At 72.0% G+C, this 55,542-nt stretch carries 57 protein-coding genes (2 of these 57 only partly in view); 30 read left to right on the top strand and 27 right to left on the bottom strand.

Going from position 1 to position 55,542, the window contains the following annotated elements; genetic code table 11:
• The 3 genes from AB0M95_RS12220 to AB0M95_RS12210 all read right to left on the bottom strand — a co-directional run.
• Positions 1-627, bottom strand: partial view of a xanthine dehydrogenase family protein subunit M gene (locus AB0M95_RS12220; RefSeq protein ID WP_363762556.1) — the 5' portion only. It extends 372 nt beyond the left edge of the window; only the first 627 of its 999 coding nucleotides appear in the window; the start codon lies at positions 625-627; its stop codon lies beyond the left edge, outside the window.
• Entirely contained in the window at positions 624-1,166 is a 543-nt protein-coding gene (locus AB0M95_RS12215; RefSeq protein WP_363762553.1) for a 2Fe-2S iron-sulfur cluster-binding protein, read from the bottom strand. Before AB0M95_RS12215 ends, AB0M95_RS12220 begins: the two co-directional genes overlap by 4 nt.
• A gap of 280 nt (positions 1,167-1,446) precedes the next feature.
• Positions 1,447-2,364: a helix-turn-helix transcriptional regulator gene (locus AB0M95_RS12210; protein WP_363762550.1), complete on the bottom strand. Its 918-nt coding sequence runs from the start codon at positions 2,362-2,364 to the stop codon at positions 1,447-1,449.
• A 223-nt stretch (positions 2,365-2,587) separates the two neighbouring features.
• On the opposite strand from AB0M95_RS12210, the gene AB0M95_RS12205 reads away from it, so the two are divergent.
• Positions 2,588-3,313, top strand: coding sequence for an alpha/beta fold hydrolase (locus tag AB0M95_RS12205; protein WP_363762547.1), 726 nt, complete (start codon positions 2,588-2,590; stop codon positions 3,311-3,313).
• Positions 3,314-3,484: 171 nt separating this feature from the next.
• On the opposite strand, the gene AB0M95_RS12200 is transcribed toward AB0M95_RS12205, so the two are convergent.
• Positions 3,485-4,015 carry a hypothetical protein gene (locus tag AB0M95_RS12200; RefSeq protein WP_363762544.1) on the bottom strand — a complete coding sequence of 177 codons (531 nt, stop codon included), beginning with the start codon at positions 4,013-4,015 and terminating at the stop codon, positions 3,485-3,487.
• Between the two features lie 449 nt (positions 4,016-4,464).
• On the opposite strand from AB0M95_RS12200, the gene AB0M95_RS12195 reads away from it, so the two are divergent.
• Positions 4,465-5,529, top strand: coding sequence for a hypothetical protein (locus AB0M95_RS12195; RefSeq protein WP_363762541.1), 1,065 nt, complete (start codon positions 4,465-4,467; stop codon positions 5,527-5,529).
• Positions 5,530-5,577: 48 nt separating this feature from the next.
• Here AB0M95_RS12195 and AB0M95_RS12190 read toward each other — a convergent pair whose 3' ends face one another.
• Positions 5,578-8,007 (bottom strand): transglycosylase domain-containing protein, encoded by a 2,430-nt coding sequence (locus AB0M95_RS12190; protein ID WP_363762538.1) that lies wholly within the window; start codon positions 8,005-8,007, stop codon positions 5,578-5,580.
• 52 nt (positions 8,008-8,059) lie between these two features.
• Positions 8,060-9,364, bottom strand: a complete 1,305-nt coding sequence (gene murA / locus AB0M95_RS12185; RefSeq protein ID WP_358513783.1) for a UDP-N-acetylglucosamine 1-carboxyvinyltransferase — start codon at positions 9,362-9,364, stop codon at positions 8,060-8,062.
• A 126-nt stretch (positions 9,365-9,490) separates the two neighbouring features.
• On the opposite strand from murA, the gene AB0M95_RS12180 reads away from it, so the two are divergent.
• The gene (locus tag AB0M95_RS12180) at positions 9,491-10,018 is read left to right on the top strand and encodes a hypothetical protein (RefSeq protein WP_363762535.1); all 528 of its coding nucleotides are present in this window, start codon (positions 9,491-9,493) and stop codon (positions 10,016-10,018) included.
• Here AB0M95_RS12180 and AB0M95_RS12175 read toward each other — a convergent pair.
• The 6 genes from AB0M95_RS12175 to AB0M95_RS12150 all read right to left on the bottom strand — a co-directional run bounded on the left by AB0M95_RS12175 (position 10,015) and on the right by AB0M95_RS12150 (position 15,968).
• Entirely contained in the window at positions 10,015-10,719 is a 705-nt protein-coding gene (locus AB0M95_RS12175) for a response regulator transcription factor (protein WP_363762532.1), read from the bottom strand. The two genes, AB0M95_RS12180 and AB0M95_RS12175, sit on opposite strands and share 4 nt — an antisense overlap.
• Positions 10,716-12,401 (bottom strand): histidine kinase, encoded by a 1,686-nt coding sequence (locus AB0M95_RS12170; protein WP_363762529.1) that lies wholly within the window; start codon positions 12,399-12,401, stop codon positions 10,716-10,718. The genes AB0M95_RS12175 and AB0M95_RS12170 overlap by 4 nt, the downstream gene beginning before the upstream one ends.
• 257 nt (positions 12,402-12,658) lie before the next feature.
• Positions 12,659-13,249: a methyltransferase domain-containing protein gene (locus tag AB0M95_RS12165; RefSeq protein WP_363762526.1), complete on the bottom strand. Its 591-nt coding sequence runs from the start codon at positions 13,247-13,249 to the stop codon at positions 12,659-12,661.
• A 76-nt stretch (positions 13,250-13,325) separates the two neighbouring features.
• A complete protein-coding gene (locus AB0M95_RS12160) occupies positions 13,326-14,180 on the bottom strand; it encodes a DUF1684 domain-containing protein (RefSeq protein ID WP_363762523.1) in 855 nt (284 codons plus the stop codon).
• Positions 14,181-14,383: 203 nt separating this feature from the next.
• A complete protein-coding gene (locus AB0M95_RS12155) occupies positions 14,384-15,253 on the bottom strand; it encodes a class I SAM-dependent methyltransferase (RefSeq protein ID WP_363762519.1) in 870 nt (289 codons plus the stop codon).
• Positions 15,254-15,371: 118 nt separating this feature from the next.
• Positions 15,372-15,968, bottom strand: coding sequence for an XRE family transcriptional regulator (locus AB0M95_RS12150; protein WP_363762516.1), 597 nt, complete (start codon positions 15,966-15,968; stop codon positions 15,372-15,374).
• Positions 15,969-16,062: 94 nt separating this feature from the next.
• Between AB0M95_RS12150 and AB0M95_RS12145 the strand changes: the two genes are divergently transcribed.
• The 3 genes from AB0M95_RS12145 (at position 16,063) to trxA (ending at position 19,328) form a co-directional block, all read left to right on the top strand.
• Positions 16,063-17,073 carry an NAD(P)/FAD-dependent oxidoreductase gene (locus AB0M95_RS12145; RefSeq protein WP_363762513.1) on the top strand — a complete coding sequence of 337 codons (1,011 nt, stop codon included), beginning with the start codon at positions 16,063-16,065 and terminating at the stop codon, positions 17,071-17,073.
• Positions 17,074-17,311: 238 nt separating this feature from the next.
• Entirely contained in the window at positions 17,312-18,802 is a 1,491-nt protein-coding gene (locus AB0M95_RS12140; protein WP_363762509.1) for an MFS transporter, read from the top strand.
• Between the two features lie 160 nt (positions 18,803-18,962).
• Positions 18,963-19,328, top strand: a complete 366-nt coding sequence (gene trxA / locus AB0M95_RS12135; protein WP_358513803.1) for a thioredoxin — start codon at positions 18,963-18,965, stop codon at positions 19,326-19,328.
• Positions 19,329-19,494: 166 nt separating this feature from the next.
• On the opposite strand, the gene AB0M95_RS12130 is transcribed toward trxA, so the two are convergent.
• The 3 genes from AB0M95_RS12130 to AB0M95_RS12120 form a co-directional block, all read right to left on the bottom strand.
• Positions 19,495-20,586 (bottom strand): pyridoxal-phosphate dependent enzyme, encoded by a 1,092-nt coding sequence (locus tag AB0M95_RS12130; RefSeq protein WP_363762505.1) that lies wholly within the window; start codon positions 20,584-20,586, stop codon positions 19,495-19,497.
• 80 nt (positions 20,587-20,666) lie between these two features.
• Complete coding sequence (locus AB0M95_RS12125) at positions 20,667-20,876, bottom strand: hypothetical protein (protein WP_363762503.1); 210 nt, start codon at positions 20,874-20,876, stop codon at positions 20,667-20,669.
• A complete protein-coding gene (locus AB0M95_RS12120) occupies positions 20,873-21,670 on the bottom strand; it encodes a hypothetical protein (protein ID WP_363762500.1) in 798 nt (265 codons plus the stop codon). Before AB0M95_RS12120 ends, AB0M95_RS12125 begins: the two co-directional genes overlap by 4 nt.
• An 89-nt stretch (positions 21,671-21,759) precedes the next feature.
• Between AB0M95_RS12120 and AB0M95_RS12115 the strand changes: the two genes are divergently transcribed.
• Positions 21,760-22,320: a Chromate resistance protein ChrB gene (locus AB0M95_RS12115; RefSeq protein ID WP_358513811.1), complete on the top strand. Its 561-nt coding sequence runs from the start codon at positions 21,760-21,762 to the stop codon at positions 22,318-22,320.
• A 50-nt stretch (positions 22,321-22,370) separates the two neighbouring features.
• Here AB0M95_RS12115 and AB0M95_RS12110 read toward each other — a convergent pair whose 3' ends face one another.
• A complete protein-coding gene (locus AB0M95_RS12110) occupies positions 22,371-23,777 on the bottom strand; it encodes an amidase (protein WP_363762496.1) in 1,407 nt (468 codons plus the stop codon).
• A 105-nt stretch (positions 23,778-23,882) separates the two neighbouring features.
• Positions 23,883-24,383, bottom strand: coding sequence for a Cys-tRNA(Pro) deacylase (gene ybaK / locus AB0M95_RS12105; protein WP_363762493.1), 501 nt, complete (start codon positions 24,381-24,383; stop codon positions 23,883-23,885).
• A gap of 101 nt (positions 24,384-24,484) precedes the next feature.
• Here ybaK and hisD point away from each other — a divergent pair, with 101 nt between their 5' ends.
• From hisD to hisF, 8 genes are all read left to right on the top strand, one after another.
• Positions 24,485-25,789 (top strand): histidinol dehydrogenase, encoded by a 1,305-nt coding sequence (gene hisD / locus AB0M95_RS12100; protein WP_358513817.1) that lies wholly within the window; start codon positions 24,485-24,487, stop codon positions 25,787-25,789.
• Positions 25,786-26,973: a histidinol-phosphate transaminase gene (locus AB0M95_RS12095; protein ID WP_363762490.1), complete on the top strand. Its 1,188-nt coding sequence runs from the start codon at positions 25,786-25,788 to the stop codon at positions 26,971-26,973. Before hisD ends, AB0M95_RS12095 begins: the two co-directional genes overlap by 4 nt.
• Positions 26,970-27,590, top strand: a complete 621-nt coding sequence (hisB, locus tag AB0M95_RS12090) for an imidazoleglycerol-phosphate dehydratase HisB (RefSeq protein WP_358513821.1) — start codon at positions 26,970-26,972, stop codon at positions 27,588-27,590. The genes AB0M95_RS12095 and hisB overlap by 4 nt, the downstream gene beginning before the upstream one ends.
• On the top strand, positions 27,587-27,742 hold the full coding sequence (locus AB0M95_RS12085) for a hypothetical protein (protein WP_358513823.1): 156 nt from the start codon (positions 27,587-27,589) through the stop codon (positions 27,740-27,742). Before hisB ends, AB0M95_RS12085 begins: the two co-directional genes overlap by 4 nt.
• Positions 27,733-28,365 carry an imidazole glycerol phosphate synthase subunit HisH gene (hisH, locus tag AB0M95_RS12080; protein ID WP_363762486.1) on the top strand — a complete coding sequence of 211 codons (633 nt, stop codon included), beginning with the start codon at positions 27,733-27,735 and terminating at the stop codon, positions 28,363-28,365. The genes AB0M95_RS12085 and hisH overlap by 10 nt, the downstream gene beginning before the upstream one ends.
• A 73-nt stretch (positions 28,366-28,438) precedes the next feature.
• Positions 28,439-28,792, top strand: a complete 354-nt coding sequence (locus AB0M95_RS12075; RefSeq protein ID WP_358513827.1) for a hypothetical protein — start codon at positions 28,439-28,441, stop codon at positions 28,790-28,792.
• Between the two features lie 3 nt (positions 28,793-28,795).
• Positions 28,796-29,518 carry a bifunctional 1-(5-phosphoribosyl)-5-((5-phosphoribosylamino)methylideneamino)imidazole-4-carboxamide isomerase/phosphoribosylanthranilate isomerase PriA gene (gene priA, locus AB0M95_RS12070; protein WP_363762482.1) on the top strand — a complete coding sequence of 241 codons (723 nt, stop codon included), beginning with the start codon at positions 28,796-28,798 and terminating at the stop codon, positions 29,516-29,518.
• 46 nt (positions 29,519-29,564) lie between these two features.
• A complete protein-coding gene (hisF, locus tag AB0M95_RS12065; RefSeq protein WP_363762479.1) occupies positions 29,565-30,335 on the top strand; it encodes an imidazole glycerol phosphate synthase subunit HisF in 771 nt (256 codons plus the stop codon).
• Positions 30,336-30,617: 282 nt separating this feature from the next.
• On the opposite strand, the gene AB0M95_RS12060 is transcribed toward hisF, so the two are convergent.
• Positions 30,618-30,779, bottom strand: a complete 162-nt coding sequence (locus tag AB0M95_RS12060; RefSeq protein WP_363762477.1) for a hypothetical protein — start codon at positions 30,777-30,779, stop codon at positions 30,618-30,620.
• A 181-nt stretch (positions 30,780-30,960) separates the two neighbouring features.
• Positions 30,961-31,596 carry a TIGR03085 family metal-binding protein gene (locus AB0M95_RS12055; RefSeq protein ID WP_358513835.1) on the bottom strand — a complete coding sequence of 212 codons (636 nt, stop codon included), beginning with the start codon at positions 31,594-31,596 and terminating at the stop codon, positions 30,961-30,963.
• 206 nt (positions 31,597-31,802) lie between these two features.
• Here AB0M95_RS12055 and AB0M95_RS12050 point away from each other — a divergent pair, with 206 nt between their 5' ends.
• Positions 31,803-33,593 carry an ABC transporter ATP-binding protein gene (locus tag AB0M95_RS12050; protein ID WP_363762576.1) on the top strand — a complete coding sequence of 597 codons (1,791 nt, stop codon included), beginning with the start codon at positions 31,803-31,805 and terminating at the stop codon, positions 33,591-33,593.
• A complete protein-coding gene (locus AB0M95_RS12045; RefSeq protein WP_363762473.1) occupies positions 33,590-35,362 on the top strand; it encodes an ABC transporter ATP-binding protein in 1,773 nt (590 codons plus the stop codon). The genes AB0M95_RS12050 and AB0M95_RS12045 overlap by 4 nt, the downstream gene beginning before the upstream one ends.
• Here the strand turns inward: AB0M95_RS12045 and AB0M95_RS12040 are convergent.
• The 8 genes from AB0M95_RS12040 to AB0M95_RS12005 all read right to left on the bottom strand — a co-directional run bounded on the left by AB0M95_RS12040 (position 35,326) and on the right by AB0M95_RS12005 (position 41,881).
• On the bottom strand, positions 35,326-35,880 hold the full coding sequence (locus AB0M95_RS12040; protein ID WP_363762471.1) for a GNAT family N-acetyltransferase: 555 nt from the start codon (positions 35,878-35,880) through the stop codon (positions 35,326-35,328). The genes AB0M95_RS12045 and AB0M95_RS12040 overlap by 37 nt on opposite strands.
• 10 nt (positions 35,881-35,890) lie before the next feature.
• Positions 35,891-36,910 (bottom strand): ABC transporter substrate-binding protein, encoded by a 1,020-nt coding sequence (locus AB0M95_RS12035; RefSeq protein WP_363762468.1) that lies wholly within the window; start codon positions 36,908-36,910, stop codon positions 35,891-35,893.
• 35 nt (positions 36,911-36,945) lie between these two features.
• Positions 36,946-37,698 carry an amino acid ABC transporter ATP-binding protein gene (locus tag AB0M95_RS12030; RefSeq protein ID WP_358514234.1) on the bottom strand — a complete coding sequence of 251 codons (753 nt, stop codon included), beginning with the start codon at positions 37,696-37,698 and terminating at the stop codon, positions 36,946-36,948.
• Positions 37,699-37,706: 8 nt separating this feature from the next.
• Positions 37,707-38,885 (bottom strand): ABC transporter permease subunit, encoded by a 1,179-nt coding sequence (locus AB0M95_RS12025; RefSeq protein ID WP_363762465.1) that lies wholly within the window; start codon positions 38,883-38,885, stop codon positions 37,707-37,709.
• Positions 38,886-38,903: 18 nt separating this feature from the next.
• Positions 38,904-40,058 (bottom strand): LLM class flavin-dependent oxidoreductase, encoded by a 1,155-nt coding sequence (locus AB0M95_RS12020; protein WP_363762462.1) that lies wholly within the window; start codon positions 40,056-40,058, stop codon positions 38,904-38,906.
• 148 nt (positions 40,059-40,206) lie between these two features.
• Complete coding sequence (locus AB0M95_RS12015) at positions 40,207-40,512, bottom strand: hypothetical protein (protein ID WP_363762460.1); 306 nt, start codon at positions 40,510-40,512, stop codon at positions 40,207-40,209.
• Between the two features lie 16 nt (positions 40,513-40,528).
• Positions 40,529-40,870 (bottom strand): hypothetical protein, encoded by a 342-nt coding sequence (locus tag AB0M95_RS12010; RefSeq protein ID WP_358513848.1) that lies wholly within the window; start codon positions 40,868-40,870, stop codon positions 40,529-40,531.
• 162 nt (positions 40,871-41,032) lie between these two features.
• Positions 41,033-41,881 carry a helix-turn-helix transcriptional regulator gene (locus AB0M95_RS12005; RefSeq protein WP_358513850.1) on the bottom strand — a complete coding sequence of 283 codons (849 nt, stop codon included), beginning with the start codon at positions 41,879-41,881 and terminating at the stop codon, positions 41,033-41,035.
• Between the two features lie 324 nt (positions 41,882-42,205).
• Here AB0M95_RS12005 and hisI point away from each other — a divergent pair, with 324 nt between their 5' ends.
• The 13 genes from hisI to gltB form a co-directional block, all read left to right on the top strand.
• Positions 42,206-42,550, top strand: coding sequence for a phosphoribosyl-AMP cyclohydrolase (gene hisI, locus AB0M95_RS12000; RefSeq protein ID WP_358513864.1), 345 nt, complete (start codon positions 42,206-42,208; stop codon positions 42,548-42,550).
• A gap of 34 nt (positions 42,551-42,584) precedes the next feature.
• Entirely contained in the window at positions 42,585-43,256 is a 672-nt protein-coding gene (locus tag AB0M95_RS11995) for a TIGR02234 family membrane protein (protein ID WP_363762455.1), read from the top strand.
• Between the two features lie 327 nt (positions 43,257-43,583).
• Complete coding sequence (locus tag AB0M95_RS11990) at positions 43,584-44,000, top strand: CD225/dispanin family protein (protein WP_358513868.1); 417 nt, start codon at positions 43,584-43,586, stop codon at positions 43,998-44,000.
• A complete protein-coding gene (locus AB0M95_RS11985; protein WP_363762452.1) occupies positions 43,997-44,434 on the top strand; it encodes a DUF2752 domain-containing protein in 438 nt (145 codons plus the stop codon). Before AB0M95_RS11990 ends, AB0M95_RS11985 begins: the two co-directional genes overlap by 4 nt.
• Before the next feature lie 219 nt (positions 44,435-44,653).
• Positions 44,654-45,478 carry an indole-3-glycerol phosphate synthase TrpC gene (trpC, locus tag AB0M95_RS11980; RefSeq protein ID WP_358513872.1) on the top strand — a complete coding sequence of 275 codons (825 nt, stop codon included), beginning with the start codon at positions 44,654-44,656 and terminating at the stop codon, positions 45,476-45,478.
• A gap of 17 nt (positions 45,479-45,495) precedes the next feature.
• Positions 45,496-46,716: a tryptophan synthase subunit beta gene (gene trpB / locus AB0M95_RS11975; RefSeq protein ID WP_363762573.1), complete on the top strand. Its 1,221-nt coding sequence runs from the start codon at positions 45,496-45,498 to the stop codon at positions 46,714-46,716.
• Between the two features lie 33 nt (positions 46,717-46,749).
• Positions 46,750-47,544, top strand: a complete 795-nt coding sequence (gene trpA, locus AB0M95_RS11970; protein ID WP_363762449.1) for a tryptophan synthase subunit alpha — start codon at positions 46,750-46,752, stop codon at positions 47,542-47,544.
• 234 nt (positions 47,545-47,778) lie between these two features.
• The gene (locus AB0M95_RS11965; protein WP_363762446.1) at positions 47,779-48,312 is read left to right on the top strand and encodes a MauE/DoxX family redox-associated membrane protein; all 534 of its coding nucleotides are present in this window, start codon (positions 47,779-47,781) and stop codon (positions 48,310-48,312) included.
• A gap of 28 nt (positions 48,313-48,340) precedes the next feature.
• Entirely contained in the window at positions 48,341-49,093 is a 753-nt protein-coding gene (locus AB0M95_RS11960) for a thioredoxin domain-containing protein (protein WP_363762443.1), read from the top strand.
• Positions 49,094-49,119: 26 nt separating this feature from the next.
• Positions 49,120-50,214 (top strand): prolipoprotein diacylglyceryl transferase, encoded by a 1,095-nt coding sequence (gene lgt, locus AB0M95_RS11955; protein ID WP_363762440.1) that lies wholly within the window; start codon positions 49,120-49,122, stop codon positions 50,212-50,214.
• Positions 50,215-50,248: 34 nt separating this feature from the next.
• A complete protein-coding gene (locus AB0M95_RS11950) occupies positions 50,249-51,055 on the top strand; it encodes a hypothetical protein (protein WP_363762437.1) in 807 nt (268 codons plus the stop codon).
• An 11-nt stretch (positions 51,056-51,066) separates the two neighbouring features.
• On the top strand, positions 51,067-51,711 hold the full coding sequence (locus AB0M95_RS11945) for a hypothetical protein (RefSeq protein WP_363762434.1): 645 nt from the start codon (positions 51,067-51,069) through the stop codon (positions 51,709-51,711).
• A gap of 297 nt (positions 51,712-52,008) precedes the next feature.
• Positions 52,009-55,542 carry the 5' portion of a glutamate synthase large subunit gene (gltB, locus tag AB0M95_RS11940; protein WP_363762431.1) on the top strand. The gene runs 981 nt beyond the window's last position, so 3,534 of the gene's 4,515 nt are visible here — the first part of the coding sequence; it begins with the start codon at positions 52,009-52,011; its stop codon lies beyond the right edge, outside the window.

Below are 55,542 nucleotides of genomic sequence, written 5' to 3'. Positions count from 1 at the left end.
GTGCGGCGGCAGCGCCGTCTCCCGCTGCGGCGTGGCGCCGACCGGCAGATAGAACTCCGGCAGCGGGATCTCACCGGCCCCGTCGAGCGTCTCATAGTGCATGACCGCGTCGAACGCGGCCAGCGCCACCGCCATGTCCGAGGGATTGGTGGCCACGCAGTGATCAGACCAGCCCAAAATGGCGTGGTTGTGGTGCTCACCGGCGATCGCCGGACATCCGCTGCCGGGCGCCCGCTTGTTACACGGCTCGGAGGGGTCGGCGAAGTACGCGCATCGGGTCCGCTGCAGCAGGTTGCCGCCCACCGTGGCCATGTTCCGCAACTGGCCCGACGCGCCGGCCAGCAGTGCCTGGCTCAGCGCCGGATACCGGCGCCGCACCTCGGGATGGGCCGCGACATCGCTGTTGGTCGTCGTCGCGCCGATGACCAGCCCGCCGTCCGCCGCCTCGGCGACACCGTCGAGCCGGAGGAACCTCACGTCGACCAGCCGTGTGGGCGCTTCGACCCCGTCCTTCATCAGGTCGACGAGGTTCGTGCCGCCGCCCAGATACCGGGCGCCGTCGTTCCCGGCGACCAGCGTGAGCGCGTCACGGACCCGCGTCGCCCGCTGATAGGCGAACTCCTTCACCGCCCCACATCCTCACGCGCGGCCGTTTCGAGCACCGCGCGCACGATCGACGGATAGGCGCCACAACGGCACAGGTTGCCGCTCATCCGCTCGCGCACCTCCGCCGCGTCCAACTCCGGTGCCGGGCGGTCAGGGGAGACATCGGCGGTGACGGCGCTGGGCCAGCCCGCCGCGTGTTCGGTCAGCATCCCGGCGGCCGAGCAGATCTGCCCCGGAGTGCAGAACCCGCACTGGAAACCGTCGAGCCGTACGAACGCCTTCTGCAGGGGCGACAGCTCACCGTGACCGGCCAGACCTTCGATGGTGGTGATCTCGGCGCCCTCGGCGGCGACCGCCAGCATCAGGCAGGACACCACACGCCGGCCGTCGGCCAGCACCGTACAGGCGCCACATTGCCCGTGGTCGCAGCCCTTCTTCGGCCCCGTGTGGCCGATCCCCTCCCGCAAGGCGTCGAGCAGCGTCCTGCGGTGGTCGACGTCCAACCGGTACGTCACCTCGTTGACGCGGAGCGAGATCTCGCCGCGGGTGTCGCCGGACATCCATTCTCCTCTCACCGCACAGCGGACCCACGCGGCGCCATCAGAGGCGAGCGGCTCAACAGCGGTTCCGCGGCGGATGGGGACGGCCAAGGTCACGACCATGAAATCAGCGTCACGCGGTGAAACGCTCATCCAAAGCTCGCGATCTCTTGCCCAATCCTGCCGGCGACCGTCCGTCAGGGCCATCTCGCGCAGCGCGCGTCAATGATCAGGCCAGAGAGGCAGGCAGGATTCGTTGGAAGATCTCCTGGCGCCGGGCGGCCGCGCCGGGGCGATGTGGCTACCGGTCGTCGTCGGACGTCCGGCGGCGGGCGGGCTCGCCGTGATCGGTGGACGCCTGGGCCTGTTCGCTGGCGGGTGTGCCTTGGGGCGCGGCGGGGGGCTGGGTGACGGAGGCGAGTAGGGCGAGTTTGTCGGCGTTGTCGGTGCCGGGGTCCGGGTGGTAGACGACGAGCATCTGGCCTGCCGTGCCGCCGATGCCCAGCCTCTCCCGGTTCAGTCGTAGGCCCCCGACCTGGGGGTGGTCGATGTGCTTGGGCGCGCCTTCGCACGCCTCTACGTCGTGGCGGGCCCAGAGCCGGCTGAAACGGGGGCTGGCGAGGGAGAGCTCGCCGACGAGCTCGATGAATCGGAGGTCGTCGGTGTCGGTGCCGACGGACTCACGAAAACCGGCGACCATGCCCGCGGCGGCGTTCTCCCAGTCCGGGTAGAGGGCCTGCTCGGCGGGGTCGAGGAACACGTCCCGCAGGCGGTTGGCCCCCGCCACGAGGCGCGGTGACAGAGCGGTCGCCAAGGCGTTGGCGGCGAGAACGTCGAAGTAGCGGCCCTCGACGTACGCGGGCAGCGGGAGCATGGCGACGAGCTTGGCGACGCCCGGAGGGACGGTCTCCTTCCGAGGCCGGCGCCGGTGCCGTCGCGGTTTGCCGGCGCCAAGGCGTAGCAGGTACGCCGTCGCGTCGTCGTCGAGCAGCAGCACCCGGGCGAGGGACTCGAGGACCTGCACGGAGGGGTTGCGGTCGCGGCCCTGTTCCAGGCGCAGGTAGTAGTCGGCGCTGATGCCGGCGAGCATCGCGACCTCTTCCCGGCGCAGGCCCGGCACGCGCCGTACCCCAGAAACCGGGATACCGGCCTGTTCAGGAGTGACGAGCTCACGGCGGGCGCGCACGTAATCGCCCAGCAGGTTCGATTCGTCGCGCATCTCTCCACCGTAGTTCGCGCGACCGCGTGCGTGCCTGGTCCTGTCACCCCCAGGATCGCAGGGGCCCTGGCTCCGTCGGAGCATGGACGGCAGCCTGGTCGGTGGCCCACCGGGCCATCGCCGGCACGGACGGCCCCACCGGTACCTGCCAGGAGGACGCCGGCGAACTCGCCAGGTCCTTCCGCGTCCCCGGGCGCGGACAAGCACAGCAAGGAGCGAAACCATGTCGACATATCTGCTGGTACACGGTGCCTGGCATAGTGGACGGTGCTGGGAGCGGGTGGTCCCGTTGCTGGCGTCGGCCGGACATCGGGTGGTCGCGCCGTCGCTGACCGGCTACGGCGACAAGGCGCATCTGCTCGGCCCCGAGGTCGGGCTTGACACGCACGTCGACGACATCGTCGGGCTGATCACCGAGGCAGACCTCGCCGAGGTGGTACTCGTGGGACACAGCTACGCCGGGCTGGTCATCTCGTCCGCCGCCAACGAGGTCCCGGATCGGATCGCGCATCTGGTCTACCTCGACGCGATGGTCCCGGAGGACGGCGAGAGCGCGGCCGATGTCCAACCCATGACGCAGGCCCTGATCGACCGCGCCGTGAAGTCCGACAGCGGCTGGCGGGTTCCGCCGCTGCCCGAGATGCCGCCGCCCTCGGGTCTGTTCGGGGTCACCGACCCGGCGGACGTCGCCTGGCTGCGCACGATGCTGTCGGACCAGCCGGTGCGCTGCCTCCAGCAGCCGGTCCGGCTGGACAACCCGGCCGTGAACACGATCCCGCGGACGCACATCCACTGCACTGTCGGCGTGCCGGAAGGCATTGCCCGTCGGCCCATCCCCGCGATGCAGCCCAACGGCACCCCGGCACAGGTGTGGGAACTGGCCACCGGCCACGACTGCATGATCACCATGCCGGCCGAACTCGCCGAACTCCTGCTCAAGCTCGGCTGACGCTCACTCGGCGCCGGCACTCGTCACGGCGGCACGGGGGCTCTCGGCAGGCCTCCAGCTTTGGATGGCCGGCCACCGGCCGGGTGCCGGTCCCGTCGCTCCGGCGCCACCGGCGAGAGAGGCTCGCCGGTGGCGCGGTGCTACGAGGGTGCGGCGGGAATCAGCGGGCTGTCAGAGCTTGCGGATGGCGATGGCGTTGTCGCCGAGGCCGCCGGAGCGCGGGTAGACGCACTGGTACGCCTGGACGACGGCGGTCGTGGTCCATCCCGGCGGGGACGACTGGAGGCCGCAGATGATCGCGGTGGATCCGGACGGGCGGCCGTTGAGGTTGGTCAGCGTGTGCTGGTCGTTGAAGATGCGGTTGGGCGTCTTCGTCATCTCGCAGGAGAACGAGTAGGAGAAGGCCGTGGCGTAGAAGCCGGCCGGGGGCGGGGTGATGCAGGCGGTCACGGTGCCGCCCGAGGGCGTGTCGGTGACGTCCTGGATGGTCTTGGCGTTGTGGTAGACGGAACCTGGCGTACCGCAGGTGTACCAGTCGAAGTACGCGGTCTGCACCCAGCCGGTGGGCGTCGTGGCGTTCTGGCAGACGGTCTGGCTCACGCCTAGCAGACGCGCCGGAGACGCCTGGGCGGCGGTCGCCGCCGTCGCCGAGACGGCCAGGAAGGCGGCCATCCCGAGGGCGAATGCGGTCGGCAGTCTCATGTGCCACTCCTCGTGGAATCGGGCAGCAGAGAGATCAGGTTTCCGGGCCTGGGAACCTGACTGATCGCGATCGCCTGAATGATGGCAGCGCGCGCGGCACGCGAGAACGGCCGTACCGGACCCAACGCGCATTCCTCTGGGGCCATGCGACGCCCGCACGTAGGGGTTGCGTTTTCTGGTTATGGCGGGAGCAGTCTTGCGTTATACGTATAAATCAACATATCCGTCCAGATGGCATGATTTCCGGCCGTGCTGAATCGTCGGCCGGGATGGTAGGTTGAATTCGGCCGCTTCTCGGGGATTTTCGCTGAACAGTCGTCCAGGCGGTTCACGGCTACGGCCGGACGGAACGCGGGCGCGCGAAATCCCGCGTGCCTTCCCGCGGCGTCTCCGTGACCGGCCTGGCGCGTACCGAGATCGGAGTTCTCGTGCCCGCTGGAAGAATCTTCATGACCCCCACCGTGGTCCGCGACCTGGTGACCGAGCAGACCTACAGCATCCCGCCGGTCCAGGCCGTGCACGCGGTGGGCACCCTGGTCGACTACACCCTCAACGGCCTGGCGGTCGGCAGGATCCGGAAGACGCTGCGCGGAACCGTCGACGGCGACAGCGCCATCCCCCAGGGCGCCGCCGTGAGGATCCCGCTGCGGAGCGACCTGCGCGGGGTCTACCCCGACAACACCCAGGTCGCGTTCTCCGGCACCATCGAACGGGTCTCGTCCCTTGACGCCCTGACGTGGAACCTCGGGACCATGGCCCGCCGGGTGGACGTGACCGACGTCGCCGGTACCGTTCCTCAGCCTCCGAACGGGCTCGGCGTCTCCATCGAGCAGGACGCGCAGGACAAGAGCGATTTCCCCAAGAACCAGGCCTACTATTACCTGAAAGGCGGCACAGCCTGGACGACACGGGTGCAGACCTGCGCCGCGCTCGCGATGTGGAGCAGGACCGCCCGCATCTCCTACCTGTCGCACGCGGACGCCGGCACCAGCCCGGTGACCGTCTCGGAGCACGTCGCCGAGTACCTGGCACAGGCCGTGAAGGGCGGCGCCGACCTGAGCGTCGCCGGCGAGCTCACCGTCGTCATCCTGCTCGCCCACGCCACTCTCGGCGAGGACAACGGCTCCCTTCAGGTCCTGTCGCTGTCCCTGAACCACCTGCCCACCGCGCAGGCCGCGATCGTCTACCGCAACGCCCGGTGCCACATCATCGGCCCGAGGGACTACGTGGCGGTCCAGGCCGACGGCCCGCCCCGGGTGCTGCTCCTCCCGGACGTCCGCGCCGGGTACCTGCTGACGCGGTACACCGCGACCCCGACCCCCGCGCTGCGCGACCTCCTCGTCCAGGCCGTCCCGACTCCCGCGCCCGGCACGTGGCTGGTGGACAGGAACGCGGTCTTCGAGGCCGCCCAGGCCGCCAAGGCCCAGGACCACGAGACGCTGCTGCCGATCTTCGCGCGGCTCCTGGGCTACGAGGACGCCGCCGAGGCACGGCGGAAGCTCTGGTCGCTCTGACCGGAGCGCCGCCGGCGAGGGCGGCGCGGCGGCCTCCGAGCCCGCCGGTCAGTGGTGGCGGGGCTCTTCGTCCAGGTAGTTCTGGTACCACGGGCGGCGGCGCGGAGCGTGGTCGTAGTACGGCTCGCGTCCGTAGCCGGGGTGGTACGGGGCGCCGTCGTCGTACGGGTCCCAGCGGTACCAGCGGGGGGTGTCGTGGGTGCGGTGCCAGCGGGGGCGGGGGCCGCGGCCGCGGCGGCCTTCGCCGTCCTCGGGGTACGGGGCGCCGTCGTCGAAGAACTCGCCGCGGCCGTCTTCGCGGCGTTTGCGCGGGTCGGCGGCGGCCATGTCCTCGGGTTTCAGGCCGGGGGTGGTACCGCCGCCGAAGCGGCTGGTGTTCGGCGGCGTGAACGAGGTGGCGGGGACGTCGCGCAGGGCCTCGTCCATGGACCGCACCCAGATCGGGCCGGGGAGCGTCGCCCCCTGGATGCCGCCGTAGGAGCGGCCGCCGATCTCCACGCCGGTCAGCGGATGCTTGTAGGCGCCGCGGATGTCGCCGAGGCTGACGGCGGCGGCGAGGTCGGGGGTGTACCCGGCGAACCAGGCCGAGGTGTACCCGTTGTTCGTCCCCGTCTTGCCCGCCGCCGGCCGGCCGATGCTCTGGCCCTTCATCGTGCCTCGGGTGAAGACGCCGGACAGGATGTGGTTGACCGCGTCGGCGACCTCCTCCTCGAGGGCGGGCGAGCAGCTCGGCGCGACGGACGTACGCCGGCCGCGCCGCTCGGTGATCTCCAGGATCGCCATGGGCCGGCAGTAACGTCCGCGCGCGCCGAAGGTGGCGAACGCGTTCGCGACCGTCACCGGGTCCATCTCGTTCACCCCGAGGGTGAAGGTGGGCACCTCCTTGAGCGGCTTGCCGTCCGCGCGGACGATGCCGAGCGACCGCGCGGTGCGCACCACGTCACAGAGGCCGACCTCGCGTTCCAGCATCATGTAGAAGATGTTGACGGACTGCCAGGTGCCGGTGGCGAGGCTGTGCGGGCCGCCGCGGCCCTCGCCGCCGGCGTTGTGGATGACGGTCTCCGGCGCGTTCACCCGCTTGCCCGAGCAGTCCCGGTACCCCGAGGACGGGACGAAGCTGCCGGGCGTGTCGAAACCCTGGTCGAACCGCCAGCCCTTGGCCAGCGCGGTGGCCAGCGTGAACACCTTGAACGTCGACCCGGCCTGGAATCCCTGGCCGCCACCGTGCGCGGTGTCGGCGGGCAGGTTGAAGGTCGTCTTGGGGCCGTCGCCGCGGTCGCCGGGGTTGACGCCGTACTTCTTGCTCGCGGCCAGCGCGCGGATCCGGCCGGTCCCGGGCTCCACCATGGCCTCGGCGGCGACCTCGTGGTCCTTGGGGTACACGTGGGCGGCGATGGCGCGTTCGGCGGCCCGCTGCGCGGTGCGGTCCAGCGTCGTCTTGATGACCAGCCCGTCGCGGTACAGCCGCCGCTCGCGCTCGGCGCGGGTCTGGCCGAAGGCCGGGTTGGCGATGACGTCCCGCTGCACGTACAGGCAGAAGTACGGGTAGTCGCTCTCGGAGCACCCGCCGGGCTCGGGCCGCATGTTGAGCGCGAGGGCCTCCGCCTTGGCGGCCTCGGCCTGGGCGCGCGGCACCATCCCGAGCTGGGTCATCCGGTCCAGGACGAGCCCGCGCCGCTCCAGCAGCGCCTCCTGGTGCTCGGGCCCGAGCGTGGGGTCGGTGCGGTACGGTGTGCGCACGGCCCCCGCCAGGGTCGCGGCCTGCGCGAGCGTCAGCGCCGACGCCGAGGTGCCGAAGAACCGCTGCGCCGCGGCCTCCACGCCGAACGCGCCGCCGCCGAAATAGGCGATGTTGAGGTAGCGCAGCAGGATCTGGTCCTTGGTGTACTTGCGCTCCAGCCCCATGGCGTACCGCAGCTCCTGGAGCTTCCTGCGGATGCTCGGCGCGCGGGCGAGGTCGCGCTCGCCCTCCGAGCGGGCGTTCTGCAGCAGGATGTTCTTGACGAGCTGCTGGGTCAGCGACGACCCGCCCTGGCGGATGCTGCCCGCGCGGGCGTTGGCGATCAGCGCGCGGATCGTGCCCTTCATGTCCAGGCCGGCGTGCTCGTAGAACCGCGCGTCCTCGATGGCGATGATCGCCTTGAGCATCATCGGCGCGATCCTGCCGAGGTCCACCGACTGCCGGTTCTGCACGTAGAACTGGGCGAACTGCTTGCCGTCCTTGTCCAGCAGGCGGGTGCGCTCGGGCAGCGGGATCTCGCGCAGTATCGCCGGGACCTCGAAGAAGTCGTGCGCGGCGTCCCGCGTGAGGATGCCCGCACCGCCGACGGCGGGGAGCGCGATCGCGGCGACGAGCAGCCCGCCGACCACGCCCGCGAGGCCCAGCGTGGCGACGGCGACGGGCACCGCCGACTCGCGCCGGCGGTGCCGTACGGGCTCGCCGTCAGGTGCGCGGCTGCCGTCGGATCCCGAGCTCACGGGATAGAAGTACGACCGAGGGAACGCCCGTAAACGCCCTCCGCGGAAAGCTTTACGCTTCCCGGTTGATCTTCAGTCCAAGTGAGGTGAACTGGTCGAAAACGCGATGATAACCGCGCTCGATGTGGTTGACACCGCGCAGCGTCGAGGTCCCCTCGGCCACCGCGGCGGCGAGCACCGCCGAGAACCCGGCCCGGATGTCGGGCAGGGTGACGTCGGCGCCGCGCAGCTTGGACACGCCCCGCACCACCGCCGAGTGCTTGGCGTTGGTGTCGTGGTAGCGGCACGCGGGCCCGCCCAGGCACACGTCGAACGTCTCGATCTCGCAGCCCATCTTCTGCAGCGCCGGCACGTACACCAGCCGGTTCTCGAAGACGGTCTCGTGCAGCACCGACATGCCCTCTGCCTGCGTGAACAGCACCATCAGCGGGGTCTGCCAGTCGGTCATGAACCCGGGGTGGGTGTCGGTCTGGACGGCGGCGGCGCGCAGGCCGTTCGGGGCCGAGGCGGTCAGCCACTCGTCGGTGATGTCGAACTGCGCGCCCATGCGGGCCAGGGTGGTGATGGCGGTCACCAGCCGGTCCTGCGGGCAGCCGTGCACGCGCACCTCGCCGCCGGTGATGAGACCGGCCACCAGGTACGAGAACGCCTCGATGCGGTCGCCCGCCAGCCAGGTCGAGGCGCCGCGCAGCCGCTCGACGCCCTCGATGACGATGCGCCGGTCCGGGCTGAGCTCGATGCGCGCGCCCATGCGCTGCAGGAACAGCGCCAGTTCGACGACCTCGGGCTCGGTCGCGGCCCCCTTGATCACGGTCTTGCCCTCGGCGAGCACCGCCGACAGCAGGATCGTCTCGGTCGCGCCCACACTGGGGTAGGGCAGTTCGATGCGGGTGCCGCGCAGCCGGGTGGCCTTGGCGAAGATGCCCGTGTCGCGTACGTCGACCTCCGCGCCGAGCGCGCGCAGCGCCTCGACGTGGAAGTTCACCGGACGCCGCCCGATGGGGTCGCCGCCGACCAGCGGGACGTACGCCTCGCCCGCGAGGTGCAGCAGCGGGCCGAGCATCAGGATCGGGATGCGGTTCAGCCCCGTGAAGGCCTCGGGCACCCGGGGGCGGATCTCGGGGCCGCGCTCCAGGGTGATCTCACGCTGGGTGATGTCGACCTCGATGCCGAGGGCCGACAGCATCGCGGCCGTGATGCCGACCTCGCCCACCTCGGGGGCGTTGTGCAGGGTGCTCGGGCCGCTGCCCAGCATGGCCGCGACCATGTGCTTGGACACCGCGTTCTTCGAGCCCCGTACTTCGACGTCCCCCCGCAGAGGTCCGCTCGGTTCGATCAGCCATACCTCTTCGCTCACGGGGGACAGCCTAACCATGCGGGCCCGCGTGGCCGAAGGTGCGGGGGCGGCCCGCGTGGGTAACATATGCGGATCCGCACGGTGGAGCGGGGGCGCGTGACAGGACGAGGTGATCGGGTGCGGCAAGTGCGCGATTTGCGCGATTTCGGGCTGACCGTCGTCGTCCTCGCCCTGATGGGCATCGCCGCCGGGTTCGCCTGGTCGGGCCTGTCGCCGCGCACGCCGTACGTGATCACCAAGACGGGGCCGGTGCTCACCGACCCGACCACCCAGTCGCTGATCGCCGCCGACGGCTGGTTCGCCGTCGTCACGGCGTCGGCCGGGCTGGCCTGCGGCGTCGTCGCCTACCTGGTGTCGCGCGAGGGGCGCCCGGTGGCCCTGCTCGCGGGGCTGGCGGCTGGCGGCCTGCTCGCCGGGTTCCTCACGCTCAGCGTCGGCATGTCGCTCGGCGGCCCGACGATCCGCGCGGCGTCGGCGGGCGCGGCGGCCGTCGGCTCGACCGTGGACGTCCTCACCGTCACCGCCTCCGGCGTGCTGCTGAGCTGGCCCCTGGTGGCCGTCGCCGTCTTCGGCATCATGGAGTCCGTGGACGGCTACCGCGACTCGCCCCTCCGCAAGCCCTACGCCGGCGAGCAGCACGACGCGGGGACCTAGCGGTCCGGGGCGTCGGTCCCACTTGACCGGGCCCGCTTGACCGGGCGGAACGAGGAGTCGACGAGGCCGATCCTGTGGGCGACCACCGCGGCCTGCACGCGGTTGCGCACGCCGAGCTTGTCCATGGCCGTGGAGACGTGGGTCTTCACCGTGGTCACGCCCACGTGCAGGCGGTCGGCGATCTCGGCGTTCGACAGTCCCGTGCCCACCAGGGCGAGCACCTCCCGCTCCCGCTCGGTGAGCGCCGCCTCGACGGGCGAGACGACCGGCTTGGCGGCCTCGGCGGCGAGGGCGCGCTCGACGACGCGCCGCAGTACGGACGGCGTCAGCAGCGGCTCGCCCGCGGAGGCCTTGCGCACGGCGTCCACCATGCGCTCGGGGTCGTCGTCCTTGACCAGGAAGCCGAGCGCCCCGGCGCGCAGCGCGGCGTAGACGTTCTCGTCCTCGGCGAAGGTGGTCAGCACGACGATCCGCGCGGAGGGCCAGGCCGCGAGGATCCTGCGGATCGCCTCCAGCCCGTCGACCTTGGGCATGCGCAGGTCCATGAGCAGCACGTCAGGGCGGTGCCGCTCGGCGAGTTCCACGGCCTGGGCGCCGTCGCAGGCCTCGGCGCAGACCTCCATGTCGCCCGCGGCCTGCAGGAGCATCCGGACCCCGGCCCTGACCAACGCCTGGTCGTCGGCGACGACGACTCTGATCATGCTTCCCCCTCGTGGTGCGGGGCGAGGCGCCCCCCTTCCCGCGGTTCCTCGCGGGAGCGGCCCGCGGGCAGCGGCAGGGTGGCCGCCAGCCGCCAGCCGCCCGAATCGTCCGGTCCCGAGAACAGGTCGCCGCCCAGCGCCTGGGCCCGTTCCCGCATGCCCGCCACACCCCTCCCCGACGAGGGCAGCGCGGTCAGGGCGTCGTCCGCGTGGCCGCCCGGGCCGGGCGCGCTGAGCACCTCCACCCGCAGCGCGCCGCCGGACACCGACAGGCCGACGCTGGCCGAGGCGCCGGGCCCGGCGTGCTTGAGGACATTGGTGAGGCCCTCCTGGACGATACGGGCGGCCGAGGCGCGGGCCACCAGCGGTGTGCGCTCGACGCCGGAGTCCATCCGCAGCTCCACCGACAGGCCCGCGGCGTTCATCCGCTCCACCGCGTCCATCACGACGTCGGCCACGACGTCACCGGGGTCGGCGACCGGCAGGTGGCCGAGCGTCCCGGGGTCGCGCAGCACGTCGAGCAGGCCGCGCAGGTCCTGCAGAGCCTGGTGCCCGGTGGCGCGGATGTCGGAGAGCGCCTCGCCGACCGGGCCGGACGCCTCGGCGTACCGGGCGGCGCTCGCCCGCAGCACCATCGCGCCGACGTGGTGGGCGACGATGTCGTGCACGTCCCGGGCGATGCGCTCGCGCTCGGCGAGCCGGTCGGCGCGCAGCCGCGCCTCGGACAGCCGCCGCGCCTCCTCGGCCATGGCCGCGCGCATCTGGGCCGCCGACCGGCGCGCGGCTGCGTAGCGGCCGATCGCGATCGGCGCGGCCACCATCACCAGCAGCGCCGCCACGCGAGAGACCGTGACCTCGGGCCAGCTCCGGTTGACGACGTTGAGCGCCGTGACGCCCGTGGTGAGCGCGTACGCCGCGGCCGTCCAGGGCCAGGACGCGCCCATCGCGAACACCCCGAGCGTCACCAGCGGCATGACCTGCATGGAGTCGGCCGCCGGGGGCGTCAGCACGTCCATCAGCACCAGCAGCGCCGCCTGGAGCGCCAGCGCCGGCCCGGGCAGGCGGCGCACCAGGCCCGCGGTGGCGCCGCCCGCGACCACCAGCCACCCCGCCGCCCCCGTCCCCGGTTCCTGGAGCCAGGACGAGGCGTCGAACAGCATGAACGTCACGCCGCAGCCGGCGAGCAGCAGGTCGAGCAGGATCCTTCTCGCGGCGCCGTCCCTGGGCAGGTCAGGGCGCAGAGCGAGCCCGGCCAGCATCGGGAAACCCGTGAGCAGGACCGGGACGATCGGCCACACGCCGCGCGCCGTGCCGGCCTGCTCGGCCAGGTTGACCGCCGTCGCCGCCAGGCCGGCGGCGCCGACGGGGACCCACAGCCGCCACGGCCCCCGGTGGGCCAGCACCGCGAGCGTGATCAGCAGCAGCACCTGGGGGGAGTTCGCCGGGTAGGGCACGAGGTAGGCGGTGACCGCCAGCAGGACGCTGAGCACGACGCCGACCAGGGCGATCACCGCCGCGCCCCCGCGCCTGATCATCCCGATGGACGCGCCCGCGACGACGGCCATCGCGAGTACCGCGGCGTAGGAGGCGCCGTCCGTCGACATCCTGGCCGAGGAGACCGCCACCGCGACCACGCACCCCGCCAGGGCGATGGCGAGGTCCGCCGCCGTGTCCTTGTGCACGGGACAACGATAGGGAAGTCCGGGCCCTGCCACTCACCAGGTCACAGGGCGATCCATTCGGACGAGGCGGTGACGTGGGAGTGCAGGACGTCCCCGGCCGGGGCCGTCGGGAACCCGATCGACGCGCCCACCAGCCGCCGCCCAAGATGAGCGGCGGGTTCGGCCGTCCGGCCGAACGGCGGAGGCGGGCGGGTGCCGGCTGCGCGGGGGAGTGGGACGCGGTCCGCGACAGGGAGGGGACGCGGGCCGCGCGTCGGTCAGGGCCGTGGGCGGCGGGCCGTGTAGACGAGGGCGGGCGGCAGGTTCGGCCAGATGGTGCGGCTCGCCACGACCTCCTCGAACTCCGACTCCAGCAGCCGCCGGAAGCGGCGGGCGGGCGGCATCCACAGCGCGTGAACGTAGGCGAACGTGGTGAAGGCGCCGCCGGGGGCGAGCGCGGCGGACACGGCACGGATGATGGAGCGCTGAAGCGCGTCGGGGAACACCGCCCACGGCAGCCCGCTGACGACGACGTCGGCACGGTCGATGCCGCGCTCGGAGAGGAACTTCGGCAGGTCGGCCGCATCGCCGCGTACCAGGTCCAGCTCGGGGAACGCGCCGGCGAGCACCCCGGCCAGCGCCGGGTTCACCTCGACGGCGATCTGCGCGCCGCGGCCCGCGAGCCGCCTGGCGATCTCCCGCGTGAACGATCCCGTGCCCGGGCCCAGCTCGACGACCACGGGGTCGCCGCGCTCGGGCACGGGCGCGCACACCACCTGCGCCAGCCTGCACGAGCTGGGCGCGACGGCTCCCGTCTTGGCGGGCGAACGGAGGAATTCACGCAGGAAAACGGACTTGTGAGCGGGCATGCCACGACGCTATGGACGCCACGGGCGGGCGCGGCTCCTCCGAACGGCCGCGGATCCGGCCACCTGGAGGAGCGGCTCACCCGCCGTACGGCGGCGCCGATTTCCGGTGGAGCAGGGCGCGTTCGCCTGCCTCGACGCGGATGGGCAGGTGGTTGCCGGGAGGCGAGAGGGGGCAGCCGAAGATGGCCGGGTTCAGGTGGTGGTGGGAGAGCGTCGCCTGGTTGAAGTCGACCGGCACGGTGCTGCCGGGCTCCAGCAGGGGCAGCATGAGCCAGCGGCCGATCTCGGGCGTCTCGTTGCCGTTGGTCTCGTCCGTGAACACCACCAGGCGCTGGCCGGGCATGGTCTGGATGACGGCCAGCACGTATTCGGTGCCGTCGATCGTCACGACCAGGTCGACAGGGGCCAGGATGGCCTCGGTGCTGCGCGGGGTGGTCAGCCGCCCCACCTCGATGCGGCGGCCCTCGGGAGCCGCCCGGTAGGTGCCTTCGAACACCCACGAGGGGTCGTAGGGGAAGGTTTCGATCCCGCTGAGGCCGGAGCGTTCGACGGCATGGCGGTCCATGACCACCACGCCGTAGGAGCCGTCGGCGCTACCGGCGAAGCCGAAGCGGTCGTTGGGAAATCCCAGAGCGCTGTCCGAGGGCACTTCGGCCGTTCCGTCGACCGTTGTTCCGTTGATGGTCAAGCCGTCCTCGGCCGCGGCCGTCACGGTCAGGGCGCCGACTTCGTTGAGGCTCCACTCACCGGGCACGCCAGGGAGTGTGTGCGTGTCGCGGTCGCTGATCCTGCGAACGGCGACGACCTTGGCCTTGCCGTTCGCTCCGGTGAGTTCTTCCCACCGGCCCTCGCGCCACGCCTCGTACTCGGCGGGCACCGAGTCATGGCCTGCCGTGGCCTGCAGGCCGAAGGGGGGCAGACATGCGGTCATCAGAGTGCTCCTTTTCTCTCCGCCGCGAACGCCCCCAGTTGGAGGGCCCAGTTGGAGGGTCCGCGGCGGTGTCTGCGCGGAAGGGGCCGCGCGGGATCACTACTTAACCTACAAGACATGTCTGAAATACAGGAAAAGGTTGCGTAGAAGGCAAGACACTGGGCGTCGGCGTTGCCCGGCGGGCAATCGGCGTGAGTTGAGGGTCAGATGCGGCGTGCGGCCCAGACGGTGCGTTCGGTGCGTACCCGGAGGTCGTCGCGGCGCAGGATGCTGTGGGGGCTGTCCGTGTCGAGCAGCCGGTCGAGCGCGGCGAGGTCTTCGGCCGAGAGCGCTTCGGCGGCGACGCCGCGGATGCGCCGAAAGGCGCCCAGGGCGTACTGGCCGATGGTTTCGCTGTGGGAACCGTCGATGTTCACGGTGATGGTGCGCTCGCCGTCGAGGGTGAACCCGGCGGCGGTGAGCATCGGTCCCCAGTCGGCGCCGCGGTGGGGCACGTGTTCGGCGTGGAAGTGGGCGGTCGCGGCGTGGCAGCGGTCTTCCAGGCCGGGCCGGTCTTCGGGGGCGTCTTCTGGCAGGAAGCGGGGGAACCCGGCCAGCTCGACGACGGCGAACAGGCCGCCGGACCGGAGCATGTCGTGGACGTTGCGCAGGGCGTGGTGGGGGTCGGCCATGTGGTGCATCGAGGCCGAGGCCCAGACCAGGTCCGGCGTGCCGAGGTCGGGCCAGTCGGCGGCGTCGAGGTCGGCCTGCACGGTACGCACACGGTCGTCCACACCCTGGGCGCACGACTTCTCCCGCAGGCGCTGAAGGTGTCCGGGCGAGGCGTCGACGGCGATGACGTGAGCCTCGGGGAAACGGTTCAGGAGGGCGAAGGTGCCCGCTCCCGTGCCGCAGCCCAGGTCGACGATCTGGCGCGGGCCGGTTTTCAGGGGCAGCCATGCGGTGATGGCGGCGATGTGCTCGGCGAGGACTTCCGCGTCCAGGTCGAGGATTTCCGCCTGGCCGGCGTCGTCCTGCTGGTGGTGGCCGTGCTGCGCGCCGTGGTGGGGGGTGTGCGGATGTGAGTGGGTCATGCCGTCACCGTAGGGCGGGTTTGCCGAACGGCGCGACGGCTCCCGGGATGCGCAAGATGTCGGCGCGTGGCGGTGCCCGACGCGCAACGCGCACCCGTACCGGGGGTGCGCGTTGCCGTCATTCGCAGATGCGAGGGGTATCGCAGTCGCCGGCGTTGTCGCGCTGGTGTCCGCGGCGGGCATCGCGGTCGAAGATGCCCAGGATTTCACACGGCCCGCCTTCGGCGCCGATGGCGTGCGGCATCATGGTGGGGAACTCGGCGGCCTGGTTGGTCTCGAGACGGAAGCGCCGGTGGCCCAGCATGAGCATCGCGGTGCCGGAGAGCACGACCAGCCATTCCCTGCCGGGGTGGGCGCGCATGCGGGAGGGGTTGTCGGGCGGTGGCTCGGTCATGCGCTGGCGTACGACGCTCATGCCGGGGTCGCCCTTCACGGGCCAGCGCATCAGGCTGTGGGCGCCGTCGATCATCGGGCTGGTGACGACGTCGTCGGCGGCGGTCTCGACGAGCTGGTCGAGGGTGGTGTCCAGGGCACGGGCGAGGGTGACGAGCTGGTCCAGGGCGAGGCGGCGCTGACCGTTCTCGATGCGGCTCAGTGAGGACTGGCTGAGGTTGGCGCGGGTGGCCAGTTCTTCCAGGGACCAGCCCTGCGCGACCCGCAGGGCGCGGATGCGTTTGCGTACGAGGCTGTCCAGCTCTCCACTTTCTTGCGTCATGCGCACCATCGTATGCCCTTCTCGCAATGCGGGTTTAACGTCGTGTGCAGAAGGCCCGACGCGGCTGGGGCCACGCACGAGAAAAGGGCACGACATGTCTGTGCAGACTTCCCGCTACGCGAGCGACGCACTGCCTGGCGAGACCGTGGACGTTGTGGTGATCGGCGCCGGCCCCGCGGGCTTGAACGGTGCGCTGATGCTGGCCCGCTCCCGCCGCGCGGTGGTCGTGATCGACAGCGGCACCCCGCGTAACGCGCCCGCCGAGGCCATGCACGGCTTCATCGTGCTGGACGGCACGCCGCCCGCCGAGCTGCTCAGGCGGGGCCGGGAGCAGGTGCGCCGGTACGGCGGCCGGATCGTATTCGGAGAGGTGACCTCTGCCGAACCGGCCGCCCCGGCCGCCGACGGTGATCTGCGTTTCATGGTCACCCTGGCCGACGGCGGCACGGTGACGGCGCGCCGCGTGCTGGTGGCCACCGGCCTGCGGGACGTGCTGCCGGACGTGCCCGGCCTCGCCCGGCACTGGGGGCACGGTGTGGTGCACTGCCCGTACTGCCACGGCTGGGAGGTGCGCGACGAACCGATCGGCATCCTCGCCGCCGGCCCCGCCACGATCCACCACGCGCTCCTGTACCGCCAGCTGACCGACGACCTCGTCTACTTCACCCACGGCACCGATCTCGACGAGAACACCCGCGCGCGCTTCGCCGCCCGCGACATCCGCATCATCGACACCCCGGTGCGGGAGGTCATGACGAGCGAGGACGGCGGCATCGCGGGCGTGCGCCTGACCGATGGCACGGTCGTGGCCCGCCGCGTCCTCGCGGTCGCCACGCGGATGCAGGCCCGCACCGAGGGCCTGAGCGGCCTGAAGCTGCCGATGGAGGACCTGCCCGACAACATGGGCCGCCGCTTCGCCTCCGGCATGGCCGGCACCACCGAGGTGCCGGGCGTGTGGGTCGCCGGCAACGCCACCGACCTGACCGCCCAGGTGGGCGCCTCCGCCGCGGCGGGCGCTCTGGCGGGCTCCCACATCAACGCCCTCCTGGCCACCGCCGACACCGACGCGGCCCTCGCCGCGGCCCGGATCGGCACCACCGTCTGACGTCAGGGCTCGTACCAGCCCGCACCCCCCGCGTTCAGCCGCGCGTGGTGGCCGGACCCCTACTCCATCCACTTCGGCGACCGGACCTGCTCCGGCGCCTGACTCTGCATGCCCATTTTGAGAGGGATCTATGAGTACGAGCCAGCAACCACAGGTGGCGGCCGCTGACGGAAGCGGCGGAGGCGCACCGGATGCGCGTCAGCTGCGAGCCATTCTGATTGCCGCCTGCATCGCGCTGATGGCCGTCATCGCGTCGGTGTCCGGGCTGAACGTCGCCCAGACGCACATGGCCGTCGAGTTCGGCGCCTCACAGAACATCATTTTGTGGATCATCAACATCTACACCCTGACCCTGGCCGCGCTGCTGCTGCCGCTCGGCGCGATCGGTGACCGCCTGGGCCGCAAGCCCATGCTGATCGCCGGGCTGGGCGTCTTCGGCGTCGCCGGCGTCGCGGCGGGCCTGGCTCCGACGGCCGAGGTGATGCTGGCCGCGCGCGTGGCCGGCGGTATCGGCGCCGCGATGATCATGCCCATCACTCTCGCCGTCATCACCTCCACCTTCCCCGAGGAGGAACGCGGCAGGGCGATCGGTGTGTGGACCGCCGTCGCCGGAGGCGGCGGCATCCTGGGCATGTTCCTCTCCGCGCTCCTCGTCGACGTCGCCGACTGGCGCTGGCTGTTCGTCCTGCCCGTGGTCCTGGTCATCGTGGCCCTGGCCATGACGCTGAAGTCGGTCCCCAACTCCCGCGAGAGGTCCCACCACAGCTTCGACACGGTCGGCGCGCTGGTATCCACGGTCGCGGTGGTCGGGCTCATCTTCGTCCTGCAGGAGGGCCCCGAGCGTGGCTGGACCGCGCCCGCGACTCTGATCAGTCTCGCTGTCGGTCTCATCGCCGCCATCGGCTTCGTGGCCTGGGAGCTGCACCGCCGGGACGCCTCGCTGCTGGACGTGCGCCTGTTCCGTGAGCGTAGGCTGGCCGGCGGCTCGATCACGCTGCTGGTGGTCTTCGGCGTCCAGGCGGGCATCGCCGTGGTCCTCTTCCCGTTCTTCCAGGCCGTGCTCGGCTGGTCGGGGCTGGTGTCCACGCTGGCCCTGATGCCCATGGCCGTCATGATGATGATGACGTCCGGCCTCGCCGCCAAGCTGGAGGCACGCATCGGCTCCCGCACGACCATGGCCACAGGCATCGCGCTGGCCGCCGTCGGCCTGGCCCTCATGGCCCTCTTTGTCTCCGCCGACGGCGGCTACCTGACCACCCTGCCCGGCATGCTCGCCATGGGCATCGGCATGGGCCTGTCGATGACCCCCTCCACAGAGGCCATCACCGGCTCCCTGCCGCGCGAGGAGCAGGGCGTCGCCTCCGCACTCAACGACGTCACCCGCGAGTTCGGCACTGCCCTCGGCGTCGCCCTGCTCGGGGCGCTGCTGTCAGCCGGCTACCGCAGCGCCATCGACGACCGCCTGCAGGGCATTCCCCAGGGTGCCGCGGACACCGCGCGCGAAGGTATCGCCAATGCCATCGAGGTGGCGGGCAGCACCGGCTCGCACGCCCAAGACCTGATCCACGCCGCCCAGCAGTCCTTCGTCGACGGCTGGCAGCAGGCCATGTGGGCAGGCGTCGCCGTCATGGGTGTTCTGTTCGTCTACATCGCCCTGCGCGGCCCCAAGAACTCCGCCCCCGTGGCCGAAGACGACGCCGAGGTCACCGAGGCCGTCGCCGCCCGATAACGGCGTGAGCGGTGGGCGGACGGCACGAAGAACGCCGTCCCAGGGTTGGGCGTTGGGCACCGCGACCTCGCCGTGCCCAACGCCCAACGCCGACCGTCTCAGCTCTCGGACCACCACCAAGCAGTGCCGACCACCCAGACACCGAGCAGGAGTACCACGGATGAGCACCATCGAACTGACCGCGGACAACTTCAACGAGGTCATCTCCGGCAACGACTTCGTCATAATCGATTTCTGGGCCGAATGGTGCGGCCCCTGCCGAAAGTTCGGACCGGTATTCGAGCGGGTCTCAGAGAAACACGAAGGGCTCGTCTTCGCCAAGGTCGACACCGAAGCTCAGCGGGAACTGGCCGGGGCATTCGAGATCACCTCGATCCCCACCCTCATGATCGTGCGCGAGAGCATCCTCGTCTTCCGCCAGGCCGGCTCACTGCCGGAGGCCGCCCTCGACGACCTCATCAACCAGGCACGCGGCCTCGACATGAACGACGTACGCGCCTCCGTCGCCGCCGAGTCGGCGACCTGATGGACAGATGCTCACGCCAGACCGAGCGGCATGACATCCAGTGTGACGTAGGGCCTGCCTTGTAGTTGCAGGCCGATGCCGCGGTGCCGGGCGGACACGAATTCGTGCGGGCCCGATGGCGCCGGGCCCAGCGCGCGGAGGCGTCCCACTCCGGCGGAAGCATCTCTCACAGGGACGCCTTGAGGCCGGAGCCGCAGAGCGGCGCCACGACCGGACCGGCGGCGACCAGGGGAGAGCCCTCGGCGCGCAGCCGCCGCACGGCTGCGTAGGAGACCGCGCCCGTGGGCTCGACCCACAGGCCCCGGGCGGCGAGCGCGGCGTGCGCCTCGGCGATCTCGTCCTCACCGACGGTGACGAACACGCCGCCGGTGTCCGCGACGGACTCCAGGATGCGCGATCCGCGGGCGGGGCCGGCGATGGCGATGCCCTCGGCGACGGTGCCGCCCGGCCGTACCGCCCGGGGCTCCTTCTCGCCCGCAGACCAGGCGGCGGCCAGCGGGGCGCACAACTCGGCCTGGACGGCGACGATGCGCGGCACGCGGTCGATGACACCGGCGGCGCGCAGTTCGGCGAAGCCGCGGTGGGCGCCGAGCACCAGGGTGCCGTTGCCCGCGGGCAGCACCAGCGTCTCGGGCACGACGCCGCCGAGCTGCTCGAAGATCTCCAGCGAGTAGGTCTTGGTGCCCTCGTGGAAGTAGGGGTTGTACACGTGGCTGGCGTAGAACGCGCCGGTCTCCTCCACGCGGGCGATGGCGGCGGCGGCCGTGTCCTCGCGCGAGCCCTCGACCACGACGACCTCGGCGCCGTGCCCGCGGATCTGCAGCAGCTTCTTCTCGCTGGTACCGGCGGGGACGAAGATCTGCGCCGGGACGCCGGCGCGGGCCGCGTAGGCGGCCACCGCGGTCCCGGCGTTGCCGCTGCTGTCGGCCACCAGCCGCTCCGCGCCGAGCGCGCGGGCGAGCGCCACGAGCACGACCGCGCCCCGGTCCTTGAAGGAGCCGGTGGGGGAGGCGAACTCCATCTTGAGATACAGCCCTCCGTCCTCCTCGACCAGCGGGGTGCCGCCCTCGCCGAGCGTGACCTCCCGCCAGGGCACGTCCCCGGCGTCCAGGTAGCGCCACAGCGAGGAGACGCCGGTCGCGGCCGGCCACCGCGCCGGGGCGAGCGGCAGGTCCAGCAGGCCGCCGCAGTCGCAGCGCCAGCGGCCGGCGGCCGGGGCGTGCGAGCGCCCGCAGCGGCATTCGTACGGAGTGAGCATGAGACCTCTTCGACACCGTGCTAGAAGTAACGGCTGCTACTGAAACATCGGGGCATTCCATGGGTGCGTGCCGTGCCGGCTCACCCGCGCACGTCCACGATCATGCTCACGGTGAAGAACGCGAACAGCGCGACGGCGCCGACGATCACCAGGGCCGTGCCGGAGAGGATGCCCGCCGTCATCGCCAGCACGGTGAGCGCCAGCGCGGCGACGACCGCCGCGGCGATCTTCCAATCGTCTCCGATGATGAAGTCGTACCAGAACATCACGAAGCCCTTGAGGAACTTCACCGGGCCATCTCCTTCCCGAGCGCCGCGACCGGGGCGGGGCGCTTCAGCTTGGGCAACACGACGACGAGAACGCGGGAGAGCAGCAGCCAGCCGGCCAGCAGGACCAGGATCGACAGGTCGCCGCCGGGCCAGTCCAGGCTCTCGTGGCCGATGCCGAACACGCCGAGGCCCTCGACCGCCCAGTAGGTGCCGAAGGAGGCCAGGAGCAGGCCCACCCCGTACTTGAGGGTGTTCTCCGGGATCATCGAGAGCGGGCGGTGCAGCAGCGCGCCGAGCAGCAGCACGATGCCTCCGGCCACGACCGCCCCCCACACCGCGGCGGGCACGTCGCCGGCGCTGAGGCCGAAGGTGATGACGATGAAGACCACCTCGACGCCCTCCAGGAAGACGCCCTTGAAGGAGACGGCGAAGGCGAAGGAGTCGATGCCGAAGCGCCGGCGGGAGCCGGCCGCCTTGGCGGCGGCGGTCTGGCCGGCGTACTCCTCGGTCTCGTCGTGCATCGCCTTGAGGCCGCTGGCGCGCAGGGTGGCCTTGCGCAGCCACTGCAGTCCGAAGATCAGCAGCAGTGTGCCGACGGTGAGCTGGAGCGCGGCCTCGGGGAGCCAGGTGCTCAGCGCGTAGCCGGCCGCCATGGTGAACGCCGCGAGGGCCACCAGCGCGGCGGCGGTGCCCGCGAGGGCGGATCGCCAGCCACGGGTGAAGCCCATGGCCAGCACGATGGTCAGTGCCTCGACGAACTCGACGAACGAGGCGAGGAAGGTGGAGCCGACCAGACCCAGGGTCGTCCCTTGCACCGATGATCTCCCTGCTGTGTGTAGCAGATGTTTCATCGAAACGATAGTTATTTTGTTCTGGGTATGTCAACGGCTGGTAATCTGGGCCGGTGGCGAAGGAATCCGAGATCGGGCGGCGGTGGTTGCTGCTCATCTACCGCGTGCCGTCCCAGTCGTCCAAGGCGCGCGTCGCGGTCTGGCGCGATCTCAAGCGGCTCGGCGCCCTCTACCTCCAGCAGGCGGTCTGCGTGCTGCCCGACCGCGAGGAGCTGCGGGCGGCCCTGGGGCGCGTGTGCGAGCGCATCGCCGAGCTGGAAGGTTCCAGCCACTTCTTCGTCCTCGACGACGTCGACGACCGCGAGCAGGAGCAGATCGTCGACGGCTTCCGCGCCAACTCCACCAAGGAGTACGAGGAGATCGTCGAAGAGTGCGAGACGAAGTTCTTCAAGGAGATCGAGTTCGAGCGGTTCCGCGAGAACTACACGTTCGAGGAGGCCGAAGAGATCCGGCAGGATCTCGAGAAGCTGCGCCGCTGGCTGCGCAAGGTCGAGGGCCGCGACTGGATCGGCGTCCCCAGCCGCGACAAGGCCCGCGAGCGGGTCGCCGAATGCGAACGGCTCCTGGAGGACTTCGAGGCCGACGTCGCCGAGCGCGTCGGCGAGGCGGGCTGAGGCCCGGAGTCAGAGGCCGCGAAAGCCCGTGATCAGAGCCGAGGCCGTGATCAGAGAGGCGGGCGGACGCCGCCGTGGCCGGTCGCCCGCTCGATGGCGTGGGCGACCCGCAGCACGGTGAGGTCCGCCCACGGCCGTCCGACGATCTGCACGCCCACCGGCAGTCCTTCCGGGGTGAACCCGCAGGGGACCGACGCCGCGGGGGCGTGCAGGACGCTGATCCAGTACGCCGAGCGCATCCACGCCAGGTAGTCCGGCATCGGCGTGCCCGCCACCTCGGTGACGTACGGCTGGTCGACGGGGAACGGCGGCACCTGGCTCACGGGGGCGACGAGCACGTCGTAGCGGTCGAAGAACGCGTTCATGCGCTGGAACAGGGCGCTGCGCAGGCGCTCGGCGCGGGCGAGGTCGGCGGCCGTGACCGCGCGGCCCCGCTCGACGTTCCAGGCGACGTTGGGGCCCACCATGTCGGCGGGCAGGCCGCCGAAGGCGTTCAGGTAGTGCCAGGCACGCAGGGTGCGGAAGGCATCCTCGGCCGGGGACAGGTCCAGGTCGACCTGCTCGACCTTGGCGCCGAGCCCGGCCAGCACCGCGGGGGCCTCCGCCGTGACGGCCGCCGTCCGCGGGTCCACGGGCAGGCCGCCGAGGTCGGGGCTGAAGGCGACCCGCAGGCCGGTGACGTCGGGGTCGAGGGAGGCGGCGAAGGCCGAGCCGTCCTCGCGGATCGCGAACGGCGAGGTGGGCGCGAAGCCGGAGATGACGCTCATGAGCAGCGCGGCGTCGCCCACCGTGCGCGCCATGGGCCCGGAGACGCCGAGCGTGAACCACGCCGAGGTGGGGGAGGCGTCCGGCACCCGGCCGGGTGTGGGGCGCAGGCCGACCACGTTGCAGAAGGACGCGGGGTTGCGCAGCGACCCGCCCATGTCGGAGCCGTCGGCCAGCGGCACCATGCCCGAGGCCAGGGCCGCGGCCGCCCCTCCGCTGCTGCCGCCGGCGCTGCGGGACAGGTCGTAGGGGTTGCGGGTCGCGCCGAACACCTCGTTGACGGTGTGGGAGCCGGTGCCGAACTCGGGCGTGTTGGTCTTGCCGACGGTCACGGCGCCCGCCGCCCGGGCGCGCCGCACCACCAGGGCGTCGGCGGCGGGGACGTGGTCGGCGAACAGCCGCGAGCCGTAGGTGGTGCGGACGCCGGCGGTGTCGGTCAGGTCCTTGTAGGCGATGGGCAGGCCGTGCAGCGGGCCGCGCCACCGGCCGCGGGCGGCGTCCTCGTCCAGCTCGCGGGCCTGGTCGAGCGCGAGGTCGGCGGTCAGCGTGACGATCGCGTTGACCTCGCGGCCGACCTCGTCGATCCGTCGCAGGTGCGTCTCGGCCAGTTCGGTGGCGCTGATCTGCCTGGATCGCAGCAGGTCGCGCATTTCGAGCGCGGAGAGGTAGAACAACTCGGTCGATTCGCCCATCGTGACCCCTCGGCTCGTCCTCGCCTCATTCTGATCGCCCTGACCACGCCAGTCTGTCGGCGGGGCGCCCTCGCGGGCGATGGCAAGACCTGATCAACCGATGGGTCAGGACTGCTTGGCGATGAAGGCGGTCGCCGCCCGCGTGAGGCGGACCAGCTCGGCGGGCGCGGTCTCGATCTGCAGGCCCCGGCGGCCGGCCGAGAAGTAGATCGTCTCGAACTCCAGCGCCGAGGAGTCGACCACGGTGGGCAGGGCCTTGCGCTGCCCGAGCGGGCTGATGCCGCCGACGACGTAGCCGGTCACCCGCTCGACCTTGGCGGCGTCGGCCATGGCGGCGCGCTTGCCGCCCAGGGCGGCGGCGAACGCCTTCAGGTCCAGCTTGCCGGACACCGGCACGACGGCGACGGCGAGCCCGGACTCGACCTCGGCCACGAGGGTCTTGAAGATGCGCGCGTAGGGCAGGCCGAGTGCGTCGGCGGCCTCCTCGCCGTACGCCTGGGCGTTCGGGTCGTGGTCGTAGGGGTGGAGGCTGAAGGCGGCGCCCGCCTGGGTCAGGGCGACGGTCGCGGGAGTGCCCTGGCCTCCCTTGCTCTTGGCCTTGCTCACGGCGCTCAGCTTAACGCGAAGTTAAAATCTACAATGTAAAGGCGCCGTCCGAATGGCGGACCAAGACCGGACCGGGGCGCCGCCCTCCGTAGACTGGACCGGTGATATCCCGTATCGACCTGCGCGGGTCCCTTCCCGAGGACCTGCGCCACGTGCTGCCCCGCGCCGAGCTCGACGTCGAGGCCGCCCTGGCGAAGGTGCGGCCCGTGTGCGACGACGTTCGCCATAGGGGCCTCGCGGCCGTGCGGGAGCTGACGGCCCGGTTCGACGGCGTCGAACTGGAGTCCACCCGCGTGCCCGCCGAGGCGATCGCCGAGGCCGCCGCCGGGCTCGGCCCCGACGTCCGCGCCGCCCTGGAGGAGTCGATCCGCCGCGCCCGGCTCGTCCACCACGACCAGCGCCGCACGGACGTGACCACGCACGTCGTCCCGGGCGGGACGGTCACCGAGCGGTGGGTGCCCGTCGAGCGGGTGGGCCTGTACGTGCCCGGGGGCCGCGCGGTGTACCCCTCCAGCGTCGTCATGAACGTCGTGCCCGCCCAGGAGGCCGGGGTGCCGTCCCTGGCGGTGACGTCCCCGCCGCAGGCCGACTTCGGCGGGCTGCCCCACCCGACCATCCTCGCGGCGTGCGCGCTGCTCGGCGTGGACGAGGTCTACGCCGTCGGCGGCGCCCAGGCCGTGGCGATGTTCGCCTACGGCACCGAGGAATGCGCGCCGGTCTCCATGGTCACCGGTCCGGGCAACATCTGGGTCGCCGCCGCCAAGCGCCTGCTCAAGGGCCGCATCGGCATCGACTCCGAGGCCGGTCCCACCGAGATCGCCGTCCTCGCCGACGACACCGCCGACCCGGCGCACGTCGCGGCCGACCTGATCAGCCAGGCCGAGCACGACGTGATCGCCGCCGCCGTGCTCGTGACCACCAGCGAGAAGCTCGCCGAGGCCGTCGAGAAGGAACTGCCCGGCCAGGTCGCCGCCACGCGCCACTCCGAGCGGATCGCCGAGGCCCTGTCGGGCCGCCAGTCGGGCATCGTGCTGGTCTCCAGCCTGGAGGACGGGCTGAAGGTCGTCGACGCCTACGCCGCCGAGCACCTGGAGATCCAGACGGCCGGCGCGGCCGAGGTCGCCGCCCGGGTGCGCAACGCGGGGGCGATCTTCGTCGGCCCCTACTCCCCGGTGTCCCTCGGCGACTACCTCGCCGGGTCCAACCACGTGCTGCCGACCGGCGGCTGCGCCTGCCACTCCTCGGGCCTGTCGGTGCAGACGTTCCTGCGCGGCGTCCACGTCGTCGACTACACGCGCGAGGCGCTCGCCGAGGCCGCCGCGCACGTCTACGCGCTGTCGGAGGCCGAGGACCTCCCCGCCCACGGCGCAGCCGTCCGGGCCCGGTTCGGCGGGGGGACGCGATGACGGCGGACGCGGCCGGCCGCAGGGCCACGCTGGCCGACCTGCCCATCCGCGACGACCTGCGCGGGCGCTCGGCGTACGGCGCGCCGCAGATCGACGTGCCGGTGCGGCTGAACACCAACGAGAACCCCTACCCGCCCTCGCCGGGCCTGGTCGCCGACCTCGCCGAGGCCGTGCGGCGCGACGCCTCCGAGCTCAACCGCTACCCCGACCGCGACGCCGTCGCCCTGCGCGAGGACCTCGCGGCCTACCTCGGCCACGGGCTGGGCGTCGAGCGGGTGTGGGCGGCCAACGGGTCCAACGAGGTGCTCCAGCAGATCCTGCAGGCGTTCGGCGGGCCGGGCCGGTCGGCCATGGGGTTCGAGCCGTCCTACTCCATGCACCCGATCATCACGACCGGCGCCGCCACCCGGTGGATCTCCGGCGCCCGTGAGGACGATTTCGGCATCGACCCCGGCAAGGCCGTGGCCGCCGTCGAGGAGCACCGTCCCGACATCGTGTTCCTGACCAGCCCGAACAACCCGACCGGCACGGCGCTGCCGCTGGAGGTCATCCGGCGGGTGGCCGAGGCCGCGCCCGGCATGGTCGTCGTGGACGAGGCGTACTTCGAGTTCGCCCGCACCGGCACGCCGAGCGCGCTGAGCCTGCTGCCGGGCAACCCGCGGCTGATCGTCACGCGCACGATGTCCAAGGCGTTCGCCATGGCCGGCACCCGGCTCGGCTACCTCGCCGCCGACCCGGCCGTGATCGAGGCGCTGCTGCTGGTGCGCCTGCCCTACCACCTGTCCACGCTGACGCAGGCCGCGGCGCGGGTCGCGCTCGCGCACCGCGACGAGCTGCTCGGCACGGTCGACCGGCTGCGCGCCGAGCGTGACGCCTGCGTGCGGTGGCTGCGCGAGCGGGGCCTGTCCGTGGCAGACTCCGACGCCAACTTCGTGCTGTTCGGGCGTTTCCCGGACCGGCGCGCGGTGTGGCAGGGGCTGCTGGAGCGCGGCGTGCTGATCCGCGAGGTCGGGCCGCCGCGGTGGCTGCGCGTCTCGGTCGGCACCTCCGGCGAGATGGAGGCCTTCCGCGAGGCGATGTCCGCCGTGCTGGAGGACCTCCCGGCGCCCGCCGCCGCGGACCCGTCCCGATCAACCCCCGCGGCCGGAACGTCCGGACGCGGCGACCTGGAGGCGATCCTGTGACCAGTCCCGCCGTACGCGAGCCGAGGCCGCGCACCGGCCGCGTGGAGCGTACGACCAAGGAGACCTCGGTGCTGGTGGAGGTCGACCTCGACGGCACCGGCCGGGTCGACGTGGCCACCGGCGTGGGCTTCTTCGACCACATGCTCGCCCAGCTCGGCAAGCACGGCCTGTTCGACCTGACCGTCAAGACCGACGGCGACCTGCACATCGACTCCCACCACACCATCGAGGACACCGCGCTCGCGCTGGGCGCCGCCTTCCGCGAGGCCCTGGGCGACAAGTCCGGCATCCGGCGGTTCGGCAGCGCGTCGTGCCCGCTGGACGAGGCGCTGGCCGAGGTCACCGTCGACCTGTCCGGCCGCCCCTACCTCGTGCACTCCGAGCCCGAGGGCATGGCCCCGATGATCGGCCCCGAGTACGACACCACCCTCACCCGGCACATCCTGGAGTCGTTCGTCGCCCAGGCCGCCGTGTGCCTGCACGTCCGCGTGCCGTACGGGCGCAACGCCCACCACATCGTCGAGGCGCAGTTCAAGGCGCTGGCCCGCGCGCTGCGCGAGGCCACCGAGCGCGACCCCCGCGCCACGGGCGTGCCGAGCACCAAGGGCGTGCTGTGACCTCCAACTGGACCGCCATCGCCATGATCTTCGTCGGTCTCTTCCTGATCGGCGGGACGTACTCCTTCGCCCGGCAGGGCATCAAGGTGGGCGCCGTCCTGGTCGGCGCCGGCGCCGTGCTGGCTCTCGCCGCGGGGGTGTTGTGGTGGTGAACGTCGTCGTCCTGGACTACGGCTCGGGCAACCTTCGCTCGGCCGAGCGCGCGCTGGCCCGCGCCGGCGCGACCGTCACCGTGACCGCCGACGCCGACGCCGCGCTCGCGGCCGACGGGCTGGTCGTGCCCGGCGTCGGCGCGTTCTCCGCCTGCATGGACGGCCTCAGGGCCGTGCGCGGCGACCAGATCATCGGCCGCCGCCTGGCCGGGGGACGTCCCGTGCTCGGCATCTGCGTCGGCATGCAGATCCTGTTCGCCGAGGGCGTAGAGCACGGCGAGCGCGCCGAGGGGTGCGGCGAGTGGCCCGGCGTCGTCGAGCGGCTGGACGCGCCCGTCCTGCCCCACATGGGCTGGAACACCGTCCAGGCGCCCGAGGGTTCGGTGCTGTTCGCCGGGCTCGATCCCGCGACGCGCTTCTACTTCGTGCACTCCTACGGCGTGCGCAAGTGGGAGCTGGAGGCCGGCCCCGGGTTCACCCCGCCGCTGGTCACCTGGGCCGAGCACGGCGTGCCGTTCGTCGCGGCCGTCGAGAACGGGCCGCTGTCGGCCACGCAGTTCCACCCGGAGAAGTCCGGGGACGCCGGGGCCACGCTGCTCAAGAACTGGCTGGGCACGCTGTGAGCCCGCGCGGCACGGCCTTACCGGGCGGGTACGGCCCGCTCGCCGTGGCCCGTACCCTCGGTTAGGGGGCCGTGTGAGCAAGGAGCGCGCCCGCCGCCGCGCCGAGCGGGAGGCCGAGCATGCCCGGCAGGCCGCCGCGCGCGCCGAGCGCGAGGCCAGGCTCGCCCGGCGGCGCGCGCGCTGGAACCGCCTGACGGGGCGCGTCCCCCGTCCGATCCGGCCCCGTCTGATTCGAGTGGCCCGCCAGGGCGGCCTGATCGCCCGGCGCCACCGCGCGCAGAACGCCGTCGTGGCCGTGCTGTTCGTGCTCGTGCAGGCCCTGGCCTGGATCCTGCTCGACGGGTGGGCCGCCCGGGCGGGCGTCCTGGTGTTGTCCCTACTGCTCGTCCCGGTGCTCGTCACCGTCGTATTCGACCGGAGGTCGTGAACAATGTCGCTGGTTCTGCTCCCCGCAGTGGACGTCGCCGACGGCCAGGCCGTCCGCCTGGTACAGGGGGAGGCGGGCACGGAGACCTCCTACGGCGATCCGCTCGCCGCCGCGCTGGCCTGGCAGAGCGCGGGCGCCGAGTGGATCCATCTGGTCGACCTCGACGCCGCCTTCGGCCGGGGCTCCAACCGCGAGCTGCTGGCCTCGGTCGTGGGCGCGCTGGACGTGCAGGTGGAGCTGTCGGGCGGCATCCGCGACGACGCCTCCCTGGAGGCCGCGCTCGCCACCGGGTGCCGGCGGGTCAACATCGGCACGGCGGCCCTCGAGAACCCGACCTGGTGCTCCAAGGTGATCGCCGAGTACGGCGACAGGATCGCCATCGGCCTGGACGTGCGCGGCACCACGCTCGCCGCCCGGGGCTGGACGAAGGAGGGCGGCGACCTGTGGGAGGTGCTGGACCGGCTGGAGTCCGACGGCTGCCCCCGCTACGTCGTCACGGACGTGACCAAGGACGGCACGCTGCGCGGCCCGAACCTGGACCTGCTGCGCGACGTCTGCGCCCGCACCGACAAGCCGGTGATCGCCAGCGGCGGCGTCTCATCCCTGGACGACCTGCGCGCGCTGTCCACGCTGGTCCCCGAGGGGGTCGAGGGCGCCATCGTCGGCAAGGCGTTGTACGCGCAGGCGTTCACGCTGGAAGAGGCGCTCGCGGCGGTGCGGTCGTGAACGGCTCGGTGGCGGGCTCGGTGTGGGGCCTGGGGGAGGGGCGGTCGTGAGCGTCGCCGTGCGCGTGATCCCCTGCCTGGACGTGGACGCCGGGCGGGTGGTCAAGGGCGTCAACTTCGAGAACACGCGGGACGCGGGCGACCCCGTCGAGCTGGCCCGGCGCTACGACGCCGAGGGCGCCGACGAGCTCACGTTCCTGGACATCACCGCCTCCTCGGGCGACCGGCAGACCATGTTCGACGTGGTGAGCCGCACCGCCGAGCAGGTCTTCATCCCGCTGACCGTCGGCGGGGGAGTGCGCTCGGTGGACGATGTCGACCGCCTGCTGCGCGCGGGCGCCGACAAGGTGTCGCTGAACACCGCCGCCATCGCCCGCCCCGAGTTGCTCACCGAGGCCTCGCGCCGGTTCGGCGCGCAGTGCGTCGTGCTGTCGGTCGACGCCCGGCGCGTGGTGGACGGCCCGCCGACGCCCTCGGGGTTCGAGGTGACGACGCACGGCGGGCGGCGGGGCACCGGCATCGACGCGATCGAGTGGGCGCGCCGCGGCCAGGAGCTGGGCGTCGGCGAGATCCTGCTGAACTCCATGGACGGCGACGGCACCAAGGACGGCTACGACCTGGAGATCATCCGGGCCGTGCGCGCGGCCGTCACCGTGCCGGTCATCGCCAGTGGCGGCGCGGGGGCGCTGGAGCACTTCCCACCGGCGGTGGAGGCGGGCGCGGACGCGGTGCTGGCCGCGAGCGTCTTCCACTTCGGCCATCTCACGATCGGCGACGTCAAGAAGACGCTGCGCGAGTCGGGCCACCCCGTCCGCTGAGGTCCGCCGAGGGTCCGCCGAGGTCCTGATCGTCGTCGGATGAGCGTCCGGTGCGGCCCGGCCGCCGGGGCCCGGCCTCGACGGCCGGGCTCTCGCACCGCGCGGCGTCGGCTGGGTGCTCTGCCTGCTCCCCGTCAAGGCCGACCAGAAGTGACCCGGGGCCCGCGATCGCTCGACCGGGCGGCGGGCTTTCGCCGGACGGGCATGGCCGGGAGGTGGTCCGCTCCCGGCCCCGTTCCCGGCCGGGCCGTCGACGCGTGCGCGGGCGGACGCGTGCGCGGGTCAGCCCAGCAGGCGTGAGAAGAACATCGCGAGCTGCGACGCGCCGGAGCTGATGCCGTTGAACAGGCCCTTCACGGCGGTCGCGGCCTCGGCGGGCCGGGAGTACATGTAGAAGACCACGAAGGCGATGGCGAGGTACAACAGCACCTTTTTGGTCTTCATCGGCTGCCTCCCGCGGGTCCGGTGACGAGGTCCTACCCGGGGGCCAAAGGCCCTGATCTCCGCAATCGGTCATGGAACGACCCCGTGGCGATCATATCCACGCCACATCCGATATGACCTAAAACCGGATATCCGGTTGTGCTGTGCCTATGGCCTCGCTCCGCTCGGAGGGTTCGGGAGGTCAGGCGCCGAGGTGGGTGGCGTTCAGGCGGGCGATGGACATGGGGTCGCCATCGCAGGTGACGCGGGCGTGGTCCTGGCGGCCGAATCCGTACATCAGCAGCTCGGCCGGGTCGCCGGTGACGACCACGTGCGGCTCGGCCTTCTTGGCCCCGGCCCGGCGGCCGTCGGTGTGGCGCAGTATCACGCCGACCGGCGCCCGGCGGAACATGAACCGGCCGCCGCTCGCCAGCCGCTTCCAGACGGTCTCGGCCAGATCGGCCGGCAGTTCGCGCGGCTCCCAGCCCGGCTGGGCCCGCCGGACGTCCTCGTGGTGGACCAGGAACTCCAGCGTGTTGACCATACTGTCGAGCCCGGGCACGAAGCCGTACGGCGTCCACTTGGGCGGGCCCTGGCGCACGGCGTCCACGATCTCGGCGTAGCTTTTACCGGACTTGATGCGGTTCTGCACGGACGCGGTGTAGCCGGCCAGGGCGGGGATGGCGATGCCGCCCGCCGCGTCGAACCGCCGCTCGCGGAGCACGAGGTGGGCGGCGAGGTCGGCGGTCGTCCAGCCCTCGCACAGCGTGGGCGCGTCGGGGCCCAGGTCGTCGAGGAGGTCACAGAGTGCGGCGCGCTCGGCGCGTGCGTGCGTCACCCGATCACCCTACTCATCGGCGCGTGCGGCCGATCGGGCGCGGTAGGGGGTGGGAATAAACGGGTTGCTGCGGATGATAGGGATTTAGGCAGGCAACTCCCAACGCCCTACGTCGAAGCTGTGTGAAAGCCCCCGTCTTCCCCAGACGGCCCCCGTTCGAGAGGACCCCCGGCGTGCCGAGCGAGCGCGACTCCAACCCGACCGTCATGCGCCAGGGATTCCGTGTCCTCGGCCACGCCATCAGGACGGAACCGCGCGTGTTCGCGGGCGCTGTGCTCGCCAGCTCCGTCTACGGGATCATGACGGTCGGCTCGTCGTGGGCGCTCGGCCGGGCCACGGAGGACGCCGTGCTGCCCGCCTTCCGCGACGGGAAGGCGAGCACCGGGGCCCTGCTCATCGCGGCCCTGCTGATCGTCGGCGTGGCCGTCCTGAAGGCGGCGGGCGTGATCGGGCGCAGGGCGCTCGCGGGCATCATGCAGTACCGCATGCAGGCCCGCTCGCGGCGCGCCGTCACCCGCCAGTACCTGCGGCTTCCCCTCGCCTGGCACCACCGCCACCCGACCGGCCAGTTGCTGTCGAACGCGAGCTCCGACGTCGAGGCGGCCTGGGCGCCGCTCGCGCCGCTGCCCATGGCCGTCGGCGTGGTCGTCATGCTGGTCACCGCCGCGGTCGCGATCCTGCTGGTGGACCCGCTGCTCGCCATCGTCGGCTTCCTGATCTTCCCCGCCATCGCCGGAATGAACTTCGTCTACCAGCGCCGCCTGTCGCCCCTGATGATGCGCTCGCAGCAGGTCCGCGCCGAGGTCAGCGAGATCGCGCACGAGAGCTTCGACGGCGCGCTGGTCGTCAAGACCCTGGGCCGGGAGGACACCGAGGCCGCCCGCTTCCAGGCCGGGGCCGACCGGCTGCGGGACGCCAACATCGCTGTCGGGCGCGTGCGCGGCCTGTTCGACCCCCTGCTGGAGGCGCTGCCCACGCTGGGCGTGCTGGCCGTGCTGCTGTTCGGGTCCGTCCGGCTTCAGGCGGGCGCCGTGTCGGCGGGCGAGCTGATCCAGGTGTCCTACCTGTTCACGCTGCTGGCCTTCCCGGTGCGCGCGCTCGGCTGGGTGCTGGCCGAGCTGCCGCGCAGCGTCGTGGGCTGGACGCGGGTGCGCGCCGTGCTGGACGCGACCGGCTCGATGGAGTACGGCGGAGAGCTCCTGCCCGGCACCGGCCCCGCCCGGGTGGAGGTGCGCGACCTGACCTACGGCTACACCCCGGACGCGCCGGTGCTGTCCGGGGTCGGCTTCGACGTGCGGCCCGGCCGGACCGTCGCGATCGTCGGGCCCACCGGGTCTGGCAAGTCCACGCTGACCCAGCTGCTGGTCCGGTTGATCGACCCCGACGACGGCTCCGTCCGCGTGGACGGCGTCGACCTGCGCGACATCGCGCCGGGCCGGCTCAGCTCCGCCGTCTCGCTGGTCCCGCAGCAGACGTTCCTGTTCGACGACACCGTCCGCGGCAACCTGACCCTCGGGGACGACGGCGATCACGCCGTGCCGGACGAGAAGATCTGGGCGGCGCTGCGGCTGGCCCAGGCCGAGGGGTTCGTCAGCGCGCTGCCCAAGGGCATCGACACTCGGGTCGGCGAGCGCGGCGCGACCCTGTCGGGCGGCCAGCGACAGCGGCTCGCGCTCGCCAGGGCCCTGGTGCGCGAGCCGCGGCTGCTCATCCTGGACGACGCCACCTCCAGCGTGGACGCGCAGGTCGAGGGACGGATCCTGTTCGGCCTGCGCGAGGGGTCGCCGGAGTCGACGGTGATCGTGGTCGCCTACCGCATGGCGACGATCGCGCTGGCGGACGAGGTGGTCTACCTCGAACGTGGACGGGTCGCCGACCGCGGCACCCACAACGAGCTCCTCGGCCGCTGCCAGGGATACCGCAACCTGGTGACGGCCTACGAACGTGAGGAGGCCGAGCGCGCGGCGCTGGACGCCGGTGAGGAGATCGTGGCATGACGCTGTCGGTGAACGAGCGCTCGGCGCTGGCGACGTTCCGGCGCGGGTTCGCGCTGTCGCCGGAGTTCAAGGTCGGGCTGCCGGTGACGCTGACGCTGGCCGTGCTCGCCACGGTCGGCAAGATCATCGTCCCCATCGCGATTCAGCAGGTCATCGACCGCGGGCTGAAGGGTACGACGCCCGACCTGCCGTTCATCAGGAACGCCGTCGTGCTGTGCGCCGTCGCCGTGATGCTGACCGCGGTGTGCGGCTACCTGATGAACGTCCGGCTGTACCGCTCGACCGAGTCCGGCCTGGCCTCGCTCAGAGGCAAGGCATTCCGGCACGTCCACGACCTGTCGGTGCTCACGCAGAACACCGAGCGGCGCGGCGCGCTGGTCTCCCGGGTCACCGGCGACGTCGACCAGATCAGCACGTTCATGCAGTGGGGCGGCCTGATGGTCATCGTCTCGCTAGGTCAGTTGCTCATCGCGAGCGTGCTGATGGCCGTCTACTCCTGGCAACTCGCCCTGCTCGTCTGGGCCTGCTTCGTGCCGCTGGTGATCGCGCTGCCGCGGTTCCAGCGCTGGGTGGCCCGCGCCTACACCGGGGTCCGCGAGCGCACCGGGGACATGCTGGCCGCCGTCAGCGAGACGGTGGTCGGCAGCGCGGTGATCCGCGCGTACGGCTCGGAGGAGCGGATCGCGCGGCGGATCGACACGGCGGTGGACGCGCACCGGAAGGCGCAAACCCGGGCCCAGAAGATCGTCGCGACCACGTTCCCGATCACCGAGTTGGTGGGCGCGGTCGCCATCGCGGGCGTGGTGGTGCTCGGCGTCCACCTCGGCGTCGGCGGGACGATCTCGCCCGGGAAGCTGATCGCCTTCCTGTTCCTGATCACGCTGTTCATCAGCCCGCTGCAGACCGCCACCGAAGTGCTGAACGACGCGCAGAACGCCATCGCGGGCTGGCGCCGCGTCCTCGGCGTGCTGGACACCCCGGCGGACGTGGCCGATCCCGGCGCGGCGGGCGTCGTCCTGCCGCGCGGCGCGATCACGGTCACCTTCCAGAACGTCGGCTTCGCCTACCCCGGCGGCCCGCCCGTGCTGCACGACGTGAGCGTCGAGATCACGCCCCGCACGCGCGTCGCGGTGGTCGGCGAGACCGGGTCGGGCAAGACCACGTTCGCCAAGCTGCTCACCCGGCTCATGGACCCGACCGATGGCCGCGTCCTGGTCGACGGCGTGGACCTGCGCAAGGTGCGCTTCTCGTCGCTGCGCGAGCGGATCGTCATGGTGCCGCAGGACGGTTTCCTGTTCGACGGCTCGCTGGCCGACAACATCCGCTACGGACGTCCCTCGGCCACCGACGCCGAGATCACGCTCGCCCTCACCGAGCTCGGCCTCACCGACTGGCTGGAGGGCCTGCCCGCGGGGCTGGAGACTCCGGTCGGCCAGCGCGGCGAGTCGTTGTCGGCGGGCGAGCGCCAGCTCGTCGCCCTGGCCCGCGCCTACCTGGCCGACCCCGACCTGCTGCTGCTCGACGAGGCGACCTCCGCCGTCGACCCGGCCACCGAGGTGCGCATCGGCCGCGCCCTGGACGGGGTCACGCGCGGGCGCACGGCCGTGTCGATCGCCCACCGCCTGTCCACCGCCGAGGTGGCCGACGAGGTGCTGGTGTTCGAGCACGGCCGCGTCGTCCAGCGGGGCCCGCACGAGGAGCTGCTGCGAGAGGACGGCGTGTACGCCGACCTCTACGCGTCCTGGACCTCCGGCGCCCACACGTCCTGACCCGCATCCCGGCCGCCGCCGGCCGGGAGGTCCTTCTCGAAGATCAGGTGGTCCAGCGTCTCGACGGGGACGGACAGGTCGTGCAGCGGCCGGTACCCGGCGCGCAGGTACAGCCCGGCGGCCTCCGGCTGGCGGGGGCCGGTCGTCAGGTGGACGCGCCGGTAACCCCGGCGGGCAGCCTCCTCCTCCAGCGCCCGCACGACCAGCAGCCCGAGCCCCCGCCTGCGGTGGCCGGAGTGGGTCCAGATCCGCTTGAGCTCGGCCGTCACGGCGTCGTACCGGCGGAACGCGCCCCCGGCCACCGTCACGCCGCGCTCGACCAGGATCAGGAACGAGCCGCCCGGCGGGGCGAACTCGGCGTCGGGGTAGCGGCCGAGCTCGTCGTTCGGCCCGTACCTGGTGTGGTACTCCAGGTGGAGGCCGGCCAGCAGGGGCGCGGCGGCGGGGTCGCGCACCTCCACCTGGCGGGTCTCGATCGTCTCCGTGGCGGCGGGCGGCGTGGCGGCGTCGTGGGTCATGCGGCGGGGCTCACTTCCTCTGGCGTGGCAGGCCCGGGGGGTTGACCTGCGAGGTCGGGATGGCCTCGTTCGACAGTCCCCAGCGCTTGAGCACCTCGGCGTACTTCCCGTTCTTGATCACGGTGTTCAGCGCCTCGGAGACGGGCTGGACGAGCCCGTTGCCCTTCTGGGTCATGGCGGCGATGAGGCCCTGCAGGGACTCGCCGGCGCCGGACAGCGTCCCGACGATCTTGGTGTCCCCGCTCACCGCCGCATGGTATGCCGAGGTCGGGTTCGGGCCGAAGTAGGCGTCGATGCGGCCGGACTTCAGGGCCAGGTAGTAGTCGGCGGGCCGCTGGTAGTACTGCACCTCGATGGGGGCGAGACCGGCCTTCTTGTTCTGCTCGTCCCAGTCCAGCAGGATCTTCTCCTGGTTGGTGCCCGAGCCGACCGACACCTTCAGCCCCGCGATGTCCGACGGCTGCGCGATCTTGGTGACCTTCCCGTCCTTGGCGACCTCCCAGGCGAGCTGGTCGACGCGGTAGGTCGCGAAGTCGTAGATGTCCTTGCGTTCCTCGGTGACCGTGATGTTGGAGAACCCGACGTCGTCCTTGCCCGACTTCACCGCGAGGAAGAGGTTCTCCCACGAGGTGCGGTCCAGCCGCAGTTTCAGGCCGAGCACGTCGGCGACGAGCTGGGCGATGTCGGACTCGACGCCGATCACGGTGCTGTCGTCGTCGGCGAGGAAGGACAGCGGCGGGGTGCCGTCCCCGGTGATCCCGACGATCAGCTCGCCGCGGGCGCGGATGGCCTCGGGCACCTTCGCGGCGACGTCCTCCGCCTTGTCCGCCCGGACGCGGTTCTGCTCCGGGCTGGTGTTGATCTTCAGCGGGGCGGTGGCCGCGGCGTCGGAGGCGTTGACCGGGGCGGCGGCGGGGGCGTCCCCGCCGGTGGCCGAGCCCTGACCGCAGGCCGTGGCCAGCAGCGCGAGCAGGCCGAGCGCGGCCACACGGCGGTGGGCATGACGGACCGCACGGGGGAGTGTTGCCATTGCGTTCGTTCCTTTATCGAAGGTACTGATAGGGGTCAGAGCACTTTGCTCAGGAAGGCGCGGGTGCGCTCGTGCCGGGGGGCGTCCAGCACCTGGCCGGGAGTCCCCTGCTCGACGACGCGGCCCGCGTCCATGAAGACGACGGTGTCGGCGACCTCGCGGGCGAAGCCGACCTCGTGGGTGACGACGATCATGGTCGTGCCGCTGCGGGCGAGGTCCTTCATGACGTCCAGCACCTCGCCCACCAGCTCGGGGTCCAGCGCGGAGGTCGGCTCGTCGAACAGCACGACCTTCGGCTCCAGGGCGAGCGCCCGCGCGATGGCCACGCGCTGCTGCTGGCCCCCGGACAGGCGGCGCGGGTACTCGTCCGCCTTGTCGGCCAGGCCCACGCGGTCGAGCAGCCGCGTGGCCAGCTCCTCCACCTCGGCCCGGGGACGGCGCCGCGCCGACACCGGCGCCTCGGTGACGTTCTGGCGGACGGTGAGGTGCGGGAACAGGTTGAAGTTCTGGAACACGAAGCCGATGCGCGCGCGCCTGCGCAGGATCTCCCGCTCGGGCAGCTCGTGCAGGCGGTTCCCGGCGCGGCGGTAGCCGACGAGCTCGCCGTCGATGAGGACCGAGCCGCGGTCCACCTTCTCCAGGTGGTTGACGCTGCGCAGCAGGGTGGACTTGCCGGAGCCGGAGGGGCCCATGATCACGGTCACCTCGCCGGGGTCGACCCGCAGGCTCACGTCGCGCAGGACCTCCAGCGTGCCGAACCGCTTGTGCACGCCGCGCAGCTCCACCATCGGCCGGGTCACGGCGTCCTCCCCGAGGTCTCGCCGGCGGGGGCGGCGGCGCGCTCGGCGAACGCCCGGCGCAGGCGTCCGAGCGGCGTCTCGGGCAGGCGCCTGCTGGAACCCTTGGCGTAGTGCCGCTCCAGGTAGTACTGCGCGATCGACAGCACCGTGGTCAGGATGAGGTACCAGATCGCCGCGACCAGCAGCAGCGCGATGACGCGCCCGCTGCGGTTGTAGATGACCTGCGCCTGGTAGAAGAGCTCCGGCAGCGCCATGATGTACACGACCGAGGTGCCCTTGACCAGGCCGATGATCTCGTTGCCCGCGGTCGGGATGATCGTCCGCATCGCCTGCGGCAATATGATCTTGAAGATCTGCCGCGTGCGGGGGATGCCGAGCGCCGCGGCGGCCTCGAGCTGGCCGTGGTCCACCGACAGGAACCCGGCTCGCACGATCTCGGCGGCGTAGGCGCCCTGGTGGAGGGCGAGGCCGATGGCCGCCGCCGTGACCGGGCCGATCAGGTCCATCGTGCCGATCGAGAAGAACGACGGGCCGAACGGCACGCCGAACGAGATCTGCTTGTACAGCAGCGCCAGGTTGTACCAGAACAGCAGCTGCAGGATCAGCGGCACCGAGCGGAACAGCCACGTGTAGCCCCAGGCGACTGAGCTGAGCAGCGGGTTCGTGGACAGCCGCATGAGGGCGACCACCGTGCCGATCACGAAGCCGAGCACGATGCCGAGCGCGGTCAGCTGCAGCGTGAACGCCACCGCCCGCAGGATGGAGGGCGCGAACAGGTACTCGCCCACGACCGGCCAGTCCCACGCGGTGTTGGTGATCAGGGCGCTGGCCGCCATGGCGAGCAGCACCAGCACGACGGCCGCCCCCGCCAGGCGCCCGGGATGCCGGGCGGTGACGACCTTCAGCGCCTCGCCCGGCGTGTCCTCGGGGGCGGCTGCCGACGGGGTTTCGGATGGATCCGTTCCGGTCGTGGGTGTTTCGGCCCGCCGGGTTTCGGTCGGCGCGATCGCGGAGGGCGGGGTTTCGGCCGGCACGATATCGCGGGGCACGGCCTCGGGGGAGGCGGACGGGGACGGCGCGGTGCCGGACGGCGCTGTGTTGGACAGCGCTGTGTTGGACAGCGCTGTGTTGGTTGGCGCGGTGCCGGACGGCGCGGTCTTCGGGGGTACGGACATGGGGAACGCGGCTCGCTCTCAGACGGCGGACAGGCCGGCGGACCGGGCGCCGGGCGGGGTGGCCGCGCGCCGCCGCTCTTCCTCGGCGGCCTCGCGCTTGGCGACCTCCTCGCGCACCAGGGGGATGACGTGCCGCCCGAAGTCGATGGCGTCGTCGAGCAGGTCGTACCCGCGCGCGGAGAGGATCTCCACCCCGAGGTCGTAGTAGTCCAGCAGCGCCTGGGCGACCGTCTCCGGGGTGCCCACCAGGGCGTTCGAGTTGCCCGCGCCCCCGGTGGCGGCGGCGGTGGGCGTCCACAGGGCGCGGTCGAAGCGCTCGCCCTGCTCGGCGATGGCGATCAGGCGTTGCGATCCGGTGTTCTCCGGCGCGTGCCCGGGATGGTTGCCCCGGACGATCGTGCCGTTCTGCCGGCGCGCCTTGATCAGGGACAGCGTGCGGTACGCCTTCTCCCAGGCCAGCTCCTCGGTCGGGGCGATGATGGGACGGAAGGCGACCTGGATCCTCGGCACGTCCTCGCGGCCGGCGTCCTTGGCGGCCCGCTTCACCGACTCGATCTGCTCGGCGGTCTGGGCCAGCGGCTCGCCCCACAGGCAGAAGATGTCCGCCTCGGCGCCGCCCGCCCGGTACGCGGCGGGGGAGGAGCCGCCGAACGACACCCGGGGCCTCGGCCGCTGGGCGGGGAAGACGTCGGAGACGAAGTCGTTGAAGCGGTAGTGCTCGCCCTCGTGGTCGAAGGGCGTGTGCGAGGTCCAGCCCTTCTTGACGATCTGGATGTACTCGCGGGTCCGGGAGTACCGCTCGTCCTTGGTGAGGAAGTCGCCCTCGCGTTGCTGCTCGTGGTCGGTGCCGCCGGTGATGAAGTGCACGGTCAGGCGGCCGTCGCTGATCTGGTCGAGGGTGGCGAAGGTCTTCAGGGCGAAGGTCGGGTAAGAGACGTTGGGTCGGTGGGCGAGCAGGATCTGCAGGTCTTCGACGCGGCTCGCGACGTACGCGGCGGCCTGGGCGGGATCGGGCGCGCCGGACCCGTAGGCGAACAGCACCCGGTCCCACCCGTACTCCTGGTGGGCGCGGGCGAGCCTGAGCGTGTACTGCTTGTCGAAGGACGGGCCGGATCGGTGTGTGGTCTCCGATCCGTCGTGCGTGCCACCGATTCCGAGAAACTCGACGGGCATGGTGGAAACCTTTCTGGCCGGGCCGGCCGTGGACGTACGAGGGGCGCGCGTGCTCCACTCCAGCACAGAGGAGGATTTCCCGTCAAGACCTACTTGTTTAGTAGGTTTTATTCACACGAAAACGGGCGCCATGCCGGCGCCCGACCCGTCAGCCCCGCGGCGGGGTGAGCACCCCGCAGACGCGCGCGACCGCGGTGGGCAGCTCATGGACCGGGGCGATGCGCTCGGCCCACGGCCACCAGAACCACCAGGTGCCCTCGCCCTGGGCGGCGAACACGACCTCCGACAGCGTCGGGACCGCCGTGCTGACCACGATCAGCTGCGGGATGCCCCCGCTGGTCTCTCCGACACGCGCGTGCAGGCCGCGGGCCTGGAGCGAGTCGCCGAGCGCCTGCAGGTGCGCGACGGCCGTGACGGCCGTGGCGGCGCCGGCGACCTCGCCGATGCTCGTCATGAGGGACTCCCTACTGTCACTCGGGGTGGGCGTAGAGCCGGGGGACGTACTTCTCGCGCAGCGTCGCGTAGTGGTCCGCCAGCCGGGCGGCCGCGGTGGCGGGGGAGACCGCGAAGGTCCGCAGGGCGCCGCCCCTGCGGCTCGGATGCGGGCTCGTCCACCAGATGATGCGGCCGTCGATCCGGGCGAGCAGCCCCTGCCACAGGGAGACGGCGGCCTGGCCGTCCTCCAGGTAGTAGATGTAGGCGGGGATCTCATGGCGGGCGAGCGACGCCTGGAGCTCCTCGGCGATTCGCCGGACGTCCGCCGAGGGACGCCTGCAGACCAGCGCGGCCGCTTCGACGTGGAGGGCGGGCACGAGGTGACTCCTCACCGGCACGGCGATCCGCGCCTGGCTCGTCCTTGAGGGGTGTGCGATGCGGGCCGGGAGTCCCGCGCCGCGACTGAGGTCGTCCAGAGTTCGGAACGGAGTTCGATGCGAGGCTAGGCTCCGGGCGCGCGCGAGATCAACGATGTTGCTTCATGTTTCTCTCAATTCACCCGCCACCGCGTTGATCAGGTCGCGGGCCGCCTGACCATAGACGGCGGCCTCGGCGAGGGTCGCGAAGGCGCGTTCGTACAGCGCCACGTCGGTGGGGGTTTTGATCCGGAACTGGCCGGGGATGGCATCGACGCGCACCTGATTATCGTCATATATCCAGAAATTTTCGGGCGGCATCAAGGACGGACGGCCGCGTGCCGGAATCACGCCGAAGCTGAGTTGCGGCATGTTGATCGTCAGGTCCGCCAGGCGCGCGAGCTGCGCGGCCATCTCCTCGGGGCCGCACACCGGCGTGCGCAGCGCCTGCTCCCCGACGATGAACATGAACCGCTTGCCGCCCGCGGTGAGCACCTCCTGGTGCCGCAGGCGGACGCCGACGGCCTCCTCCAGGTCGTCGGGGATGCCGCGGAACTCGATGACGGTACGCAGGTGGGCGCGGGCGTACCCGGGGGTCTGGAGCAGGCCCGGCACCGCGGAGTGCTGGAACACCCGGAACTGCTGGGTCTCGCGGTAGAGCGGCTGGAACGACTCCTGGACGTGCCGCAGCCCGGTGGCCTCGAGCCGCCGCCACTCGGTGTACATGGAGTCGATGTTGCGGACGGCCGCGATGAGGTCGACGACGTACTCCTCGGCGTCGCAGACCCGGCACCACAACCGGATGTCGTTCTCGTTCGGCATCTGCGCCGCGTGCTCGATCTTGGACACCTTGGAGTAGTGCCAGCCCGCCTGGGACGCCAGCGTCCGTCCGGTCAGGCTGGCTTCGTTGCGTATCTCGCGGAGTCGCGCGGCGAGTATTCCTTTCGCCTCCGTTATGCGCGGTGAGGGCATAGGGGCACCTCTTGGGATGCGTGTGTTAGCTGACAATCCAGACCGTAGCGTGAGGTTTTCCTCTTATCCCCATATGTTGCGCGATGTTGCTTGGAGCGGCTGAGGTCAGTGGGTGCTCGCGGTGCCCGAGAGACGCTGCGCCAGACAGATCGGGACCACCGAGAGCACGATCAGCGCCGCCGCTGCTGGTCAACGCCTCCGGGCGTGTCGTGGCGTCCAGCACGGCCCGGTGGCCGGCCGGTTCGGTGTACCGCGGCGAGGCTGGTTTCCGCGCGTATCCGTGCGGTGACCTGCCCCTGCGGCTGGTTGCGGCAGAATTGCACCATGCCTCTTGATCCGAAGATCGCGGACCGTCTCAAGCGCGATCCCGGCGGCCTGGTGCCCGCGGTCGTCCAGCAGCACGACACCGGCGAGGTGCTCATGCTGGCCTGGATGGACGACGAGGCGCTGCACCGCACGCTGACCACCGGCCGCGCCACCTACTGGTCGCGCAGCCGCCGCTCCTACTGGGTGAAGGGCGAGACCTCCGGTCACGTCCAGTGGGTCAGGCACGTCGCGCTCGACTGCGACGGCGACACGATCCTGCTCAAGGTCGACCAGGTCGGCGCGGCCTGCCACACCGGCGACCGCACCTGCTTCGACGCCGACGTCCTGCCGGTCTCCTCATGAGCACGGGCCAGGGGACGGCCGTGGGCGGGGCGAGATGACCGCCACCCGCGTCCCCGAGGCGTCCCCGGAGGGCCGGTCCCGGCGCGGGCTGCTCGCCTGGCTGGCGCTCGGCGTGGCCGGGGCCGTCCTCGCGCTGGCCTCCTCCGGGCGCACCTGGGCCACGGTCGCCCTCGGTGGTGGCGCCGGGGTTGCCCGCGCGGCGCCCGTGCCGCTCACCGGCGGCGAGATCGTCCCCGTGCTGAGCCCGCTGGCCCTCGCCGCGCTGGCCGCGGTGGTCGCCGTGCTCGCGACCCGGGGGGTGTGGCGTGGGCTGGTGGGCGCCGTCCTCGGGCTGATCGGCCTGGCCCTGGCCGGGGCGGTCGCGGGCGGGGTGGCGTCCTCCCCGCGGCTGATCTCGCTGGCCGAGGAGCGCACCACGGTGACCGGCGCGGACACCGCCGCCGTCGCGCACACCTGGGCGTGGCCCGCGGCGGCGGTGGCCGGGGGAGTCCTGCTGCTGGTGGCGGGCGTCCTCGCCGTCGCGCGGGGGGCGCGCTGGCCCGGCATGTCGGAGCGCTACGACCGGCCGGGGCGCGGCTCCGGCGGTTCCGCCCCCGCGAGCGAGGGCCGCGCCGGGCGGCCGGCCGAGCGGTCGCTGTGGGACGCGCTCGACCGCGGCGTCGACCCGACCGAGGGCGACGCAGACGGGCGAGATCGACGACTTTAGTGACGATCTGCCCACAAAGTTGGACTTCGCTCCTAGAACGCCCTCCACGTCGCTAAGCTGCCGCCGCACGATGCGCGCCGAACGGCTCCCAGGGGGTGGGGGCACGGGCCGCGGCAGGCCGCCGGATGGTCCCGGGGGAAGCGGCCGCGCCCGCGCCGGAACCAGGCGCACGGGGGATGACGGGAGGGCCGCGCGCCCGGCCGTCCGACCGTGCCCGGGCGGGTCGTCCCGCCGCTCCCGCCGGCGGGGCCGTTCGCGTTCATCGGCACCGGAACGGCCAGCACGGCCGGCCACCAGGCCCGGCCCGCGTCAGCAAGGAGACCATCGATGAGTTACGGCCAGCAGGGCGGCGGCTACGACGCTCCCCCTCCCGGGGGGTACGGCGGCCCTCCTCAGGGCGGCGGGTACGGTGGCCCTCCCCCGGGCGGGTACGGTCCCGGCGGGTACGGCCAGCAGCCGTACGCCGCCGAGCCGCCGAACAACCACCTTCTGCCCGCGATCCTCACCACCCTGTTCTGCTGCGGCCCCTTCAGCCTCCCCGCGATCTACTTCGCGGGCAAGGTCAACGGCAAGTTCGAGGCCGGTGACTACCAGGGCGCGCTGGAGGCCTCCGCGCAGGCCAAGAAGTGGTGGATGATCTCGCTGTTCGTCGGCCTCGGCGTCTGGGTGCTCTACCTGATCCTGTCGTTCACGGTCGGGCTGAGCTTCTTCCAGGCCGTCCAGAACGCCCAGTACGGAGGATGACCGTGCGGCAGGCGCACGCCGGGCGTCGCGGCGCCGGTGGAGCGCGGGCCCTGCTCGCGCCCCTCGGCGTCGCGGCGCTCACGGGGGCGGTCGTCGCCTACGTAGGAGCGGTGGACCCGAACGAGGCGGGCCACTACCCGACCTGCCCGTTCCTGTTCGTGACCGGGCTGTACTGCCCGGGATGCGGCTCGCTGCGCGCCATCCACGCCCTGGCGCACGGCGACCTGCCGGCGGCGCTCGGCCTCAACCCGCTCGCCGTGCTGACCGTCCCGTTCCTGCTGTTCTGGTGGGGACGGTGGGCCGTCCGCGCCTACCAGGGACGGCCGGTGCGCACCCGGGCCGCGCGGCCGGTGTACATCTGGGCCTTCCTCGCGGTCATCATCGTCTACTGGATCGTGAGAAACCTGCCCTTCGGTGCGTTCCTGGCGCCGTGAGCCCCAGACCCCGCGCCACGAGGCCCTCAGAGTCGCCACCCTGTGGCGAGCCGACGGCGGTAAGCCCGATACCATCGGCAGGGCAAGGTCGGGAGAGGAAGGCGGCCTCCGGGGTGATCGGCCGCGATCGGCCGGTCACGGGGCCGGGCCTCCTCTGCCCGCGGCGCAGTCGACCGGAGGGGACCCTGATCGGGTGAGCGAGCCAAGCGAGGAGATCAAGTGAGCGTGCTCGACGAGATCCTGGACGGCGTGCGGGCCGACCTCGCCGATCGGCAGAAGGACGTGTCGCTGGCCGACCTACAGGAGCGCGCCAAACGCGCGCCCGCCGCCAAGGACGCCTACGCCGCGCTCGGCGGCGACAAGGTGTCGGTGATCGCTGAGGTCAAGCGGTCCAGCCCCTCCAAGGGCGCCCTGGCCGCCATCGCCGATCCCGCGGCACTCGCCGGCGACTACGAGGCGGGCGGCGCCCACGTCATCAGCGTGCTGACCGAGCGGCGGCGCTTCGGCGGCAGCCTGGAGGACCTCGCGGCGGTCCGCGCCGCGGTCGACATCCCCATCCTCCGCAAGGACTTCGTGGTCACCTCCTACCAGCTCTGGGAGGCGCGCGCCCACGGCGCCGACCTCGCGCTGCTCATCGTGGCCGCCCTCGATCAGAACGCTTTGGTCTCATTGATCGAACGAGCCGAGTCGATCGGTCTCGCGCCGCTCGTCGAGGTGCATACTGAAGAGGAGCTCGACCGGGCTCTGGACGCCGGTGCGCGCATCATCGGCGTCAACGCGCGTGACCTCAAGACCCTGGAGGTCGACCGCGACGTCTTCGCCAGGCTGGCCCCCAAGATCCCGGACGGCGTGATCAAGATCGCCGAGTCCGGTGTCCGCGGCCCGCACGACCTGCTGGCGTACGCCCGCGCCGGCGCCGACGCCGTCCTCGTGGGCGAGAGCCTCGTCACCGGCAAGGACCCGCGAGCCGCCGTGGTCGACCTGGTCACCGCGGGCGCGCACCCCGCATCGCGATTCGACAATCCACCCGAGAGGCAGCAGTGAGCACAGAGGGCACCCTGATCACCGCGGCCGACCTCGCCGGCAACGGCGCGGCCGGTAACGATCCCGATGTCCGCGGCCGGTTCGGGGTGTTCGGGGGCCGGTTCGTGCCCGAGGCGCTCATCCCCGCCCTGGACGAGGTCGCCAAGGCCTACGAGGACGCCAAGGCCGACGTCGCCTTCCTGCGCGAGTTCGACCACCTGCTGCGCACCTACGCCGGGCGGCCCACCGCCGTCACCGAGGTCGGCAGGTTCGGCGAGGCCGCCGGCGGCGCCCGCGTCCTGCTCAAGCGCGAGGACCTCACGCACACCGGTGCCCACAAGATCAACAACGTGCTCGGGCAGGCGCTGCTCACCCGGCGCCTCGGCAAGACCCGCGTGATCGCCGAGACCGGCGCCGGCCAGCACGGCGTCGCCACCGCCACCGCCTGCGCGCTGCTCGGCCTCGAATGCGTCATCTACATGGGCGAGGTCGACTGCGAGCGCCAGGCGCTCAACGTCGCCCGCATGAAGCTGCTCGGCGCCCGGGTCGTCCCCGTCGCCAACGGCAGCCGCACGCTCAAGGACGCCATCAACGAGGCCTTCCGCGACTGGGTCACCAACGTCGACAACACGCACTACCTGTTCGGCACCGTCGCCGGGCCCCACCCGTTCCCCGAGATCGTCCGCGACTTCGCCCGCATCATCGGCGTCGAGGCCCGGCGCCAGGTCCTGGAGCTCACCGGCCGGCTCCCCGACGCGGTGGCGGCGGCCGTGGGCGGCGGGTCCAACGCCATCGGAATCTTCCACGCCTTCATCGGCGACCCGGGCGTCGCCCTGCACGGCTACGAGGCCGGCGGGCACGGCCTGGCGTCCGGCGAGCACGCCCTCACCCTCACCGAGGGCTCGATCGGCGTCCTGCACGGCGCCCGCACCTACGTCCTGCAGGACGACGAGGGCCAGACCATCGAGTCGCACTCGATCTCCGCGGGCCTGGACTACCCCGGCGTCGGCCCCGAGCACGCCTGGCTGAAGGACTCCGGCCGCGCCACCTACCACGGCGTCACCGACGACGAGGCCATGGCGGCCTTCTCCCTGCTCGCCCGCACCGAGGGCATCATCCCGGCGATCGAGTCGGCGCACGCGCTCGCGGGCGCGCTCAAGCTCGGCCGCGAGCTCGGCCCGGAGGCCACCATCCTGGTCAACCTCTCGGGCCGAGGCGACAAGGACATGGGCACCGCCATGAAGTACTTCAACCTGTAGGCCCCAAGAACCTGTGAGCGGGACTCTTCTGACATGACGACTCTTCAGACGGTGTTCGAGAAGGCGCGGGCCGACCGGCGGGCCGCCCTGGTCGGGTACCTCCCGGCCGGCTTCCCCACTAAGGACGGCGCCATCGCCGCCGCGACCGCGATGGTGGAGGCCGGCTGCGACGTCATCGAGATCGGCCTGCCCTACTCCGACCCGCTCATGGACGGTCCCACGATCCAGGCCGCCGTCCACACCGCGCTCACCGGCGGCACCCGCATCGCCGACGTCATGCACACCGTCGAGGGCGTGGCCAAGACCGGCGCCGCCGTGCTGGTCATGACCTACTGGAACCCGATCGACCGCTACGGCGCCGAGCGCTTCGCCCGTGAGCTCGCGAACGCCGGCGGCGTCGGCACCATCACCCCCGACCTCACGCCCGAGGAGGCCGGGCCCTGGCGCCGCTTCAGCGCCGAGGCCGGCATCGACACCGTCTTCCTGGTCGCCCCCAGTTCCACGGACGAGCGCATCCAGGCCGTGGCCGACTGCTGCACCGGCTTCGTCTACGCCGCCTCGCTGATGGGCGTCACAGGCGCGCGTGCGAGCGTGAGCGTGGCCGCCGCGGGCCTGGTCGAGCGCACCCGCACCCACACCGGCCTGCCCGTGTGCGTGGGCCTCGGCGTCGGCACCGGGGCGCAGGCCGCCGAGGTCGCCGGGTACGCCGACGGCGTCATCGTCGGGTCGGCGTTCATCCGCCGCCTCCTCGACGCCCCCGACGAGGCCGCCGGTCTGTCGGCGGTTCGCGAGCTCGCCGCCGAGCTCGCCGCGGGCGTACGCGCCTGATCTTCGCGCTTCTTCCTCTTTGGTCGTTTTCCGAGGTCAACGTCCCCTGCCCCGACGCCACCGGCGTCGCTTACCGGGCTCTTATCGGCGTCATGATGGGCTTGTGGCCCGGTACCCTTCGGCGTGAAGCCGGTTACCGGACCGGTCCGCGGCGTGTCATGCCCGCCGTTCCCCGGCCGGCTTCACCCGGGGCATACCAGACGTTGATTCGCTGAGTTCAGAGAGGTCGCGCCGATGAGGTCGCTTTACGTGCATCCGGCGGTACCCTGGGTGACGACCGTCGCCCGGCTGGTGGTCGCCGGCGTGCTCATCGCCGCCGGGGGGCTCAAGATCGGCACGCCCGCCCTGTCCATCCAGGCGGTGAAGGCGTACGAGCTCCTGCCGGATTCGGTCGCGACCGCGGTGGGCTACGGCCTGCCGATCATCGAGATCGTCGTCGGGGTGTTGCTGGTAGTCGGTCTGCTCACGCGCTGGGCGGGCGCCGTCTCCGCGCTGCTCATGCTGGCCTTCGTGGTCGGCATCGCGTCGGCGTGGGCGCGGGGCCTGCGCATCGACTGCGGCTGCTTCGGCGGCGGGGGGAAGCTCGGCGCCGCGCAGGATCCGAACTACCTGTGGGAGATCCTCCGTGACGCCGGGCTGTTCCTGCTCGGCGCCTGGATCGCCTGGCGGCCCCCGGGCCGGTTCGCGCTCGACTCGGCTCTCGGGATCGTCCCGGACACGGGCGGCGACGAGCCGGAGGGCGGAGAACCCGGATTGAGCCCGGCCTGACTGAGGCCGGAACGAGGGAGGAGTTCTAATGGGTAAGGCCGCGCGGGAGGTCTCCGCCCGCGAGCGGATCAAGACGCAGCGCGAGCAGGAGGCCAGGCAGCAGCAGCGCCGCCGCCTCGCCACCGTCGCCGCCGTGGTGGTCGTGATGCTCGCCGTCGTCGGCGGCGGGTGGTGGTACGTCCAGTCCGGGAAGTCGGAGACCGTCACCGGCGCGCTCGCCCCGGTCACCATCCAGCCGGACGGCTCGGTCGTCATGGCCAAGCCGGGCGTCACCAAGCCGGTCCTGGACATCTACGAGGACTTCCAGTGTCCGGCCTGCCAGGCGTTCGAGCAGGTCAGTTCGGCCACGGTGAAGAACATGGCGGCGGCGGGCCAGGTCAAGGTCGTCTACCACCCGATCAACATCTTCGAGCAGGAGCCCGCGCACGGGAACACCATGCGCGCATCCTCGGCCGCGCGCTGTATCACGAACGGCGACCAGTGGATCGCCTTCCACGACCGCCTCTTCAAGGAGCAGCCGCCGGAGACGAAGTCCGGGTTCTCGCTCGACGACCTGGTGAAGTGGGGCAAGGAGGCCGGGGTCACCGACCCGGGCTTCGAGTCCTGCGTGCGCAGCCAGAAGAACACCGAGGCCCAGGCCGCCTACAGCAAGCAGATCCTGGACGCGAAGCTCGTCCCGGAGGGCACGCCCACGCTGCGGCTCGACGGCAAGGTCGTCGACAACAACGTCTCGTTCAGCCCCGCTTCACTTCGCCAGGCCATTCTTGATGCCGCGAAGTAGGCACGAAACCGGTAACGTCACCTGACATGCCCCTGGCCTCCATTCCCAGCCCGCCCGAAGGGGTCTGGTACCTCGGACCGATCCCTCTGCGGGCCTACGCTTTCTGCATCGTGCTCGGCGTCATCGCCGCCGTCTGGATCGGCGAGCGCCGCTGGCGTGCCCGCGGCGGCGAGCCTGGCACGATCACCGACCTCGCCGTCTGGGCCGTTCCGTTCGGCCTGGTCGGCGGCCGGTTGTACCACGTCATCACCGACTGGCAGTTGTACTTCGGTGCGGACGCGCCCAACCGGCCCATCGACGTCCTGTACATCTGGCACGGCGGCCTCGGCATCTGGGGCGCCATCGCGCTCGGCGCCGTCGGCGTGTGGATCGCCTGCCGTAGGCGAGGCATCTCGCTGTCGGCGGTCGCCGACGTCTGCGCCCCCGGCATCGCGGTGGCGCAGGCCATCGGCCGCTGGGGCAACTACTTCAACCAGGAGCTGTTCGGCGGTCCCACCGACCTGCCGTGGGGCCTGGAGATCGACCCGGGCCGCGACGGCACGGTCGCGGGCGTGTCCACCTACCACCCGACGTTCCTGTACGAGTCGCTGTGGAATCTGATCCTCGCGGGCGCGCTGGTCCTGCTGGGCCGGCGGTTCACGCTGCGGCACGGCCGGCTGTTCGCGCTGTACGTCGCGGGCTACACCTTCGGCCGGTTCTGGGTCGAGGGCCTCCGGGTCGACCCCGCGCACCACGTCCTCGGCATGCGGCTCAACCAGTGGACCGCCCTGCTGCTGTTCGCCGGCGCGCTGCTCTACTTCTGGCTGACCAGGGACAAGACCACCGAAGAGATCGTGGTCCCGCACTCCGGCGACCTCCTGTCCGCCGATCCTGCGCACGGCGCGGACCAGGCCGACGCGCACGAGACGGCCGCGGCCGACCCGTCGCACGACGCCGGCCAGGCCGACGCGCAGGAGATCGCCCGCGATCCGTCCCCGCCGGAGGCCGACGGCGACGCCGGGAAGAGCACGGGCGCCGAGCCCGGCGAGGCGAAGGACACGTCCCCGGAGGCCGGGCCCGCCGCCAAGGCCGAGGTCGGCCCGGCGTCCGCGGCGTCGGACTCGGAGGCGAATTCGCGATGACTCCAGGCCGCTCCTCGGGGGGAGCCGGCCGCCTGTGAGTGCCCGCAGCAAGAGACGCCGCTCCTCGTTCGAGGTCCCGGCCCTGGCCGAGCGCGGGCTGACGCAGCGGCAGCAGCGCGTGCTGATCGCCGTCGGCACGGTGCTCGCCGTGCTCGTGGGCGGGTTCGGGCTGACGCTCGTGGTCAGCACGCTGGGCATCCGCGATCAGTCGCCCGAGCCGAGCTCGGGCGACTTGATCGGACTTCCCCATCCGGACGATTACCAGGCGTGGGCCTCGCCCAAGCTGTTCGCCCCCATCGGCGGCCGCGAGGCCGACGCGTCTCCACTGAAGGCCGAGGAGGTCTTCGGGGCCAAGACGCTGAAGAGCGGCGCGCTGACGCTGCGTCTGCTGGACCACCGCCTGGACGACGCCTGCGCGCCGGTCGTCTGGGGCGGCAGCGTGCTGGCCGAGCTGGGGAAGGCCGGCTGCACCCAGGCCGTCCGCGGCGTCTACCTCAGCGCCGACCGCCGGTACGTCGCCCAGTACACCCTGTTCAACCTGGCGAGCTCGGAGGCCGCCGACGGGTTCGTGCAGGCCATGTCGACGCTGTACCGCGGCGGCGGGTGGGTGCGTCCGCTGGAGTCCAAGACGGCGGTGTTCTCCGGCGACGGGTACACCGAGGGCAGCGGGCACGCCATGGGGCACTACGCCGGGTTCGTCTGGGTCGGCCGGGTCGACGGCCGCGATCCGGGGCCGAAGGACGATTTCGTGTCGCTGACCCTCGCCGCCCGGGGGGCCGAGAAGGCCATCTACCGCCGCGTCGTCTCCGTCGGCGGGCCGCCGCCGCTCCCGGCCGGATAGGGTCGGCTGCCGTGCCAAGCCGTACGCTGATCGTCGTCGCGGTCGCCGGCGTGCTCGCCGCCGCGGGCGTGGGCCTCTACGTGGCCACGCGGCCGGAGACGGGCCCGAGCCCCGCGTTCTTCCGGGGCGAGCCGACGTCCGCGTTGTACGCGCCCATCGCGACCCGCCGCCTGGACCCGCGCCCGCTGACCGGCCAGGAGGTCTTCGGGGCCTCGCCGAGCCCGGCCGCGCAGGGCGTGACCATGGAACGCCGCGAGGTCGCGGTCTCGGACGACTGCGCCGAGGCGCTGTGGGGGAGCGCGGTGAAGGCCGCGGCCTCGGGGTGCGCCCGGGTGGCGCGCGCCGGCTTCGCGGCCTCCGGCGGCGGCGTGTCCGGCCAGTACGCCGTGTTCGACATGGCCGACGGCGCCTCCGCCGACCGGCTCGTGGCGGCGCTCGACCCCCGGCGCGGCGGCGGCTTCCTGCGCCTCGCGCCCGGTCAGCAGGCGTTCGACGCCGCGCGCAGCCGCGCGGAGGTCCGTGCTCTCGGCCATTTCGTGGTCGTCAACTGGGTCGGCCCGGTCGGGGACGTCGCCGGCGACGATCTCACCTTCCCGCAGCTCGCGCTGGACGGGCTCGGCGCGTTCGCGCAGGCACGGGTCCTGGCGGCGGGCTGAGCGCGCGCCCGGCGAATTTGACCGGTTCCTGACCGACTCCGGAGTGTTTGAGTACGTGTCGATCTGGAATAACGACCTGGCATGAGCCGTTCAAGTGTTCGCGGCCTGGGACGTACGGCTGTGTACACCCAGATGTGGGCACTCCGATGGTGAATGTTCGCGATTCCCACCTGGCGGGCACCATTCCGGCAGGGTGAGGTAGTCTCTACACACCTAACTGCAGCAGGGCCAACGTCGTCCCTCTTGCCTGCACTCGCCAATTCAGACGAAGCAGACGAAGACGACGGGAGGGATTCAATGCCTGCTGCCCGCCTCGGTTTCCCCGAGCCCCAGGGCCTGTACCACCCTTCGCATGAGCATGACGCCTGTGGTGTCGCCATGGTGGCCGATGTCCACGGCCGCCGCACGCACGACATCGTCGCGAAGGCCCTGACGGCACTGCGCAATCTCGATCACCGAGGAGCCAAGGGTAGTGAACCGGACACCGGGGACGGTGCCGGCATCCTGACGCAGTTGCCCGACGCGTTCCTCCGCGTTTCTGTGGACTTCCCCCTTCCCCCGGCCGGCTCCTACGCCGCGGGCATCGCGTTCCTGCCGGTGGACGCGCAGGCCCGCGCGATCGCCACCGGGATGATCGAGGAGATCGCCGCCGAGGAGGGCCTGACGGTCCTCGGGTGGCGTGAGCTGCCCGTCGACGCCTCCCACCCGGGCCCGAGCGCCCGCGCCGTCATGCCCGCGTTCCTGCAGCTCTTCGTGTCCTCGCCGGGCGGCGAGACCGGCCTGGAGCTCGACCGGCTGGCCTTCTGCCTGCGCAAGCGGGCCGAGCACGAGGTGGACGTCTACTTCCCCTCGCTGTCCTCACGGACGATCGTCTACAAGGGCATGCTGACGACCCCTCAGCTCGGGGAGTTCTTCCCGGACCTGACCGACGAGCGGTTCGAGAGCGCGATCGCGCTGGTGCACTCGCGGTTCTCCACCAACACGTTCCCGTCGTGGCCGCTGGCGCACCCGTACCGGTACGTCGCGCACAACGGTGAGATCAACACCGTCAAGGGCAACCGCAACTGGATGCGGGCCCGTGAGGCGATGCTGAACAGCGAGCTGATCCCCGGCGACCCCGCGCGGCTGTTCCCGATCTGCGACCCGGACGGCTCGGACACGGCATCCTTCGACGAGTGCCTCGAACTGCTGCACCTCGGCGGCCGGAGCCTGCCGCACGCCGTGCTGATGATGATCCCCGAGGCGTGGGAGAACCACGCGGAGATGGACCCGGCGCGGCGCGCGTTCTACGAGTACCACTCCACCTCGATGGAGGCGTGGGACGGCCCGGCCTCGATCACCTTCAGCGACGGCACCCTGGTCGGCGCGGTGCTCGACCGCAACGGCCTGCGCCCGGGACGCTACTGGGTGACCGAGGACGGCCTGGTGGTGCTCGCCTCCGAGGCCGGCGTGCTGGACATCGAGGCGTCCAAGGTGGTGCGCAAGGGCCGCCTGCAGCCCGGCAAGATGTTCCTCGTCGACACCTCCCTCGGCAAGATCATCGAGGATGACGAGATCAAGGCCGAGCTGGCCGCCGCCGAGCCGTACGCCGACTGGCTGCACGCCGGGCTCGTCCGGTTCGAGGAGCTGCCCGAGCGCCAGCGCCCGATCGTCACCCACGAGGCCCTGGTGAAGCGCCAGCAGACCTTCGGGTACACCGAGGAGGAGCTGCGGATCATCCTGGCGCCGATGGCGAAGACGGGCGCCGAGCCGATCGGCTCGATGGGCACCGACTCGCCGGTCGCGGTGCTGAGCGAGAAGCCGAGGCTGCTGTTCGACTACTTCAGCCAGCTGTTCGCCCAGGTCACCAACCCGCCGCTCGACGCGATCCGCGAAGAGCTGGTCACCTCGCTGCAGACGACGATCGGCCCCGAGGGCAACCTGCTCGCGCCGGGCCCGGCGTCCTGCCGCAGGCTCGTGCTGCCGTACCCGGTGATCGACAACGACGAGCTCGCGAAGATCATCCACATCAACGACGAGGGCGCGCTGCCGGGCTTCCAGCCGCACGTCGTCTCCGGCCTGTTCGAGGTGTCCGGCGGCGGCGAGGGGCTGCTGCACCGCCTGGAGGAGATCTGCGCCGAGGTCTCCGAGGCCATCGCGGGCGGGGCCCGCATCATCGTGCTGTCCGACCGCGGCTCCGATGCCCGTATGGCGCCGATCCCGTCGCTGATGCTGACCGGCGCGGTGCACCACCACCTGATCCACGAGAAGTCGCGGACGCGCGTCGGCCTGGTCGTCGAGACCGGCGAGGCCCGCGAGTGCCACCACATGGCACTGCTGATCGGCTACGGCGCCTCCGCGGTGAACCCGTACCTCGCGATCGAGACCGTCGAGGACATGATCGCCTCCGGGACGCTCGCGCTCGACCCGCGCGCGGCCGTCCGCAACCTGATCAAGGCGTACGGCAAGGGCGTCCTGAAGATCATGTCCAAGATGGGCGTGTCCACGGTCGCGTCCTACACCGGCGCGCAGATCTTCGAGGCGCTCGGCCTCGGCCAGGACGTCGTGGACGCCTGCTTCGCGGGCACCACCTCGCGCCTGGGCGGCGTCGGCTTCGACGTGCTCGCCGGGGAGACCGCGCTGCGCCACCGGCGCGCCTACCCGCGCGCCGAGAACGCCCACCGCCGGCTGGAGGTCGGCGGCGAGTACCAGTGGCGCCGCGAGGGCGAGCCGCACCTGTTCAGCCCGGAGACGGTCTTCCGCCTCCAGCACGCCACCCGCGCCCGCCGCTACGAGATCTTCAAGCAGTACACCGACCTGGTGGACGGCCAGGCCGAGAAGCTCATGACGCTGCGCGGCCTGTTCAAGCTGCGCGAGGGCCTGCGCCCGGCCGTGCCGATCGATGAGGTCGAGCCGGTCGAGAGCATCGTCAAGCGGTTCTCCACCGGCGCGATGTCCTACGGGTCGATCTCGCGGGAGGCGCACGAGACCATCGCGATCGCCATGAACCGGCTGGGCGCCAAGTCCAACACCGGCGAGGGCGGCGAGGACCCCGAGCGCCTGCACGACCCCGTGCGCCGCAGCGCGATCAAGCAGGTGGCCTCCGGCCGCTTCGGCGTCACCAGCGAGTACCTGGTCAACGCCGCTGACCTGCAGATCAAGATGGCGCAGGGCGCCAAGCCGGGCGAGGGCGGCCAGCTTCCCGGCCACAAGGTGTACCCGTGGATCGCCAAGACCCGGCACTCCACGCCCGGCGTCGGCCTCATCTCGCCGCCGCCGCACCACGACATCTACTCGATCGAGGACCTCGCCCAGCTCATCCACGACCTGAAGAACTCCAACCCCGAGGCGCGCGTCCACGTCAAGCTGGTCGCCGAGGTCGGGGTCGGCACGGTCGCGGCGGGCGTCAGCAAGGCCCACGCCGACGTCGTGCTCATCTCCGGCCACGACGGCGGCACCGGCGCCTCGCCGCTGACCTCGATCAAGCACGCGGGCGCGCCCTGGGAGCTCGGCCTGGCCGAGACCCAGCAGACCCTGCTGCTCAACGGCCTGCGCGACCGCATCGTCGTCCAGGCCGACGGCCAGCTCAAGACCGGCAGGGACGTCATCGTCGCCGCGCTGCTCGGGGCCGAGGAGTTCGGCTTCGCGACCGCGCCGCTGGTGGTGTCCGGCTGCGTCATGATGCGCGTCTGCCACCTGGACACCTGCCCGGTGGGCGTCGCGACGCAGAACCCCGAGCTGCGCAGGCGGTTCAGCGGCAAGCCGGAGTTCGTGGTCAACTTCTTCGAGTTCGTCGCCCGGGAGGTGCGCGAGTACCTCGCCGCGCTCGGGTTCCGCTCGATCGACGAGGCC

The organism is Sphaerisporangium sp. NPDC051017, assembly GCF_040683095.1.
Lineage (GTDB): Bacteria > Actinomycetota > Actinomycetes > Streptosporangiales > Streptosporangiaceae > Sphaerisporangium.
This window is presented reverse-complemented; position numbering and strand designations above follow the sequence as displayed.

What these genes read in the sequence shown, in the direction of transcription:
- AB0M95_RS12215 (WP_363762553.1), bottom strand. Translation starts at nt 1,166, where the DNA reads ATGTCCGGCGACACCCGCGGCGAGATCTCGCTCCGCGTCAACGAGGTG.
- AB0M95_RS12210 (WP_363762550.1), bottom strand. Translation starts at nt 2,364, where the DNA reads ATGCGCGACGAATCGAACCTGCTGGGCGATTACGTGCGCGCCCGCCGT.
- AB0M95_RS12205 (WP_363762547.1), top strand. Translation starts at nt 2,588, where the DNA reads ATGTCGACATATCTGCTGGTACACGGTGCCTGGCATAGTGGACGGTGC.
- AB0M95_RS12200 (WP_363762544.1), bottom strand. Translation starts at nt 4,015, where the DNA reads ATGAGACTGCCGACCGCATTCGCCCTCGGGATGGCCGCCTTCCTGGCC.
- AB0M95_RS12195 (WP_363762541.1), top strand. Translation starts at nt 4,465, where the DNA reads ATGACCCCCACCGTGGTCCGCGACCTGGTGACCGAGCAGACCTACAGC.
- AB0M95_RS12175 (WP_363762532.1), bottom strand. Translation starts at nt 10,719, where the DNA reads ATGATCAGAGTCGTCGTCGCCGACGACCAGGCGTTGGTCAGGGCCGGG.
- AB0M95_RS12165 (WP_363762526.1), bottom strand. Translation starts at nt 13,249, where the DNA reads ATGCCCGCTCACAAGTCCGTTTTCCTGCGTGAATTCCTCCGTTCGCCC.
- AB0M95_RS12160 (WP_363762523.1), bottom strand. Translation starts at nt 14,180, where the DNA reads ATGACCGCATGTCTGCCCCCCTTCGGCCTGCAGGCCACGGCAGGCCAT.
- AB0M95_RS12155 (WP_363762519.1), bottom strand. Translation starts at nt 15,253, where the DNA reads ATGACCCACTCACATCCGCACACCCCCCACCACGGCGCGCAGCACGGC.
- AB0M95_RS12150 (WP_363762516.1), bottom strand. Translation starts at nt 15,968, where the DNA reads ATGACGCAAGAAAGTGGAGAGCTGGACAGCCTCGTACGCAAACGCATC.
- AB0M95_RS12145 (WP_363762513.1), top strand. Translation starts at nt 16,063, where the DNA reads ATGTCTGTGCAGACTTCCCGCTACGCGAGCGACGCACTGCCTGGCGAG.
- AB0M95_RS12140 (WP_363762509.1), top strand. Translation starts at nt 17,312, where the DNA reads ATGGCCGTCATCGCGTCGGTGTCCGGGCTGAACGTCGCCCAGACGCAC.
- trxA (WP_358513803.1), top strand. Translation starts at nt 18,963, where the DNA reads ATGAGCACCATCGAACTGACCGCGGACAACTTCAACGAGGTCATCTCC.
- AB0M95_RS12130 (WP_363762505.1), bottom strand. Translation starts at nt 20,586, where the DNA reads ATGCTCACTCCGTACGAATGCCGCTGCGGGCGCTCGCACGCCCCGGCC.
- AB0M95_RS12110 (WP_363762496.1), bottom strand. Translation starts at nt 23,777, where the DNA reads ATGGGCGAATCGACCGAGTTGTTCTACCTCTCCGCGCTCGAAATGCGC.
- AB0M95_RS12095 (WP_363762490.1), top strand. Translation starts at nt 25,786, where the DNA reads ATGACGGCGGACGCGGCCGGCCGCAGGGCCACGCTGGCCGACCTGCCC.
- priA (WP_363762482.1), top strand. Translation starts at nt 28,796, where the DNA reads ATGTCGCTGGTTCTGCTCCCCGCAGTGGACGTCGCCGACGGCCAGGCC.
- AB0M95_RS12060 (WP_363762477.1), bottom strand. Translation starts at nt 30,779, where the DNA reads ATGAAGACCAAAAAGGTGCTGTTGTACCTCGCCATCGCCTTCGTGGTC.
- AB0M95_RS12050 (WP_363762576.1), top strand. Translation starts at nt 31,803, where the DNA reads ATGCGCCAGGGATTCCGTGTCCTCGGCCACGCCATCAGGACGGAACCG.
- AB0M95_RS12045 (WP_363762473.1), top strand. Translation starts at nt 33,590, where the DNA reads ATGACGCTGTCGGTGAACGAGCGCTCGGCGCTGGCGACGTTCCGGCGC.
- AB0M95_RS12040 (WP_363762471.1), bottom strand. Translation starts at nt 35,880, where the DNA reads ATGACCCACGACGCCGCCACGCCGCCCGCCGCCACGGAGACGATCGAG.
- AB0M95_RS12035 (WP_363762468.1), bottom strand. Translation starts at nt 36,910, where the DNA reads ATGGCAACACTCCCCCGTGCGGTCCGTCATGCCCACCGCCGTGTGGCC.
- AB0M95_RS12030 (WP_358514234.1), bottom strand. Translation starts at nt 37,698, where the DNA reads ATGGTGGAGCTGCGCGGCGTGCACAAGCGGTTCGGCACGCTGGAGGTC.
- AB0M95_RS12025 (WP_363762465.1), bottom strand. Translation starts at nt 38,885, where the DNA reads ATGTCCGTACCCCCGAAGACCGCGCCGTCCGGCACCGCGCCAACCAAC.
- AB0M95_RS12020 (WP_363762462.1), bottom strand. Translation starts at nt 40,058, where the DNA reads ATGCCCGTCGAGTTTCTCGGAATCGGTGGCACGCACGACGGATCGGAG.
- AB0M95_RS12015 (WP_363762460.1), bottom strand. Translation starts at nt 40,512, where the DNA reads ATGACGAGCATCGGCGAGGTCGCCGGCGCCGCCACGGCCGTCACGGCC.
- AB0M95_RS12005 (WP_358513850.1), bottom strand. Translation starts at nt 41,881, where the DNA reads ATGCCCTCACCGCGCATAACGGAGGCGAAAGGAATACTCGCCGCGCGA.
- hisI (WP_358513864.1), top strand. Translation starts at nt 42,206, where the DNA reads ATGCCTCTTGATCCGAAGATCGCGGACCGTCTCAAGCGCGATCCCGGC.
- AB0M95_RS11995 (WP_363762455.1), top strand. Translation starts at nt 42,585, where the DNA reads ATGACCGCCACCCGCGTCCCCGAGGCGTCCCCGGAGGGCCGGTCCCGG.
- AB0M95_RS11990 (WP_358513868.1), top strand. Translation starts at nt 43,584, where the DNA reads ATGAGTTACGGCCAGCAGGGCGGCGGCTACGACGCTCCCCCTCCCGGG.
- AB0M95_RS11985 (WP_363762452.1), top strand. Translation starts at nt 43,997, where the DNA reads ATGACCGTGCGGCAGGCGCACGCCGGGCGTCGCGGCGCCGGTGGAGCG.
- trpA (WP_363762449.1), top strand. Translation starts at nt 46,750, where the DNA reads ATGACGACTCTTCAGACGGTGTTCGAGAAGGCGCGGGCCGACCGGCGG.
- AB0M95_RS11965 (WP_363762446.1), top strand. Translation starts at nt 47,779, where the DNA reads ATGAGGTCGCTTTACGTGCATCCGGCGGTACCCTGGGTGACGACCGTC.
- AB0M95_RS11960 (WP_363762443.1), top strand. Translation starts at nt 48,341, where the DNA reads ATGGGTAAGGCCGCGCGGGAGGTCTCCGCCCGCGAGCGGATCAAGACG.
- lgt (WP_363762440.1), top strand. Translation starts at nt 49,120, where the DNA reads ATGCCCCTGGCCTCCATTCCCAGCCCGCCCGAAGGGGTCTGGTACCTC.